General features: G+C 51.0%; 53 protein-coding genes and 2 pseudogenes. 41 read left to right on the top strand and 14 right to left on the bottom strand.

What is annotated here, in order from left to right; translation table 11 throughout:
• Positions 1-1,325 precede the first annotated feature (1,325 nt).
• The 19 genes from AYK82_RS15195 to traI are packed head-to-tail and all read left to right on the top strand — an operon-like array spanning position 1,326 to position 19,381.
• Complete coding sequence (locus AYK82_RS15195) at positions 1,326-1,643, top strand: hypothetical protein (protein ID WP_068317905.1); 318 nt, start codon at positions 1,326-1,328, stop codon at positions 1,641-1,643.
• Between the two features lie 15 nt (positions 1,644-1,658).
• A complete protein-coding gene (locus AYK82_RS15190) occupies positions 1,659-2,390 on the top strand; it encodes a nucleotide-binding protein (RefSeq protein WP_068317903.1) in 732 nt (243 codons plus the stop codon).
• Positions 2,391-2,397: 7 nt separating this feature from the next.
• On the top strand, positions 2,398-2,886 hold the full coding sequence (locus tag AYK82_RS15185) for a hypothetical protein (protein WP_068317900.1): 489 nt from the start codon (positions 2,398-2,400) through the stop codon (positions 2,884-2,886).
• 10 nt (positions 2,887-2,896) lie between these two features.
• Positions 2,897-3,196, top strand: a complete 300-nt coding sequence (locus AYK82_RS15180) for a TrbC/VirB2 family protein (protein WP_068317897.1) — start codon at positions 2,897-2,899, stop codon at positions 3,194-3,196.
• Positions 3,196-3,522 (top strand): hypothetical protein, encoded by a 327-nt coding sequence (locus AYK82_RS15175; protein ID WP_068317893.1) that lies wholly within the window; start codon positions 3,196-3,198, stop codon positions 3,520-3,522. Before AYK82_RS15180 ends, AYK82_RS15175 begins: the two co-directional genes overlap by 1 nt.
• Entirely contained in the window at positions 3,522-5,876 is a 2,355-nt protein-coding gene (locus tag AYK82_RS15170) for a VirB4 family type IV secretion system protein (protein ID WP_068317890.1), read from the top strand. The genes AYK82_RS15175 and AYK82_RS15170 overlap by 1 nt, the downstream gene beginning before the upstream one ends.
• Complete coding sequence (locus AYK82_RS15165; protein ID WP_068317885.1) at positions 5,858-6,619, top strand: hypothetical protein; 762 nt, start codon at positions 5,858-5,860, stop codon at positions 6,617-6,619. The genes AYK82_RS15170 and AYK82_RS15165 overlap by 19 nt, the downstream gene beginning before the upstream one ends.
• A complete protein-coding gene (locus AYK82_RS15160) occupies positions 6,612-7,646 on the top strand; it encodes a hypothetical protein (RefSeq protein ID WP_068317881.1) in 1,035 nt (344 codons plus the stop codon). The genes AYK82_RS15165 and AYK82_RS15160 overlap by 8 nt, the downstream gene beginning before the upstream one ends.
• Before the next feature lie 4 nt (positions 7,647-7,650).
• A complete protein-coding gene (locus AYK82_RS18055) occupies positions 7,651-7,818 on the top strand; it encodes a hypothetical protein (protein WP_156453396.1) in 168 nt (55 codons plus the stop codon).
• Positions 7,805-8,521: a VirB8/TrbF family protein gene (locus tag AYK82_RS15155; protein WP_068317876.1), complete on the top strand. Its 717-nt coding sequence runs from the start codon at positions 7,805-7,807 to the stop codon at positions 8,519-8,521. The genes AYK82_RS18055 and AYK82_RS15155 overlap by 14 nt, the downstream gene beginning before the upstream one ends.
• Complete coding sequence (locus AYK82_RS15150) at positions 8,514-9,497, top strand: TrbG/VirB9 family P-type conjugative transfer protein (protein WP_068317870.1); 984 nt, start codon at positions 8,514-8,516, stop codon at positions 9,495-9,497. The genes AYK82_RS15155 and AYK82_RS15150 overlap by 8 nt, the downstream gene beginning before the upstream one ends.
• Before the next feature lies 1 nt (position 9,498).
• Positions 9,499-10,596: a TraB/TrbI/VirB10 family type IV secretion system protein gene (locus AYK82_RS15145; protein ID WP_068317867.1), complete on the top strand. Its 1,098-nt coding sequence runs from the start codon at positions 9,499-9,501 to the stop codon at positions 10,594-10,596.
• Between the two features lie 26 nt (positions 10,597-10,622).
• Complete coding sequence (locus AYK82_RS15140) at positions 10,623-12,860, top strand: hypothetical protein (protein ID WP_068317865.1); 2,238 nt, start codon at positions 10,623-10,625, stop codon at positions 12,858-12,860.
• A complete protein-coding gene (locus AYK82_RS15135; protein ID WP_068317863.1) occupies positions 12,860-13,801 on the top strand; it encodes an ATPase, T2SS/T4P/T4SS family in 942 nt (313 codons plus the stop codon). Before AYK82_RS15140 ends, AYK82_RS15135 begins: the two co-directional genes overlap by 1 nt.
• A complete protein-coding gene (locus tag AYK82_RS15130) occupies positions 13,801-15,708 on the top strand; it encodes a type IV secretory system conjugative DNA transfer family protein (protein WP_068317860.1) in 1,908 nt (635 codons plus the stop codon). The genes AYK82_RS15135 and AYK82_RS15130 overlap by 1 nt, the downstream gene beginning before the upstream one ends.
• Before the next feature lie 11 nt (positions 15,709-15,719).
• A complete protein-coding gene (locus AYK82_RS15125) occupies positions 15,720-15,911 on the top strand; it encodes a hypothetical protein (protein ID WP_068317857.1) in 192 nt (63 codons plus the stop codon).
• A complete protein-coding gene (locus AYK82_RS15120) occupies positions 15,904-17,985 on the top strand; it encodes a zincin-like metallopeptidase domain-containing protein (protein WP_068317854.1) in 2,082 nt (693 codons plus the stop codon). The genes AYK82_RS15125 and AYK82_RS15120 overlap by 8 nt, the downstream gene beginning before the upstream one ends.
• Positions 17,982-18,332 carry a hypothetical protein gene (locus AYK82_RS15115; RefSeq protein ID WP_068317851.1) on the top strand — a complete coding sequence of 117 codons (351 nt, stop codon included), beginning with the start codon at positions 17,982-17,984 and terminating at the stop codon, positions 18,330-18,332. The genes AYK82_RS15120 and AYK82_RS15115 overlap by 4 nt, the downstream gene beginning before the upstream one ends.
• Positions 18,329-19,381, top strand: coding sequence for a TraI/MobA(P) family conjugative relaxase (gene traI / locus AYK82_RS15110; protein WP_068317848.1), 1,053 nt, complete (start codon positions 18,329-18,331; stop codon positions 19,379-19,381). The genes AYK82_RS15115 and traI overlap by 4 nt, the downstream gene beginning before the upstream one ends.
• Here the strand turns inward: traI and AYK82_RS15105 are convergent.
• The gene (locus tag AYK82_RS15105; protein ID WP_068317845.1) at positions 19,374-20,261 is read right to left on the bottom strand and encodes a M48 family metalloprotease; all 888 of its coding nucleotides are present in this window, start codon (positions 20,259-20,261) and stop codon (positions 19,374-19,376) included. The genes traI and AYK82_RS15105 overlap by 8 nt on opposite strands.
• 129 nt (positions 20,262-20,390) lie before the next feature.
• Between AYK82_RS15105 and AYK82_RS15100 the strand changes: the two genes are divergently transcribed.
• The 3 genes from AYK82_RS15100 (at position 20,391) to AYK82_RS15090 (ending at position 22,994) form a co-directional block, all read left to right on the top strand.
• Positions 20,391-20,627: a type II toxin-antitoxin system Phd/YefM family antitoxin gene (locus AYK82_RS15100; protein WP_172795257.1), complete on the top strand. Its 237-nt coding sequence runs from the start codon at positions 20,391-20,393 to the stop codon at positions 20,625-20,627.
• 336 nt (positions 20,628-20,963) lie between these two features.
• Entirely contained in the window at positions 20,964-22,310 is a 1,347-nt protein-coding gene (gene repC / locus AYK82_RS15095; protein WP_068317839.1) for a plasmid replication protein RepC, read from the top strand.
• A 258-nt stretch (positions 22,311-22,568) separates the two neighbouring features.
• Positions 22,569-22,994 (top strand): hypothetical protein, encoded by a 426-nt coding sequence (locus AYK82_RS15090; RefSeq protein ID WP_068317836.1) that lies wholly within the window; start codon positions 22,569-22,571, stop codon positions 22,992-22,994.
• Positions 22,995-23,768: 774 nt separating this feature from the next.
• Here AYK82_RS15090 and AYK82_RS15085 read toward each other — a convergent pair.
• The 4 genes from AYK82_RS15085 to AYK82_RS15070 form a co-directional block, all read right to left on the bottom strand.
• Positions 23,769-24,068, bottom strand: coding sequence for a BrnA antitoxin family protein (locus AYK82_RS15085; protein ID WP_068317833.1), 300 nt, complete (start codon positions 24,066-24,068; stop codon positions 23,769-23,771).
• Positions 24,049-24,261, bottom strand: coding sequence for a BrnT family toxin (locus tag AYK82_RS15080; RefSeq protein ID WP_068317832.1), 213 nt, complete (start codon positions 24,259-24,261; stop codon positions 24,049-24,051). The genes AYK82_RS15085 and AYK82_RS15080 overlap by 20 nt, the downstream gene beginning before the upstream one ends.
• A gap of 193 nt (positions 24,262-24,454) precedes the next feature.
• On the bottom strand, positions 24,455-24,742 hold the full coding sequence (locus tag AYK82_RS15075; protein WP_068317829.1) for a type II toxin-antitoxin system RelE/ParE family toxin: 288 nt from the start codon (positions 24,740-24,742) through the stop codon (positions 24,455-24,457).
• Positions 24,735-25,010: a type II toxin-antitoxin system ParD family antitoxin gene (locus AYK82_RS15070; protein ID WP_068317827.1), complete on the bottom strand. Its 276-nt coding sequence runs from the start codon at positions 25,008-25,010 to the stop codon at positions 24,735-24,737. Before AYK82_RS15070 ends, AYK82_RS15075 begins: the two co-directional genes overlap by 8 nt.
• A 432-nt stretch (positions 25,011-25,442) precedes the next feature.
• Here AYK82_RS15070 and AYK82_RS15065 point away from each other — a divergent pair, with 432 nt between their 5' ends.
• From AYK82_RS15065 to AYK82_RS15040, 6 genes are all read left to right on the top strand, one after another.
• On the top strand, positions 25,443-26,801 hold the full coding sequence (locus AYK82_RS15065; protein ID WP_068317824.1) for an AAA family ATPase: 1,359 nt from the start codon (positions 25,443-25,445) through the stop codon (positions 26,799-26,801).
• Positions 26,794-27,771, top strand: coding sequence for a plasmid partitioning protein RepB (repB, locus tag AYK82_RS15060; RefSeq protein WP_068317821.1), 978 nt, complete (start codon positions 26,794-26,796; stop codon positions 27,769-27,771). Before AYK82_RS15065 ends, repB begins: the two co-directional genes overlap by 8 nt.
• A 298-nt stretch (positions 27,772-28,069) precedes the next feature.
• Positions 28,070-29,443 carry a DNA cytosine methyltransferase gene (locus AYK82_RS15055; RefSeq protein WP_068317909.1) on the top strand — a complete coding sequence of 458 codons (1,374 nt, stop codon included), beginning with the start codon at positions 28,070-28,072 and terminating at the stop codon, positions 29,441-29,443.
• A gap of 419 nt (positions 29,444-29,862) precedes the next feature.
• On the top strand, positions 29,863-30,942 hold the full coding sequence (locus AYK82_RS15050; RefSeq protein WP_172795255.1) for a helix-turn-helix transcriptional regulator: 1,080 nt from the start codon (positions 29,863-29,865) through the stop codon (positions 30,940-30,942).
• Positions 30,943-31,201: 259 nt separating this feature from the next.
• A complete protein-coding gene (locus tag AYK82_RS15045) occupies positions 31,202-31,480 on the top strand; it encodes a hypothetical protein (protein ID WP_068317815.1) in 279 nt (92 codons plus the stop codon).
• Positions 31,481-31,669: 189 nt separating this feature from the next.
• Entirely contained in the window at positions 31,670-32,611 is a 942-nt protein-coding gene (locus AYK82_RS15040; protein WP_082733978.1) for an Abi family protein, read from the top strand.
• Positions 32,612-32,736: 125 nt separating this feature from the next.
• Here AYK82_RS15040 and AYK82_RS18665 read toward each other — a convergent pair whose 3' ends face one another.
• On the bottom strand, positions 32,737-32,883 hold the full coding sequence (locus AYK82_RS18665) for an HNH endonuclease (RefSeq protein ID WP_425272587.1): 147 nt from the start codon (positions 32,881-32,883) through the stop codon (positions 32,737-32,739).
• 43 nt (positions 32,884-32,926) lie between these two features.
• On the opposite strand from AYK82_RS18665, the gene AYK82_RS15030 reads away from it, so the two are divergent.
• From AYK82_RS15030 to AYK82_RS14985, 10 genes are all read left to right on the top strand, one after another.
• The gene (locus AYK82_RS15030; protein WP_156453394.1) at positions 32,927-33,448 is read left to right on the top strand and encodes a hypothetical protein; all 522 of its coding nucleotides are present in this window, start codon (positions 32,927-32,929) and stop codon (positions 33,446-33,448) included.
• A 225-nt stretch (positions 33,449-33,673) separates the two neighbouring features.
• Positions 33,674-34,057, top strand: a complete 384-nt coding sequence (locus AYK82_RS15025; RefSeq protein WP_068317806.1) for a hypothetical protein — start codon at positions 33,674-33,676, stop codon at positions 34,055-34,057.
• 360 nt (positions 34,058-34,417) lie between these two features.
• The gene (locus AYK82_RS15020; protein ID WP_068317805.1) at positions 34,418-34,915 is read left to right on the top strand and encodes a hypothetical protein; all 498 of its coding nucleotides are present in this window, start codon (positions 34,418-34,420) and stop codon (positions 34,913-34,915) included.
• A gap of 352 nt (positions 34,916-35,267) precedes the next feature.
• Positions 35,268-35,657, top strand: a complete 390-nt coding sequence (locus AYK82_RS15015; RefSeq protein ID WP_068317804.1) for a hypothetical protein — start codon at positions 35,268-35,270, stop codon at positions 35,655-35,657.
• Between the two features lie 15 nt (positions 35,658-35,672).
• Entirely contained in the window at positions 35,673-35,921 is a 249-nt protein-coding gene (locus AYK82_RS15010; RefSeq protein ID WP_068317802.1) for a hypothetical protein, read from the top strand.
• A 397-nt stretch (positions 35,922-36,318) separates the two neighbouring features.
• Complete coding sequence (locus AYK82_RS15005) at positions 36,319-36,507, top strand: hypothetical protein (RefSeq protein WP_068317800.1); 189 nt, start codon at positions 36,319-36,321, stop codon at positions 36,505-36,507.
• The gene (locus AYK82_RS15000; RefSeq protein ID WP_068317797.1) at positions 36,497-36,796 is read left to right on the top strand and encodes a hypothetical protein; all 300 of its coding nucleotides are present in this window, start codon (positions 36,497-36,499) and stop codon (positions 36,794-36,796) included. Before AYK82_RS15005 ends, AYK82_RS15000 begins: the two co-directional genes overlap by 11 nt.
• Before the next feature lie 334 nt (positions 36,797-37,130).
• Entirely contained in the window at positions 37,131-37,430 is a 300-nt protein-coding gene (locus tag AYK82_RS14995; RefSeq protein ID WP_068317907.1) for a type II toxin-antitoxin system RelE/ParE family toxin, read from the top strand.
• Positions 37,427-37,714, top strand: coding sequence for an addiction module antidote protein (locus tag AYK82_RS14990; protein WP_068317792.1), 288 nt, complete (start codon positions 37,427-37,429; stop codon positions 37,712-37,714). The genes AYK82_RS14995 and AYK82_RS14990 overlap by 4 nt, the downstream gene beginning before the upstream one ends.
• A 339-nt stretch (positions 37,715-38,053) precedes the next feature.
• Positions 38,054-38,389 carry a hypothetical protein gene (locus AYK82_RS14985; protein ID WP_068317789.1) on the top strand — a complete coding sequence of 112 codons (336 nt, stop codon included), beginning with the start codon at positions 38,054-38,056 and terminating at the stop codon, positions 38,387-38,389.
• Between the two features lie 146 nt (positions 38,390-38,535).
• Here the strand turns inward: AYK82_RS14985 and AYK82_RS14980 are convergent, their stop codons facing one another.
• Positions 38,536-39,120, bottom strand: coding sequence for a hypothetical protein (locus AYK82_RS14980; protein WP_068317786.1), 585 nt, complete (start codon positions 39,118-39,120; stop codon positions 38,536-38,538).
• Between the two features lie 539 nt (positions 39,121-39,659).
• Here AYK82_RS14980 and AYK82_RS14970 point away from each other — a divergent pair.
• The gene (locus tag AYK82_RS14970; RefSeq protein ID WP_068317777.1) at positions 39,660-39,968 is read left to right on the top strand and encodes a type II toxin-antitoxin system TacA family antitoxin; all 309 of its coding nucleotides are present in this window, start codon (positions 39,660-39,662) and stop codon (positions 39,966-39,968) included.
• Positions 39,958-40,497: a GNAT family N-acetyltransferase gene (locus AYK82_RS14965; protein ID WP_068317776.1), complete on the top strand. Its 540-nt coding sequence runs from the start codon at positions 39,958-39,960 to the stop codon at positions 40,495-40,497. The genes AYK82_RS14970 and AYK82_RS14965 overlap by 11 nt, the downstream gene beginning before the upstream one ends.
• 131 nt (positions 40,498-40,628) lie before the next feature.
• On the opposite strand, the gene AYK82_RS14960 is transcribed toward AYK82_RS14965, so the two are convergent.
• The 7 genes and pseudogenes from AYK82_RS14960 to AYK82_RS18660 all read right to left on the bottom strand — a co-directional run.
• On the bottom strand, positions 40,629-41,384 hold the full coding sequence (locus AYK82_RS14960) for a hypothetical protein (protein WP_156453393.1): 756 nt from the start codon (positions 41,382-41,384) through the stop codon (positions 40,629-40,631).
• 19 nt (positions 41,385-41,403) lie between these two features.
• On the bottom strand, positions 41,404-43,464 hold the full coding sequence (locus AYK82_RS14955) for a ThiF family adenylyltransferase (RefSeq protein ID WP_279626440.1): 2,061 nt from the start codon (positions 43,462-43,464) through the stop codon (positions 41,404-41,406).
• A 184-nt stretch (positions 43,465-43,648) separates the two neighbouring features.
• On the bottom strand, positions 43,649-44,770 hold the full coding sequence (locus AYK82_RS14950) for a ComEC/Rec2 family competence protein (RefSeq protein ID WP_068317764.1): 1,122 nt from the start codon (positions 44,768-44,770) through the stop codon (positions 43,649-43,651).
• Between the two features lie 63 nt (positions 44,771-44,833).
• Positions 44,834-46,036, bottom strand: coding sequence for a patatin-like phospholipase family protein (locus tag AYK82_RS14945; protein WP_068317758.1), 1,203 nt, complete (start codon positions 46,034-46,036; stop codon positions 44,834-44,836).
• A gap of 135 nt (positions 46,037-46,171) precedes the next feature.
• Positions 46,172-46,753: a recombinase family protein gene (locus tag AYK82_RS14940; RefSeq protein WP_068317756.1), complete on the bottom strand. Its 582-nt coding sequence runs from the start codon at positions 46,751-46,753 to the stop codon at positions 46,172-46,174.
• Between the two features lie 186 nt (positions 46,754-46,939).
• Positions 46,940-48,076, bottom strand: a complete 1,137-nt coding sequence (locus AYK82_RS14935; RefSeq protein WP_244265778.1) for a calcium-binding protein — start codon at positions 48,074-48,076, stop codon at positions 46,940-46,942.
• A 27-nt stretch (positions 48,077-48,103) separates the two neighbouring features.
• Positions 48,104-48,301, bottom strand: a pseudogene (locus AYK82_RS18660) (calcium-binding protein); the annotation flags it as partial.
• A gap of 292 nt (positions 48,302-48,593) precedes the next feature.
• Between AYK82_RS18660 and AYK82_RS14930 the strand changes: the two are divergent.
• A pseudogene (locus tag AYK82_RS14930) lies at positions 48,594-48,989 on the top strand (transposase); the annotation flags it as partial.

The raw sequence follows: 48,989 nt of genomic DNA, 5'->3' as shown, positions 1-48,989 counted from the left end.
GGGACAGGTCGTAAGAACGGCTAGCCTCGGCCACCGTCGTCTTGCCCTGCAGGATCTCAATAACAAGCGCCGATTTGCGCTTCGCTGTCCAACGCTTGAAACCGTCTTCCAATGTCTCACTCATCGCTACCATTTTCCTCACTGTAGCATGAGCAGGAATTCACTGGGTCAATACATATGCTCGTTAGAAAAATAATAAAACAACCTTAGGTACATTTGCTTTAATGACATGGCCTGTCAATTATTGTGATGTAGAAATATGATGGTGAGAAGTAGAGAAGATGTTAATATTTGAATTCTATTGATTTAAAATATACGAAATCTCAACGGGATAGAGCAAATTGCATTTTGCATGACTAAAAACGCGCTTTATACATAAGCAATGTGTATATTTACATCTTTCTGTCAGAAAGGACGTGTTCAAATCGATCTAGAGGAGCTGCTTGCATCTAGCATATAAGCACAAATGGATTTTAAGCCCCTTGTAAGGGGTTTTTTGTGCCTGCTGATGTGGGGCACGCAGCGCCTGATTTCCTCTTCTTTGACGCTACAAATGCGCCTATCAGGGCGCATTTTCTGTTTTTTATCTTGACCACATTGGTTTCCCGATAATTTTCAAGCTTTCCCGTAAGAACGGCTCCAAAAATGAATCATTTTCCCGATGATTCCTGAAGTTTTGCGCTCTTTCCCGAAGTTTCCCGAACATTCCCGAAGTCCCTCCAAGTTTCCCGAACTTTCCCGAACATTCCCGAAATTTCCCATTTTCTCCGGTGGCAGGGTAATAAAAGTGTGCACACTTTTGCCTTGGCAGGCCCTGCCGCCAAAATGGCGGTCAGCTTATTCGCACCTGCGGCGCTCAATGCAATTTGGAATTGTGGAAAAAGTTAGACACAAGCTTAAGGGTGTATATGCCAAAATTGGCATTGATTTTCCTTGTGTTTATGTCTTCTGCATAATTTGCCTAAATATTTAAGATAATTGGCATTTATTTTTTGGAGAAACTGAGCGGTTTTCTGCTTTTCCAGTAATTCAACTCAAGGTATATATACTGCCACTTGCGACCCATCGCTTTAAGATGGTCGGGACAGGCGCTTTTTATGTAGCAGTGAAAAGCACCCGTCCCTTTGCAAGTACGAACCATAACTTCGCACTGCAATCAGGAGTAAGGCTACGCAAACCCCAAAATCTTAAGAGCGGATGGTGGCTTGTTCATTCTAAGCCCCATCACTTTGTAATTCTCGTAGGACCCCCTGCGAGTCAACGGGCACACTATGCCTGACTCTCGGTAATCTAAACAACACTTATTATCAAGGAGCGCAGCGGCGATGGCGAAAAACCATGGCGAGGCGAAGGCCGAGTTCGTCCGAAATTTGGTCGAGATCGAGACGTATCACGCAAAATTTCCAACTCTTCGGCGTGCATTCTGGGCGTTGAAGAAAAACAATATCGTCACAATGTCTGAGACGGCATTCTATCGGATTTGGAAAGAACGTCAGGAAAAACAGCTGTTAGAACAAACAGCTAGACAAGTTGCTGTGACCTCTCTCGACGAGCCGAAAGCCCTTTCCGCAGGTGTGGAAGGCACGCCGTCGACGCCCCCTCAAACGCATCCGAGTGATTTCAAGTTTACCAGTAAGTTCTAGTAGGAAAGTATAGCTGTGTCACAAGTACATATAGTCATTCAGGTAAAGGGCGGTGCTGGCAAGAGCTTCATCTCTGCAAGTCTTGCCCAGTATTTCGCCGGGGTAGAAAAAGACCTCATCTGTATTGATGCAGACAGCGGCAACCCGACGTTCAGTGGCTACAAGGGCCTGAATGTAAATCCTGTTGATATTCAGGATGGTCACAATATCAACCAGCGTGCATTCGACCAAATCGTCGAGAAATTCATCGAGGCGGAAGCGGAAACGGTGTTTGTCATGGACACCGGCGGCTCTACTTTCATGCCGCTGTGTGCCTATCTCAAGGAAGCCGATGTTTTACAACTTCTGCGCGATAACGGGGTGGAGGTTATGTTCCACGTGCCGGTTGCCAGCGGTGGGGCGGTGCGTGATACCGCCAACGGTTTGAACGCGCTGCTTGAGAACTTCACAGAAACGCCGGTGGTGCTGTGGCAGAACGAGCTTGAAGGGCCGGTCGTCTTGAACGGGACGCCGCTTTTAGAGAGCGCGCTTTACACCAGCAATGTCACGCGCTTCCACGCGCTGGGGACGGTGCGGCGCTGGTCTAAGGATACCTTTGGTCCTGACATTCAGGAGATGCTCGACAAGCGGCTGACCTACAAGGAAGCCTGCGCCAAGGACAACAAGGCGTTCTCGATCATGAGCAAGCAGCGCCTGCGCACGGTGTGGGCGGATCTTGAAGCCCAGATTTCCAAGATGAACCTGTAGGTGCCCCATGAGCGAAGCGCAACAACAGGACCATAGCGACAGCCTTGCACAATTGGTGCGCACCCCTGCGGAGCTGAAAAAGCTGGTGCAGCGCGAATGCGGCGTCAAGCTGGACCAGGAAGACCCGATTTCCATTTACGCGGTTATCGCGCAAGCCGCGCTTGAGGATCACCAAAAGCTGGTTGCGGCCACGTTGGAGGGGGTGCAGGGCATTGAACAAAGCCTGCTGTGCGCTTCACAGAAAGCGACCGATCATGCGGCTGAATGCCTGTCTGAGGCGGTGAGCGATGAATACGAAAAGATCGTTCCAGAGGTGGCGCGGTTGCGCGAGCAGCTCACCTCTTCAACTGCTGACAGCATCATGCAGGCGCTTACGCAAAGCGCCACTCAGTTGGGCGCGCTTCACCAGAAGCTGCGTTTCTATTTCTTCACAACATCACTGCTTACGTTTTTGAACCTGTGCGCGGTGGGGTTGTTTTTTGCAAACTTGAAGTAAGGCCAAGACTATGAAGTTTCTCAATAAATTTAACAGCATTACGGCAGGGGCAAATGTTGCTCTGTTGATGATGGTTGCCAATGCGCAGGCCTCCGATTGGGCCGCCCCTGCCAAGTCCTTGTTTAAGGATCTGGAAACCGGTTTGGTGGATCTGGCGGCCATGGTCGTTGGTGTGGGTGTTGCCGGTTACGGCATCTGGGCGGTGCTCAACGGGCGGATTGATTATAGCCGGCTGTTTCACTTTCTGTTTGGCGGGGCGTTGATCTTCTTTGGTCCTGCTGCGGCGCGCTCCCTGCTTGGGGCTGGCTAATGCGCGCCTCCAGCACCGTTTTAACGCATCTACAAACACCGCCAACCATCTTTGGCATGCCGCCGCTCTTCGCAATTTTGCTGTTTTGCGGGGTGTTCGTCGAGGTGGTGGTGTTTCGGATGATCGGTGGCAATGCGCTGGCATTCGGGGTGGTACTGGTCTCAGTACCCCCTGCCATTGGCTACAGCATTTATCTGCGCCGCCAGGATCCCCACTGCGAAACCATGCTGACCCTTCCAACCGGTTTTTATCGTGGCAAGGGCTTGCGCGTTCTCGTTGCCGGCTTACCGGCCACAAAAGACAAGAAACGGCGGGCGAAAAAGTAATGTTTGTGAGTACAGGACTAACATTTGCAGCTGCCGGTTTGGGCGCTGCCATGGCTTTCAAAAAATCGCGTAGCTGGGTGCTGGGTGACGTGGACCATGATTGGTTGGCGCACGAGCTGGAGTTCGACGAATTTGCCGAGGACGGTAAGACAGTTTTGTTGAAAGACGGCAGTGCAATGCGTGTCCTGACACTCAAAGGCCTGCCCTATGAAACCATGCCGTTTGAGCAGGAAACCTCCCAGTCACAGCGGCGGGCAAACTGGTTGCATCAGAACGTGACTGACGGGGTGAACCTGCGCTTGTTTGGGGTGAAACGCCAGCGGGACGCCTCTTTTGCCGCCGCTTGGCCGGCACCGTCCTTGGAGGTAATCGGCAAGGCGGAGCAGGAACTCTATTCCAAAGCCTATGGCATTGAGTGGTTTTTGGTGTTCTCAAGCAAGAAACCCAAAGCGCTTGAAAAAGCCTGCCGGTCGGCACTGCAAGCCTTGTCCGAATACAAGGTGCGCGATGTGCTCGCGGCTAAAGGCAGCAGTGAGCCCTGCCAGCTTACCCGGTTTATCAATTATTTGGTTTGCGGCGACTTGCGCGAAGATCTGCCACGGATCAGCCGCGCCGTGAGCGCATCAATTCCGGCCTGTGACTTGCGCTTTGACAAGTCGGGCGAGATCCACACAGCAACGCCTGATGAGCGGCTCGGCAAGGTGATCGGTGTGCGTTTATGGTCCACTGTCGCCAGCGGCCACATCATTGCGCAAATCCTTGCCCTGCATGGAGAGCTTGAGGTGTTTCAATATGCCCGCCCATTGAATAACGAGCGGGCGGTTGCGATCTACACGCGTCAAATCATGGAGCAGGAGAACAACTTCTTCGGCAATGACAGCGTGCTTGAAGAGCTGCACTCTTTGAAGGACGATCTTGTAAACCGCAAGAACACTTACTACGAGACCCAGTTTCAGATCACCATTCGCGCCCGCTCGCAAGAGGAAATGAGCGAGCTGATTGACGCGGTGGCGGAGATCTTGAGCAAGAATAGAATAGTTTATTCGGTGGAAACCGGCGGGGCGGCGGTCAGCTGGTTTAACCGAATGCCGGGGCGGGAGAAGGCCTTGCGCCCGCTCCGGCTCTATGATGTGAACCTTGCGACGCTTTGGCCGTTTCAGTATTCGCCGGAGGGGCTTTATTCAAGCCCGTTTGGCGACCGGCCTGTGCGGCTTTTTAAAACCCCGACCGCACAAAACTACGCCTTCCAGTTCCACGTCTCGGACAAGCCGCAAAGCGCGGGAAACTATCTGGTATTTGCGCCGACCGGTGCGGGTAAATCCACGCTTATCATGCATCTGCTTGGCGGGCTTTCCAAGTTCGCAGGCGTGCGCAACTACATCTTTGACTCCAAAGAAGGCGCGCGTTTCATGATTGAGGCCATGGGCGGCACCTATCAAGGCTATGAGGATTTGGCGCTCAATCCGCTGGATACGGATCTTGAAGACAAGGCCGCTTCCTTGCGGGCAATGGCGGTTCTCAAAGCCATGCTTGGCAATGCCTACAGCGAAAGCATGGATGATGATCTCAAGGTTGCCCTTGATATGGCAAGCGTGCTTACGCCGCCTGAGCGTACTTTGAGCAATATCTATGATGCGGCGTTCCCTGCGCGCAGCGAGATCAAGACCGCGCTGGCGCGCTGGGTGACCACGGCCAAGGGCAATGCGGGGCAGTTTGCCCATGTGTTTAACGAGCCGCGCGACCGGATCAGAGGCTTCTTGGAGCAAAGCCATTTGGTTGGCATCAATATGAACGAGGCGCTGGAAGATAGCAGCCTTGGCCCTGCATTGGTGGCTCATATTGCCACGGCGATTTCTGAAGCTGCCAAGGCCAATCGTGGCGGGTTTTCGATCTTTGTTGATGAAGCGGCCAATCTTTTGCAAAACGCCGGCTTCCGCTCTGTGGTGCTGCAAATGTTCCGCGAATACCGCAAGTTGAATGGATTGGTGGGCTTGGCCTTTCAAGATCCTGAAGCGCTGTATTCGTTCCCGGATGCGCAAGGGATGATCAAAAACGCGCAGACTTTGATTTTTCTACCCAACTCGCAGGCCAGCACCGAAAGTCTGGAGCCGTTTAACCTGACCGGTGACCAAATCGCCTTCATTAAGGGCGAGCGGCAGCTTGGCAAGGGACGGCATGTGTTGGTGGTCAAGCGCGATCTGTCCAGCGGATTTGATGAAAGCGCAATTATCGACGTGGATCTCTCCGGCCTTGGTGCGGATGCCTTGCGCTTCTATCGGGCCGGCACAACCGCCAATGCGGATCTGCAAGCAATCAAACAAAAATGGGGGGCGGAATGGCTCGCGCATATTTAACAGCCGCATCAGTTTTGGTGTGTCTGCTGGCAAACAGTCAAGCAGGTCATGCCGCAATGACTGTCATTGATATCAAAGGGCTCACGGAGGCCAAGCTGCAACTTGCCGAGCTAAAGAAGCAGGTTGAGGCGGCAAAAGAACAACTCGACACTTTGAAGAGTGTGCAAGATGAAGTGACCAAGACCATGGAAAGCATTGGTGAGGTTGGCAACATCTCCGTTCCTTCGGTCAACTTTACCAAAATGTCCGGGCAAATCATGTCGGACATGAATTGTCTTGTTCCCGACTACAAAAGTCTGATGCCGAACGTCAATTTTGATGACGTATCGCTTGGCTCCATATGTCAGCGCGGCGATGCCTACAAGAAAGGCTTGACGCTTTCGACCGAGGAAATGCGCAAGGGTTCTTGGCAGGAAAAAAGCGCCAAACAAAAGCAGGTGAGAGCCAATCGTGAGCGGGTGATAGGCAAGGCGACCACCAAGGGTATGGCGCATGCGGACAGTGCGCAGGAAGCGGCTGTTGAAGCTTTAAAAGCCGCGCAGGAATACAAAAGCGCCGGGTCCAGCGCGCAGACGGTCAATGCCAGACTGCAGGTGTTGATCGAGGTAAATGTCGCCCAGCTTGCCCAGCAAGCCCAAACAAACCAATTGCTTGCCCAGCTTCTCAAGGTTCAATCGGCGGCAACGCTAAATACACACGTAGGCTTGGAAGCGGGCCTAGTGGAGGGGGCCGCTGATGAGTGACAACTGTATTTCCTGCACGATCTTTGGTGAGTATGAGGCCAATTCCTCTGGGGTTGTCGATCAGGTCATGGGGCTGATTTACGAGCCTATGCTTAGCTTTTTTATTGCCATTGTTGCGATTTGGGTCGTGGTGCGCGGGGTGCAACTCAACACGGGCGGTCAATCTATGGCGGCTGTGGCCCGTGAGTTCATGGGTGTGTGCATCGGTTTTGTGTTGATGGTAGGGCTTGGAGAAGGCTTGGTTTCCAGCGTTTTCAGCGCAGTGGTGACAACCTTATCCAGCTTGGCGGCACAAATCATGGGAGCGGTGCAAGGCAATGCTCCCTCAAGTGGTATAGTTGGGCTGGTTGGGGCAGTCGAGAACGGTCTGATGTTCCCCATTTACATGGTGGACGCTGCCATAAAAGACTCAACTGTCTTTGGGGCTGTGGCTGTTTATCTTTGGGCGCTGGCCTTAGCTATTCCATTCTTTTTGTTGATGATTAGTTTTGTGTCGCAGGTGGTAGTGGCCTTGTTTCGGGTCACGATTATTTGCTCATTCTCACCATTTATTGTCATGGTGTCGTCATTCCCGTGGGGGCGTGAGGCCTTAGCCACAGCCATAAGGCTGTTGCTGAACTCAATGTTTGTTGTCTGCTTTGTTACAGCAGCCTTTGCCCTCATCCTGAGCAATATGCAGGGCCTCTTGGTGGCAGATCCCAATGCCGCGCCCAGTGAAGCCATGGGCATATCCAGCCCGACCTATTTAGCAAGTTTGTTTTTGGCGTGGTGCGGCACGGCTCTTGTGAGCGAGGCGGTGAATATCTCCGGCATGCTCTCCTCAGCTATCCAAGGCAATAGCGCAGCTGGTGCGATTGCTGGTGGTGGCACCATGGCAAGTAAGACGGCTGCGAAAAAAGCACTTTCTGTCGGATTTGGCGCAGGGAAAATGGCTGTTGGCGCTATCGCAGGCAAAATTGGGGAAGCTTCAGGCGGCAAACCCAAAGTGAAATCACCCAACGAAATTATAAAGACCGAGGCACCGTAATTCCATGAAAAAACTAATATTTCTAATGAGCTTTTCCTTGTTGGCGTCCTGTAAATCTGTCGAAATGCCTTACGACCCGGAAGGCACGGACGAGATGCGCGGCAGCCCGTGCGCCTGCGCAGAAATCGAGTACATGCCACAAACATTTGAGTGGGTCGATGTTGCAGCGTAAATCCAAAACCACAGACGAAAAGCGCGTTGATGTGCTGGAAGAGGACACACACAAAGCTGTGTTCGAGGCCGACCCGTATTCACGCCTGACAAACCACCGCCGCATCGCGTGGGTGCTGCGTTTAATGACAGCTTACTCCATCGTTGTAACAGCGCTGGCGACCGTTGCCATTTATGCAATTACCACCTTGTTGCCTCTCAAGACCACAGAGATTGCCTTGTTACGGGCAGATCCCAAGGACAGCCGGATTTATCGGGTGGAGCCAATTTCTGTCGAGGTGGACGGCTTTCAATTGTTCTTGGAACAAATGTCCCGCCGCTACACCGCCAACATTCTGGCAATTGACGGTTTGACCCAGAACAAACGCTTTGAAGAGGTGCGGGTGTTTTCGGACGTGGACCACTTCAATTCGTTTTTGAACGACAATGAACAACGCATCAAGGAAGCGCTGAAAGACGGGCTGAACCGCTCGATCACTGTGCACAGCGCCAGCCATGTAGACAGCTATGACGGCGTGCATCAATACGCCGTCGATTTCACCCAAACGGACAAATTAGCAGATGAGGAGCCCGAGGCGCGGGAGCTGGTTGCTTATTTGGAAATGACCACCCGCCCTTCAGAGGTAACCGAGGCCGAGCGCTACGAAAACCCTCTTGGTATCCGCATTCTAGATATGGTTGTGAAAGAAAAGACCAATGACTAAGACCCTTATTTTTACCGCTGGTTTGCTTGCTTTCTCAACCGGCATCGCTTGCGCGCAAACACCGCTGGCAGGCCCTCCGGGGGCGGCCAATGCACAAGCCAAGGTAACGGCGAGCTTCCAGACAGCCAATGCCGCAGGTCCGCGCGGTGTCACCAAAGATATGTTGCAACAGGCCGCCCAACAGCGGCAGGGCAATTATGGCAATATGGTACGGCCAACAGCAGCAGGCGGGCAGATCCAATCTGCATGGGACAAGGCCGGCAGCAAGGGCGGCATACATTCGCAGGTCGAATGCGGCGAGTGTATCTACAAGGTGCGCCTGCGCGAATTCATGGTAACCGCGATCCAGTTGCCCGCTGATGTGGTGGTTACAGATGCGGACCTTGGCGATGGTAGCCGCTTTGAGGTGCAAAAGCGCAGCGCCAACACGTTGGTTGTTAAACCGCTTGGCTCCGGTGTTGATACCAGCTTGCAGGTTTATACCAAGAGCGGCGAGGTGTTTTCCTTCTACCTGCGGGCAGAGGGATTCAACTCTCGCAAAGTGCCGGATCTTTCTTTCAAGATTACCCGCAAGCGCAAGCCGCAAGGGGCGCACGTCAACTTTTCCAGCTCCGCCACCCCTTTGCCGATGACCGGTTTTGGTGCGCCAGCCAAGCCGGTAAGCGGGCCTAAGGATTTTGTAAAGAACGCCAAGTATGACCCTGCCCGTTTGCGCGGCTGGGGTGATTACAAGCTCTGGGGATCTAAAGAGCTGAAGCCGGAAAACGTCTTTCGCGATGACTACTTCACGTACATCCAGTTTGGAGACAAGTGGACCGACATTGAATTGCCAACCGCCTATGTGGTGGTCGACGGGATTGACGAGCTGGTGAACACCCGCGTGTCAGGCACCACTTACATTATTGAATCGACGCATAAACTGATCACGCTGAAAAGCGGGCAGAGCTTCATGTGTATCCAATACAAAGGGGAATGACATGGCGCTATGCGAGTTATTCCTTGGCGTAGGCCTGTCCCTTGGGGGCTTTTGCGAAGAAACCCAGCCAGAGCCACGCGGGCTCCCTGCGACCAACAAAGCGGTGTTTGAGTATCGCAAGCCAACACCGAAGCCGGTGCCTGTGCAGGTTGTCCAGCTTCCTCCTGTTGTCGTCAAACAAGAAGTGCCGGTGGTGGAGACCAAAGAGGTCGAAAAGCCGGTTGAGGTTGAGCGCATCAAATATGTGGAAGTGCCGGTGGTGCTGACACCGCCCAAGCCGCGTGTGCCAGATCCTTTGGAGTTGGAACTACAAGCGGGATTGGCAAACCGGACCTCTGCCCAGTCCCGTCTTGGCGGTAAGGGCACGCTTGGGCAAAGCGGGGGATCCAGTTTTGGCACCATGCGGCAGATGAACGCCAGCAGCGCCGTGTTGCCGGCCTTTGCGCCGCCAGAAGGGATTGACCCGCAGAACGACCAGTATCAGGCGGCCAACCGGATCAGTACCAGCGCGGTCGACAACAGCCGTATTGTGGCGGCGGATCGCTATATCACGGGCATCATGGAAACCGGGGTTAACTCGCAGCTTTCCGATGCTGGCACAGCCGTTATTCAGGTGTCGCGTGATGTGTTTGGATACCACGGTCGCAACATTCTGATCCCGAAGGGCTCACGCATGATCTGTTCCTATGAAAGTGCAGAGAAGGCGGGGCAATCAAGAGTGCCGTTCAAGTGCAAGCGGATCTTGCTGGGTGAGAGCCGCGCCGAGATTTTCCAGCTCGCAGCTAAAGTAGGCGACCCACAAGGGTATGCGGGTCTGTCAGGTGACGTCGATAACCGGTGGTGGGAGCGATATGGCTCGGCGGTGATCACGGTTGGCATTGGGGCGGCTGTTGAAAGTGCGGTTTCCCTTTCCAGCCGGCTGGGACCAAAGAACGCCGACACGGCCCGCGAAGCCCTTTCCGGGATCTCCGAAAACATTGGTCTTTTAAGTTCTCATTTTCTTGAAGAGACGGTCGATCTCAAGCCCGTCATTCGCATTTCTCAGGGCACACGGGTGCAAATTCGCCCTGAATACGACTGGTACTTGGCAAAGCCATAAGTACCTAAATTTGAAAGGTAGACGTTATGCCAAAAAGACATTTAGTGCTGGCAGCCCTGCTGCTTCAATGGACGGTGCCGGTCTATGCGGCGCAAGGGACGGGAACAGCTGCAACTGCGGGCGAGGTCAAGCAGTCTGAAGCCAATGCGGTGACGCAGAACAAGGCGGCCAGTGCGTTGCGCGAAAAGCTGTTTCAGGTGGCGGCCAAGATCAAAACCCCGATTTTTGAAGAGCGGGCCGTTCCGCTTGAATTTGAAATCAAAGCCGCGCCAGACTTGGCCGAGCCGGTCAGCATTGCCGGTGTGACGGCAGAAGGATTTACCCGCTATGTCACGGTTGACGGGGAAAAGGTCGGTCAGGCTGTTGTGACACGCCTGCGCAAAGACAAGCGCTTTGTCGATCTGAACGCGGAACACTTCACCACCCAGTTCAAGGTTGATGATCCGGAGATTAAACCGGAAGAGATCCTCGACATTAACGGTCACGAGGGTGAGTTCGTTGCGGCCCTGAAGAAGCTGCATGAAGACCCCGAGAACGAGAAGGACGAGGAAAAGAAAGAAGAAGAGAAAGACAAAGAAAAGCAACAGGTGCAGGGTGATAGCGGCCGCAAGTCCGGTGGCGGGGCAGGCGGGGCGCGCAGTGGTCAGCAGCAAAGTGCCTACAAAACACCAGAGCGGCGCAAGGATGAGAAAAAAACACCGGCCAAGTCCGAAGTGCGCACCACAACGGAAGGCTGCAAGGTGGTGGTTGATCTGGCACAAGGCGTGGTGCGTCAGCAGTCCAAGACCCAGACCTTTGAGGATGGGGTGATGACCTCTGAGGAGGCTTGCTCTGACAGTGGCACCAATTTCACCATTCAAAAGAGCTATTCGGGTTGTACCGATTTTGTCGATATCGACAAGATGCAGGCGCAGCCGCAATACGTGCAGTATTATCTAGATGATAAAGCGGCACGGCATGAACTGGGTGAATGCCAGCCGGATACGGACAAAACCTTTACCATTACCGAGGCGGAAAAGTGCCCGCTGGATCTGGATTTGGAAAAGGGTGTGGCACGAGTGCAGACCTCGCTTGTCTACACCAACGCCAATAACAACTTGCAGACGGTGCGCGAGTGCCAGCCAAGCAAGACCATTCCAGAAATCAAGATGACCAAGACAGCCGAAGGCTGCACCATGCGCCATGACTTTGCAGGCGGCAAGTCTACCGAAATGGCGATGTGGACCTATGAAAAGGGCGGTCAGTACTTCCAAGGCTCGCCATGTATGACCACTGAGAACACCTATACACACAAGAAGGTGTTTAAGAGCGGTGGTGTTGATGTGTGCGAGTTTATCGTGAACTTGGCAGGTCTGGAAGCAACCCCGCAATACCGCACGCAAATCACGGTTGACGGTTCCCCGCGCTACATTAGCGACTGTACGCCTGATGAAAGCGCCAATGTGGCGATCAAGGCAACGACAGACACGTGTATGAACCCGGCACTATTCAATCACGACCTGTCCGCTGGTGTTTCTTACGGTATGGAGCGCTTTTACTACGACAACCCCTCACGGGTTTATGTCAGTGCCTGTCAGCAATCCAAAACGACCTTTGCGCACAATGTGGAGGTGACCAATTGGAAGTATGACGACGAGAACAAGACAGCCATGCCGTTGTCGACTGTGACAATCTCGGTTGATGGTAGTTCGTATCCGGTGGCGACAGATACCATTCTCGCGGGCTCAGAGGCGGTCGCTTATACGCTTTCTGAGAAGAAAAATGTTCTTCAGGAAGATAAGAAATATTACGAAAAGTGTATTGGGTTTGTCCCGACGAAAGACGTTGAAGTCTACCAGCGCCCAGATGAGACAACATACGAATTCGTCATTGGTGACGGTGAAGTGAAAAATCTTGGTGATCTTTGTCATAGAACGAAAGAAACAAAGTCAAACCTTGATCGGGCGGAACTTAGTTACGGAGGTTATGGTGGAGTCGGATATCGTGGACGTACAGGATCTGGGCAAGCCTTCGCAGAGCGTATTGCAGGGGGGCACACTCGGAAGCTTTCAGGCTCCAACGGTCCATACCGAGTAACCAACGTTATTGTCATACACAGCTGCGATACGGTGCGGTGGTGGCTCAAACATATCTATGCGCACTATGAGCGCACTAGAACTGTTTTACCAGATGGAAGAATAGAAGTTTCTGCATGGACAAAAACCAGAGAAGAAACTGAAAGCTCAACTGGTTCGCGTACGACTAACTGCCCGGACGACGATTGATGTCTGGTAACCTTCTACTCAATCAATTGCTGCGCCCATTGGCGCAGCACTACGCCAACCCGCAGGTGGTTGAGGTGCGCATGCGCGCGCCGGGGCGCATCATCATCGAGCGGCGCGGTGCGAGGGAGCGATTAAGCGAGGTTGAGGACGCTGGCCTTACGCACAACAAGATCGTGCAGATATGCCGTGCCCTTGCCAATGTGGCAGGCCTCCAGTTTTGCGAGGACAATCACCCTTCTGTTTCAAGCATATTGCCAGCAGGGCACCGCTTTGAGTGTCTGGTTGGACCATCGGTTGCGACCGGCTTGTCATTGGCGGTCCGTTGCAAGCATCCGCACGCGATTTCCTTGCATGATATGGGGCTGGATGATGAGCACATTGCCTATATCGAACGGGCGCTAGAGCAGCAGTGGAATATCGTCATATCGGGCAGCACCAACACCGGTAAGACCACGCTCTTGAATAACCTCCTGTCATTTCTTCCAGATGAGCGGCGGGTGGTGAGTGCGGAGGATACGCCGGAGCTGAGTGTTGAGCGGTTCTGGAACGGGACGGCACTGATTGCCTCGCGCGATGCGGCCCAAGGGGCAGGACTGCGCACATGGCAACAGCTCTATGACCATAAGATGCGGATTTCGCCCGACAATATCCTGTTTGGCGAAATCTCCACCCAGAATGCTTTTGCAGCCCTCAACGTCTTGAACACAGGCGCGCGCGGTTGGATGTGTACCGTCCATGCGGAGAGCCCGCAAATGGTACCGGCACGCTTTCAAGCCAATATCGACGCTTCAGGCCAACGGCTTGAAGATGTAGCGAGCTTTATGGGCGGCATGGTTGATCTGGTTATTCACATCAAACGGGACAATTACGGGCGTCGCGGCATCTCCGATATGTGGGAGATGAAGCACAACCGCTACGTCCTAAAGGACGCGTTTCACTAATGGTGCAGCTCTTCGGTCTACTTTCTCTTGGCGTTATGCTGGCAATCTGGTTTGCCGGCTGGAACCTTTACAATGGCTTTGATCCCTCATCTGGCGCTTGGTGGCGCTGGCTTTTGGGGCTTGCCAAGCGCGGCGAAATTCCTCAGATCATGCAGTACATCTTCTGGGGCGGGATTGTTGGCGGGCTTGCCACCACCATGACCGGCCGCGCGCTGATGAGCCGTATTGGCAACACCACCACCAGCGGCGAACATCAGTCTGGTTCCTTGCACGGTAGTGCAGCTTGGGCGACGCAAAAAGATGTTGAGGAAAGCGGCTTGCTGCGCAGTGAAGGCGTGGTGGTTGGCGGCTGGCGGGCCGAAGGGCAAGAGCTGCAGACGCTGCGCCATGATGGGCCGGAACACGTGTTGGCCTTTGCGCCCACCAGATCGGGGAAGGGCGTGGGACTGGTGTTGCCTACACTGCTTTCTTGGCGCGAAAGTGCGCTGGTTCTGGATATCAAAGGCGAGAACTTCGCGCTTACCGCTGGTTGGCGGGCCAAGCAGGGCCAGCGCATCATGCGCTTTGATCCGGCCGCTGTTGCCGGCTCCTGCCGTTACAATCCGCTTGCCGAGATCCGCAAGGGCAGCGACCACGAAATTGCCGATTGCCAGAACATCGCCGCGATGATTATCGACCCGGACGGCACTGGCATGAAAGATTTCTGGATGCAGGAGGGGTTCTCGTGGCTGTCCACGGCCATCTTGCATGTGATTTACCGAATTCAAGCTAATGAAAAGCGCACGGCGACTCTTGCCGATGTACATGCCTTTATGTCCGTTGGCGATGACATGGACGAGGGAGTAAAGGACGAAGAAATCCGCCGAACTATTTCAGAGCGGGCCAGCGGAAAACAGGCCAAGGAAGATGATAGCTTCGACCGGCTTTTGCGCGACATGGAGGCGTTTGACCACAAGCGCGAGGCGGTAAATGCCGAAGTGCGGCGGGGCGCTGCACGCATGCGCAAGCGCGCCAGCAATGAGCGCTCCGGTGTCCACTCCACCGGCACCAGTCAGCTTGCGCTTTATTCTGACCCGATTGTTGCGCGTAACACATCGGCCTGTGATTTTACCATTGCCGATCTGATGAGCGCCGATCACCCAATGACGCTTTACATTGTGATTTCGCCGGCAGATATCGCGCGCTTGCGCCCGTTGGTGCGGATCCTGCTCAACCAGTTTTTGACACGCCTGACCGCTTCTATGGACTTCAAGGAAGGGCGCGCGGTCAAGCATTACAAGCACCGGCTGTTGTTGATGTTGGACGAGTTCACCAGTGTTGGCAAGTTGGAGATTTTTGAAAAAGCCTTGGCCTTTATGGCTGGCTATGGCCTGAAAGCCTTCATCATCATTCAGGACTTGGCGCAGATCCAGAAAGCATATGGCCGCGAGGAAGCGATTACCTCAAACGCGCATGTGAAAATCGCCTATGCACCGAACCGTATCGAGACGGCCAAGCTGTTGTCTGACATGACCGGCAAAACCACCATTGTGCAGCGGCGCAAGAGCCGGTCGCAAAGTCTGGACAAACCGGGCACCAGCATTTCCGAAAGTACCACGGAAGTCGCTCGTCCCCTGATGACCCCCGATGAATGTATGACCATGGCCGGCATGCGCACCGATGCAAGCGGCGAGGTAACCAAGGCCGGTGAAATGCTGATCCTGCTTGCAGGGCGCGCACCGATCATGGGCGAACAGGTGTTGTACTTCAAAGACGCCGACTTGCTTGCCAAAGCCCGCCTTGCGCCAGTGCTTTCGCATAGCCAGCCCGCACCATCTCCGGTCGCGGATACACAACAGCCGATCACCAACGACAATGCGGGCCGCGCTGCATTCAAGGCGCGGGTAAAACAACGCATCAGCGGATAGAGGAAGTAAGTATGTCACATTCGTTTGATCCTGATTTTGCCGATAAGGTTTTGGCAGCCCTTCATGCCGCCGACCAAGGTTTGATTGCCGCGCTCGATCCAGAAGATGCCGAGGAACTGGGAGCCTTTACCGAGGATGCTCTGAGCGAGGAAGAGGCTTTGGCGGCCATGCAAGATGTGACGTGGAGCGCGGACAATGAGTAGCGCCGTGCCGCAAAAACAGACGTACCGGGATGATGTGGCGCGCAGCTTCATCAAAGCAATTGAAGAGGGTACGGCCCCTTGGCAAAAGCCATGGGAGGCTGGCACCTATTCAGCCCTGCCCTTCAATCCGGTATCTGGCAAACGGTATCGCGGCATGAATTTGCTGTTGCTGGAAGAAAAGGGCTTTGTTGATCCACGCTGGCTCACCTTCAAGCAGGGCAAGGAGATGGGAGGCACGGTTCGCAAGGGCGAGAAGGGCATGCCTATCGAGTACTGGAAGTGGTCACACGAGCAGACGCGCACCGATGACAACGGCAACCCTCTGCGCGATGACAACGGGAAGATTTTGAAAGAGCGGGTGCCGCTGGTGCGCCCTAGCGTGTTTTATGCCCATGTCTTCAATGCCAGTCAGTTTGACGGGCTGGAGGCTTACGAGCCGCAAGCACCGGGGTTTGATCCTCTCAAAGAAGCAGAAAGCTTGTTGGTAAGTGGGGCAGTGCCGCTGTTCCATGACCAAAAAGACCGTGCCTATTACACCCCCGCACGCGACCAGATCCACTTGCCGCCCAAAGCTGCTTTTGCCTCGGCCTATGCCTATTACGCGACCGCGCTGCATGAGCTGGGGCATGCCAGCGGCCACAAGGACCGGCTTGCACGGGAGGGCGGCCCCTTTGGTTCGCCAGCCTATGCCAAGGAGGAGCTGAAGGCAGAAATCGCCTCCTATCTTCTGTGCCGTGAACTGGGGCTGGCGCACAATCCGGGAGAGCACGCCAGCTATGTTGAATCCTGGCTTAAAGCCCTCAGGGACGACAAGAACTTTATCTTCCAAGCGGCACGTGATGCCGAAACCATTGCCGAGTGGGTGCGAAACCCCGACCGGCGCGCAGAGCTTGAACAGCAGGCGCAGGCAAAAGCGCAAACCAAACAACAATCCAAGTCCGTAGAGCAGGAGGCGCAAAGCATGGACAAGAAGTCTCAATATGCCCGTAAGATGAAGGCCACAGGTCCTTCGCGCTCTAGGCAAAGTTCAAGTTGGTCCTCCGCTGCCCCAAAACGGGATCCACGTGAAGAGTTCAGGGATTTTATGATTGCCCATGGAGCCAGTGCGCAAATGGCTCTGCCGGAGATGGACGGTAAGTGGCACCGTGTGGAGCTGGCGGGCGAGAGGAAGAAGAACGCCTCTTATATGGGCTTTACCGATGGTGTGCCCAATGGGATCTTTCACAACTTCAAAGGCGATCAATTCCGCTGGGTCTCGACAGGGGTGCAGTTGTCGCGCGAGGAGCGCGCCGCCCTGCAGGCCGAGGCGGCGCAAAAGGCGCAGGAGCGGGAGAAGGAGCGCCGCGAGCTCCATAACGAGGTTGCCAAGAAATCCTATGGCGTGTGGACCAATAACAAAACATGGGCCAATGGCAAGAATTGCCAATACCTAGCGGCGAAGCAAGTGCAAGGCTTTGGCGTCAAGCTGGATCAGAACGGGCTCATGATGGTGCCTTTGCGTGATGCTGGCGGGCATCTTTGGAACCTGCAGTTTGTGGGTGAGGAAAAGGTGTATTTTGAAGGTGGCCGAAAGGCGGGCCTGTTTCATAGTATCGACCCGGATAAGCAGCTGCAGAAGCACAAAGACGGTGCGGGGCTGGATCTGTTTATCTGTGAGGGCTACTCCACCGGTGCCAGCCTCTATGCGGCGAGCAAATGCCCGACCGTTGTTGCCTTTGACAGCGGCAACTTGTTGCCCGTTGCCAAGGCCCTGCGCGAGAAATTCCCGCAAGCCAATATCGCGATTGCCTGCGATAACGATATTGGCTTGGAGGCCAAGGGCAAAAAGAACGTTGGTGTTGAAAAAGCAACCGAGGCAGCCGCAGCGATCGGGGCCTTGGTGGTCGTCCCGATGTTCAAGCAAGCGGAGCAGTCCAAGCAGCTGAGTGACTGGAATGACCTGCATTGCAGCCGTGGCCTACCGGCTTTGCAGGACGCACTTTTGCAGAGTTTGAACAGCTCGCGCGCGCAAGAGAAGGCCAAACAACAAGCGCCGGAGCGCAGTGCGCAGCGCGAGCGGGAGCTTACGCTATGAGCCGCCCTCCCCTTGCCCCCAAAGACAGACGCGTGCGGGTGGTCACCTATTTGTTGCCAGAGGTGCACAAAGATCTTCTGAGGCGCAAGAAACGGCTGAAGCGGAGCGTGTCCTCAATCATTGAGCAGGCTTTGCAAAACGGCGAGCTTCCGAACGAGAACCAGTTGTTGAGTGTCAAGGGCATGCTGCAGGTAAATGCGGATCTGGCACGCCTGGGCAACCTGTTTAACGATGCTTTGTCTCGCGCCGACATGCGCGCCAATCATGAGGCAATTGCTTCATTGATCGACGATATTTCGCAGATAAAAAACCAGCTCAAGGAAACCGTATTGGAGATCAAACGATGATCGCCAAGCGTTCCAATAGAACGGTTCCTGCCCCTTTCAAGGAGCTGGCCGAGTATGTGGCTGCGGCCAAGGAGACAGGGGAGAAGCTGGACGAGTTATGGATAAGCAATTGTTTGGCGGGCGACAGGGTAAACGATCTTGAGTTGGCGATTGCCGAGGTGGAAGTGACGCAAAGCATGAACACCCGTTCAAAGGCCGACAAGAACTATCATGTGGTCGTTAGCTTTCGCGATGAAAAGCCAAGCAGTGAAGCCCTGCGCGATATTGAGAAGGAGTTCTCCAAAGCGCTGGGTTACGAAAACCACCAGCGTGTCGCTGCGACCCATATCAATACCGACAATTTCCATATGCATATTGTCTATTCCAAGGTGTGTCCGCAGACCTACAGAAACGTCCAGAAACGCTACGACTATCTAATTCTGGATAAAGTTTGCAAACAAATGGAGCTCAAGCACGGCCTCAAGATTGACAATGGAATAGGTGAGGCTGAACGGCGCATGCAGAAGGAGCGAGATAAAGAGCACAATACATGGGAGGAGAGCTTTACCAGCTACCTTAAAGGCCACCGCGAGGCGCTGATGAAGATGAAGGAGAAGGCCCAGACTTGGGAGCAGTTTCATTCTTCTCTTGACGCCTTGGGTGTTGGCGTCAAACGCCGTGCCAATGGCTTGGTGTTTTACAATCTTGATGGACCGGAAACGGTGAAAGCGACCGGCATCGACCGAGGGCTTTCCAAAGCCAAGCTTGAAGAGAAATTCGGCGTGTTCATGCCTCGTAGCAATCAGCGCGACAAGCGGAAGCTCGATGAATATAAGCAACGCCCCGTAATCCGTTCACATGAGCGTTCCAAGCTGTGGGAGGAGTACAGGAAAAAGAAAAGCAAAGAGCGCAACTGGCGTGCTTTTTTACGCTCGCAACTCGTCTTGGACGCAGAAGCGGCGCAGCTCGTGCAGCAATACCAAACCATTTTCTCGACATTTAAACGCTCTGCGGCGGCAGAAATTGAGGCTTTAGAGCAACAAAGGAGACAGGCAGGACACTCTAGGTAGCAACTGGAAACCGCTTTTCGATGTTGTCCCGGCGAAGCTCAGAAGGTGGGTGTGATCTTGTTAGGGTGCTCAAGATCCCTCCCTTGGGTCGTTCGTCATGATTAGAAAAGTAATCAAGCAGGGCCTTCACCCCTTCCGGGCCAAGGCTTTTGGCAGCAAATTCATCAGCCAAATACTCCTGTGTTGTGCTGCTATAGTTTTTGATAAAAATTGCAAAGATGTAAGGGGTAAGTGCAGCCACGGTAAACAAATTTACAAAGAGACCAATAAGCGGGATTTTGCATAATAGGTTGTTAAACCCTGTAGCTAGATATGCTGGGAGGACTAGAAGCAACATAGCGATGGAGTGCAAACAATCTCCATGTCTATGATGACCTGCCTCATGTGCAATGACAGCCATAAGTTGCTCATGACCGTCTGGCTTGCTTTGAGCATATTTAAGCAGACCTCGGCTAAGGGCTACAGAATTTTTCCCGTATGCAAATGCATTAACATCGCCATCATCATCAACGGTAATGCGTAGACCTACCGGATTTACTCCATTTTGTAATGAGCGTTTTCGATAATTCTCATATGCATTCTGAATTACTACATATTCTCTTTGAGAAGGACTTCGATAGCCGGAATGAAGATCTACTATTTTGTCTATGAGTAAGGGTGTTTGAATAAAAAAATGCACGGGAAGTAGAAGGCTTGCAGAAATCACTGCACAGACAGTCAAAAATCGTATGCCGTTGAGGTCAACAACATCAAATACGAAATGCGCAATTGATAGTGTTATGGGAATGATGATGCAGCACGTAAAAACGGCTGCAGCGAACGCAGACAGTAACGAAAGTATCTTTGTAAGCACAGCATAGAGATGGCGGAGAAATTTCATTTCAAATGTTCCAATTTGTACCAATGGTACTAGAATAGCATATATGCAGATAAAGTGCAAATAAATCAGTTTGCCCGCTAGGGAACATGTGCTAGCTCTGTTGCATCTGTAATGACTTTTGGAATCATCATGCGGACGCACACCATTTCGAGCTTTCGGACCAACCTTGCGCAGGTTCTGGATGAGGCACAGCGCGAACCAGTTCTTATTTGCCGACGGGCAAGACCAACCCATGTTTTGGTCAGCTCCGAGGACATGAATCGGATCTGTGAAGCAATGGAGAGATTGGAGGCAGATTCGCGTGACTATGAGTTACTAAGGCTCAAATCAGTCATGGCGGAGTACGAAAGGATAATGAACGAGTAAGCGCCCCTGAAAACCAAGCGAAAACCCTGAGTTTTACTAGGTTAATGGTGCAAAACTTGTTTCATGTGTAATGTTTTGTTGTACCAGAAACCAAAGCTGCGTAAGTTTTATGGTTAACAGCACTCAAATGTGGGAAGAAAATTCACTGGGCTAGGCCCTAAAAAAGCAAAACCCCGGAAGCCGGAGGCAACCGAGGAGAAGCTAGAAAAACACTTAGCACCCTTTTTCTACGCATCTCCTAAAAATTTTGCAAGTCTAAAACGCATCTTTTTTGCGAACGGATTCTTGCGCGCTAAATTTGCCTCGGGTTTTCCGCCAATTTTGTAGGTGGGAAAAATGGATATTCACGAGTTGGAGCCGGACTTTTCGGCTCGGGACTGCGCGCATCTTGTGGCGCGGCGGGCCGACCGGGCGATTTATGCCGGTGCACAAGAGTATGTAGGGCTACCTGAAGGGGTTAGCCACTGGGAGTTACTAACCCTTGCGGAGGATCTGGGGCCGGCTATTGGCCTTAGCCCTGTCTGCCTGCGCTATCTGTCGCGGTGTTTGCGATACACCCAGCCCCAAGACTGGGAACACGGGCAGGAGCCCATTGTGTTCTTGTCTGTAAATGCCCTTGCGGAGGTGCTGAATGTCAGCGCACGGCAAGTGCAGAACATCGAGGCCGCCTTGCATAAGGCCGGTGTGCTGCTGTGGCGTTCTTCGGGCAATCACCGCCGTTTTGGTCGCAGAAACAGGCAAGGCTACATCGAATACGGCTATGGTGTTTCGTTTGCGCCCATGACCCAGCTTTACAGCAAGTGGCTGGCGTTACGGGAGGCCAAACGGCAGGACGCTCTTGATCGCAAGCAGGAAGGGCGCCGGATCAGCAGCTTGCGCCGCTGTATATCGCAGGCCATGCAGGATGCGGTAACCGCGCAGTGTGATCTGCCTGAAACCTTGTGTGCGCAGTTGCACGAGGCCATGAAACGTGTTGGCGGCCGTGCGCTTCTGGGGTGGGATCTTCACGCGCTGCGATCTGCGCGTAGGCAGTTGGAGCTCTTGCTTGAACAAGCGCAAGCGTGCCTGTGTAAAAAACCGCCAAAACCTGCGGATAATGCACCAGAAATTTCCGACAGGGCGGAAGAAAACTTCCGACAATATAATACTCAAAATACAAGCTCTAATAATTCAGTAATTTGTAAGCACGCTGAAAATATGCGGCCAGCTTCTAACGAAGCTGACTTGAAAATATCAAAATCGGCTAACGCCGATAATGGCTCTAGAAAAAAAGAGCCTGATCGCGAATTTCTAACAGAACAAGCCCTTTCAACCAGCGGCATTGAACACGTCACACTCGACCAGGTTCAAACCATCATTACCGAAGAGTTCCGTTTCCATTGGCAGACCAATGATAGCCAAATGACGTGGCAATCCCTTGGATTTGCGGCGCAAAGCTATGCCGGATATCTGGGCATCAATCAGTCTGCTTGGCAGGCGGCCTGCGGGGTGATCGGTGCCAATGCCGCCGCGCTGGCGGTGATTATTGCCGACCGGCGCATGCGCGATCCTGATAATCCTGTGCGCAGTGCCGGCGGGTTCTTGCGCGCACTGATTGCCAAAGCCCCGACCGGCGAATTGCATTTGCACAAGTCCGTGTTTGGCCTCATGGCGAAAGTGGTGCAGGAGGGGGCCAAGACGTGACCCCCTGCTCTTTGCTGTTGCCCTTGGCAGAAGGGGCTTGCAGCTCAATTTCAATCCTCACCCGACGCACAGCTTTGTAGCCAAAGCTGATGGACGGCCATGCGGTTTCATTGACCCGCCCTCCCCGTTTTCTGCGTCGAGAAGAAAGAAAGCGACCCCGACACGTTGGGGCGTTTGGTGCATCTATTTTGGTCATAACTGGGGGATGTACCGTCACAAATAAGGACGGATGTTTCCCGCTTCTGGAGTATTTTGAATATGAAACGCTTGATTGTAAGCGCCGCGCTGGCGCTGATGCTTGTCGCCTGCCAAACCGTCAGCAATGTCTCTTCACAAAACCCGCCGCAGGTCTATGTCAGCAAGCCTGTTGCGACCACCAAGGCCGATGCAATCCGCCTGTTCCAGAACCGCGGCTTCCGTCTGCGTTCGTCCACCTCTTCAAAGGCGGTGCTTCGTATGCCGCTTGAAACCAACAGCGCAGAGCGCAAAACCCACGCTTCCTACAGCACCGGCCTGCCACAGGCAGAAATCACCCTGCGCTTTAGCAAGGTTGATGGGGGGACGCTTGTAACTGGGGGCTTTGATATGTTGGTCAGCCCTGACACCGCCAAGCAAGAGCGGGTAACATTGCTTGACAGCCCAGACGGCGGCCGCCTTCAGCGGGCTTTGAACGAGCTGAAATAGCTGTAACAAAGGGCGAGACGAATGGCAGTTTCTCGCCCTTTTCTATCCTTGGTTCGGCTGAACTGAAGCTTAGAGATGCAAATCTTTTAGAGCAAAAGTCGTATTCTAAGTGCATTAATGACAACAATCTGTGGAAATATATTGACATATTGAATGCGTGGTGTATAATGCGGATACACGTGCAGGTGGTAGTTGTTTATATAATGCGCTTGTGCTAATAAAAATGCGGCTCCGATAGATTCGGGCCGCATTTTTATTTGACTACGTTTGATGCTTGCTTGCGCCAAAATAGTTGTGTGGTAACGCTGTTTTGCTTCCCTAGCTGGCAAGTGTCAAGCCAAAATAGGAATTAGCATGAGAAACAGAACGCCTTTAACAGCGGATATCGCTGCACAAATCAAAGCCCTTGCTGCTTACTCTGATCTTCATCAGCATGAAATTGCCAGTCGTCTCGGGTCGATCAATCAAGGTCGTGTATCTGAGGTTCTGAGCGGAAAGAGATATTCTTCAATACCCCCAGCAAGCCGGAATGCAGTAATTCACTTATTGAGGTAACAGCGGTCTATTCCCCATCAAGGGCTAATTGACCTAAATTTCACATACAGGGCGTTTATCGTCTCTGCCGCCCTCTTTGGGGGCACTAGTTACCAAGGCAACCCAAGTGGTTGCCTTTGGCCTTTCTGCCCCTACTAAAAGCGTCTCAGTGGGCACATAGCTGCATATATGGCCATCTTGAAGAACAAGTGCTGAAGAGAGCACAATACTTAACTGGGCCTATATCTTCGCGAAATCGCGCAGCGCGGCGTTAACACGAGACTGCCAACCCTTGCCGCTTTTGCGCAAGGCAGCAACAAGGTCCTCATCAAGGCGCAAGGACACTGGAACTTTGTGGCTGGCGGACTTAGGCCGCCCCCGTTTAACGATAGCTTGCGCCAGTTCGGGCAATGCCTCTTGCAAGGTTGTTGCGCTTGCTAACTCACTGCTATCAAGCTCAGGACTATCAACCCCATCCCAATCCTGCTTTGTATATCCGTGCTGTTTGGCATGGAGCGGATCAAACCTCTTTTTCGTCATAGGCTGCTATCTCCTTTTTACTGGCAGGACGCAGGGAAATAATCGCAATCCCTTGGGTTCCTAGAGCGGCGAATATGGTTGTTACCGTCCCATCAGCCAATCGCCCAATGGCGGCAAAACGACCTTGCTTGGTTTGGAAAATTACGGCCTCTAGGAAAAACTCTGGTGTGATACTGGCAAAATCAGGGTGCATATCAGGCGCCGCTTCCTCGCAAGCTAGAATGGATGCTCCCGCCTTTATATCTAGGGGCCCCGTTCAGCCCAGATCACATCAGAATTGGGAAACGCTAGAGGAGCGTGAGCGAGCGGTGCTAATGAGGTCCAGGGGCGCAAGTATTGACAACAAACTCGGTGTCGATCGTGAGGTTTCAAGCGTGTGGCCTGCCTCATAACCAGTTTACAGGATTTCTTCCACCATAGACCACTGCGACAACGAATATCTCGTCATGATTTGGTTCGTAAATAACAATATAACTACCTTCAACGAGGATACGGGCTGTTTGACTGAGTTCAGGACGGGGTGCGCCCATTTGAGGATGAGTGGCTGCCAATTCAAATTTATTGAAGAGGCGGTAGACGAGGTCATCGGCTGCTGGCTCGTTGAGCTGCGCGATCTCCCGCCAGATATTGCGAATATCCTGCTCAGCACGGGGACTTAAAACGTACTTAGTCACTCGCTCTATCTTCTGCCTTCAATTCAGCGAGTAAAGTAGGAGCATCAATTCTCCGGCCTTCGCCGCTTGCCATGCCTTCTTCATAGGCACGCTTCAGGCGGAGAACCTCAAATTTTTGGATCTCTTGCCGTTGTTCCCAGAGGCGTAATGCCTCACGAACAACCTCACTATTTGAAGCGTAAGAGCCTGATGCTACGGCAGCGTTGAGCCTGCCCACTTGCTGGGGAGAAAGCGATACAGTTAGCGTTTTCATCGGTTCTGTTTTCATTCTGCCAATATATAGCACCTAACAAAGACTAACAATAACTAATAGGAAGTTCATTGCTTTAGGAGACACTCGATAAGTGTGGGTCTGTTACCACGCCTCTTCGCTTCCCCGCAAAAATACGACCCAATCTGAGCGTTTCGTCGAGTGTCCATACTCAGATCTGGTGCAAGTGGTGTGCTTGACTTCGACCAGCGCATTCGCTGCTTTTACCAACAAGTTTGCCAACAACAGCACTGTACGAATGGTCCTCCATCACGCCCAACAAGGTCTACTGACCGGGATGGAGATGGGACAATTTCTATTTGCGGTTACGTCATAGACCCTTGGATAACTTTAAAGGGAATACAAACAGTAGATAGGCATTGCAATATATAGTTTTTGTGGTACTTTTTAAAAAGCTAGCTTTTGTGATAATTCTTGAGGAAATAAGCAATGTCCGTAGAAGATACATTGGATGTAAAACAAACGCTTTACGATAGGGTGATCCAAAAGCGAGACTCGCTAGCAAGGGTTATTGAGGTGACTTCTCAGCAAGCAACGAACCCTCACGATCATAAAGTTGGCCGTGTCTTTATGCCACGAGAGGTGGCTGAGTTGATGGGGTGTAGTACCAGCTATGTGAGTACATTAACACAAGCTATTGCAGATGATGTGCCTAAGGACGAACGAAGCGGCTATCGTTGTTATTCACTTGCCCATATAACAGAACTCAGGAAAGAAGCGGCTAAGCGCGTTAGTGACCAGCCTCAAAAGGCACTGCGCTACTTTCCGCGTCGACGCGAAGATGAAGAACTGGCTGTAATGGCTTTTGTCAATTTTAAGGGTGGTTCTGCGAAAACGACGACTTCAGTTCACTTTGCACAATACGCAGCATTACAGGGTTACCGCGTTCTATTCCTCGACTTAGATCCACAAGGGTCGGCATCCACTATCTTTGGTTATCAACCTGTATTAATTGAACCAGATCAGTCTGTGAACGCTGCTTTGCGCTACGAAGATCCATTGTCTATTCGTGATGTTATCCAGAAGACTTATTTCGAAGGGATTGATATAGGTCTCGGCGGACAGTGGATGACCGAGTGGGAGCAGGACACTCCACGTGTCATGACTGATGCTCATCATTACAGGCACTACATAGATCAACGTACCGCTGAATTGCAGCAGGCACTGGCCCTAGGGGCAAGTGAAGCTGAAGTGGTTGAGATGCGTAGAGAGTTAGCGGAACTTGAGCAGCTTGATCAAAAGGGTGCCGCAGCATTGCATTATTATATGCGGTTGCGGAGCTGTCTTGATGAGGTCGAGGATGACTACGACATTGTTGTCTGCGATACGCAGCCGGCACTAAACTTTGCGACACAGGCGACAATTGGTGCAGCAAACCACTTGCTCTTGACCATTCAGCCAGATTGGCTGGATGTTAAGTCTATGCACCAATATCTCTGTGCATTGGGAGACCACTTAGCAACTCTAGAGGACAGCGTGCATATAGTTGGAGATAGCGCTCGCTATACAGACCGGACAATGAATTGCTTGCTCACGCGATTTAAGCCGAATGATGCTGCCATGACAGCCATTGCATCAATGATGCGATCCTGTCTTGATGATGTGCTTGAGAACCAAATGCCGGTCTCCGCCGCTGTATCCCAAGCGGGTCTTTCAAATTCGACCATTTATGAAACAAACGGCAAGGACTTTAATCGGGCAACTTTTAAGCGCGGTGTCGAGGCGATGTCTCAAGTCAACGCGGAAATTGAGAAAATCATCTGTAAGGGGTGGGGTCGTGATGTCTAAAGTGAAAGACTTTAATGCTGCTTGGAAGGATGCGAGCACAAGCCAATCAAGTCCCAGTAGAGATAGTTTGGCAAAAAGGCCCATATCACCTACCAGTCCAATTGGGGTAATGCGTAAAGCAGCTCAAACGCCAATGCCTTCCAGCGCTGTAAATTATGGTGATCGAATACAGACATTACTAGCAAGCGAATGTGTTCCCTCACAGATTACAGATCGATTGCCTTATGAGGCAGATCCATCATTTGAAGCGTTAAAAGAAAGCATCAAGAATGACGGGCAGAAAGTACCTATTTTGGTGCGAGAACATCCCACACAAACAGGCAAATATGAAATAGCGTATGGTCGGCGCAGGTGGGCGGCTTGTCTTAGTCTTGGCATAAGTGTGCGTGCGGTTGTTCAAGCTCTAAACGATGAGCAACTCGTGATTGCGCAAGGCCTCGAAAATCATGAACGTAAAAACCTGACCTACATTGAAACAGCACTATTCGTACGAAAGCTGTCGAAGGGGTTCACAAACGAGGTAGTGGCTAAGGCAATTGGCGCATCGTCAAAAACTACAGTTAGTAATTACCGAAGCTCAATAAGAGCATTGTCAAATGAACTTATTGAACTTATCGGACCTGCACCAGAAGTCGGACGTCCAAGCTGGACCGAACTTAGCAAATCGGTTGAAAATGCGCAGGTAGGGGAAGAGGCTGCGGCTAGCGAGTTGATAACCATGCTTCAGCATGAAGATTGTAGGGGCTTAGATAGTAACGCTCGTTTCAAAGCTTGTGTGCAGTATTTTGCCTTGCCTAAGGGCAAAACGATGGAAGCTAACAACTTAAAGCTTGAAGACAAAAGCGGTAACCCAATAGCGGTTCTTACTGTCAAGGATAGGGAATTAAAGGTGAAACTCACAACTCCGAATAGAGCTAAAATCCGGGAATATCTGGCTTCGAGAATACCGGAGCTGCTTAAGGAAATTTAGGGGTTCACAGCTGTGAACCCCTTACCCAGCACATCTAAGGTAAGGTTGATTGATCAAGGTGTTGATCTTGGTCCTTAGTAGGGCAGTCTTATGAATTTGGCTCTTAACGGTACCGTTGTAAAGAGGGTTCACAGCTGTGAACCCCTTCCGGTGCTTGAAGGTTCGTTCAGCTCAATTTCAATCCTCGCCCAACACACAGCTTTGCCAACAAAGCTGATGGATGGCCTTCGGTTTCATTGACCCGCCCTCCCCGTTCTTTGCTCCAAGAAGAAAGAAAACCAACTCTTGGGAGCAACCGATGACGACCATTATCAATACAAAACTTGGCGAAACCAAAGGCCGTAAGCGCGTCTATTTGGAAGGCCGTAAACTTGCCCGTGAAGGCATTGAAGTGGGTCAGCGCTATGATATCGAAATCAAGAAATCACAAGCCATCCTGACCTTGAAAGATACAGGCCGCTATACCGTATCACGCCGCCAACGCGGCGGTGCCGTGTTGCCCGTGATCGATTGCACAGCCGACGAAATCGCTCAAATCTTTGAAGGCTCGCAATGCCTGCGGATCCTCGTAAAGACCGGCGTTATCATTATAACCGCCCACCACCAAACCCAGCGGGTGAATGAGCGCGTCAACCGGTTCCTCGAAAAAGTGGCCGCACAAAAACCCCTAGACACAGTAAGTCTGTTCCATGGCGGTGGCATCCTTGATGCTGCTGTGCATGAGGGGCTTAGCCTTGTCGGGATCCCTGCCCGCCTTGCCGTTGCCGTTGAAATAGAGCCTAAATATCTGGAAGCCTCTCTGGCAAACAATCCTATTTGGGATGAGTACAGCATTGCCATTGAAGGCGGTGTTGAAGCTGTAAACCTGCGCAAAGCGCCCTTGCAAGCTGATCTGCTTGTGGCCGGCATCCCTTGCACTGGTGCAAGCAAATCGGGCCGTACCGCAAACAAACTGCTGTTTGCAGAAAGTCATGACAAAGCGGGCATGATGTTCTTTCAAACCCTGCAATTTATCGAAGCCGTAAATCCGGCCATAGTGCTGCTTGAAAACGTCAAAGAGTACATGAACACCGCAAGCATGGCAGTTATTCGCAGCGTCTTGGCTTCACTTGGCTACAGGATTGAAGAGCGGGTCTTTTGTGGTAATGAGTTCGGCGCATTGGAACGGCGTGAACGCTTATGCGTGTTGGCCGTCTCTCATGGACTGGCGGCGGTTGATCTGGATGAAGTGACCCCAATGACCACCAAGCCCACGGCGCTGGATGATGTGCTTGAACAGCTGCCCGAAGATAGTTCGCGCTGGAAAGATTACCGCTACATCGCCTTGAAGGCCGAGCGCGATGCGGCGGCGGGTAAAGGTTTCAAGACCCAACTTTTAACCGGTAGTGAAAGCCATTGCGGCACGATTGGCCGAGGCTACAACAAAGTGCGCTCTACCGAGCCACGTATTCAGCACCCAACCAAACCAGAAAAAAGCCGGCTGCTGACAGCTCGCGAACATGCCAAGGTGAAAAGCGTACCGCAAAGGCTCATTGCGGACCTTCCAGAAACCACGGCCCACGAGATCCTCGGTCAAGCGGTGATCTATCCGGTGTTCGTTGCCATCGCCAAGCACCTCGGGCAGGTGCTGGCATTGCTGCAAGATAACAAGCCACTTGCACAAGCCGCATAAAGGGCAGGGGGCGATGGCCTGCAATCAACAAGCGGGCGGCTTACGCCCGCAATGCCTGACGAGAGGGGAGGGCGGTTCTAGAGCGGAGTTTAGTGTGCGACACGCGGACAAGGCCCGCTCCTCTCACACTAAACACTTAAATCCGCGCGTGGTGAACCTTGCCGCGCTAAACGCACCAACTTCACCAGCGCGCTATTGTCCCCTTAGGGTGACAACGAGGGGGGCCGCGCCCACCCCTCGTAGCTCCCCTTCCGATCCCCAAGCGCACAAGCATCGAAACCACGCACCCAGCCTAGCAACCGCGCGCGCAAGCCAAGCGGCTTGCACAGTCCGTCGCTAGGATGGTTGCGGCCCGAGAACTCACAAATGTGCCGGCCGTTGCCTTGCAATCTGTGTTTGTAAATATGCCGTGGAAACTAGTGATACATACTAGGGAATATTGCCTCCTCCCAAGAACAGCAAGGACCGCAGCGAATATCACGCAAGCAGAAGCGGCTGATGAAATCAACGTCTTTCAAGGCCAATATTCAAAGCTGGAGAAAAACCCAGAAAACCTAAGGATCGACCAAGCCTATCGATTGGCGAAAATGTTCCGCTGTGAAATTCATGACCTCTATTACTCGCAGGACGCAACCCCAAAGCAGATCGAGCGCATGATAGACAGGGTCGCTCAGTTCGACGAAATGCTAGAGGATATGGAGCCTCATGGCTCCATTCTCATCAAAACCGACGCAAAAGACTTTCAATATCGCATCAGCGAAGGCACAGCCTACGCCCTAAGAGATCAGCTCGACGGGGCGCCTTCCAAAGCCGAGGAAACCGGTGTCTTGCGCTTTAAGACCATCGATAACAAAGAGGTCTTCTTCAACTTCGATAAGATCCTCACATTCCAGATCGAGCACCAAGATATCGACCAAATGGGTGCCGTCTTTCCTGCGTGGTTTTTTGTTGAGCTGACACGCCTCTATCATAATGAATTTGAACTGGACGAAAACCCGTTCCCGAATGACCTGCAGGACCTAACACCGATGCAATATTGCCAGAGGGTCTTTGAGTATCATCTGGCAACCCAGATAGACACGCAGGAGGCACAGTTCCTCATGGATCAGCAGGGAAAGATTAATGTCTGGTTCCATAACGCCCATACCCAACAATTCTTGATGGACCACGATGTAGCGGAGCAGCTGCTTGAGTGTGAGCAAAAACTAGAAGAAGATGAAAAACTAGGCCTCATCGATCTGAGTGACGAGGGCGGGTGGCAAGTGCATTTTCTAAACTTCAACAATGTGGATGTTATAGAAGTGCCGGCATTCTATTGGACGTGGATGGTGGCCGAGGCAAAGGGCAAGAAACTGGAAGAGCCATTGTACCCGGAAAAGCCGCAGGTTGATAAATTCTTTGCTCTGAACCAGTCGCATAAATCCAAGGGTAATGTTCTGGATTTGGCCGCATTCGCTAAAGCGAACCGTGCTAGTCCGCGCTCTCTATGGGAGAGCTAACCAAGCCAGGTCACATGCGGGCTAAGAGCGGCCACATCCCCGCAACCGTCTCAAGCGAGCCGGAGCCGGGCAGGGCCGATCTAACCCCGCAAGCAACAAGTCTTGGCCTCGCGGGGACTATCACTTGCGGAAAAGGGGCAGGGGGAAGGCGACAGTGGGGTAATCAAGGCTTTGAGGAAAATTGTTATTGTGCTCGATAAGCGTTTCGCTTACACTCTCTTCCGAAGATCGGAAGAGAGTGTAAGAAGAAGGTTTAATTATGCATAGAGCAGACAAAATTGTAGAACTTGAGGCTTTGTTGAAAAAGGCAATGGCTATCACTATCCAGTTGAAAGAAGAATTACCTTCAACAAGCTCCGGGAGAAACCCTGCTCACTTTGTAGATATTGAGAGATCAAATCACCTCTCAGAAGCGGGTATTCAAACTGTCTATACTCTTTTCGAAAGGGGCCATTCATGTGAAGAAGTGGCTCAAGTAATTGGCATTAGTGTCAGAGGGGCGCAGAACAGATACAATATCTGGAAAGCAGGGGGGTAGTATATTCTGAGAGGTTTTTTTTTAAGTACTCTGGCAACAATCCGTCCTGTTGCGTTAGGCGTAAGCAAATAAATATTGACTTTAAAGAGGCGCTACTCTATATTTTTCATAACAACACCCTCCAGGCGACCAGCTGTAAAGCTGAGCTCAATACCGGAGGGTTACTTATTTCTGGATGATAGTTTTAGTTTGGAATATGAAAAACCACCCACCACTTTAGATGAGCAAGTAAACCGTCTTGTTGAAAGAGGCATGGAGGTCGGTGACCATGAGCAAGCCAAAAATTGGCTTAAGAATGTTGGTTACTACAGATTAAGCGCTTACTGGCTGCCATTCGAGCGTCTACCAAACGCAGACGAAACAAGAAGCAAGCAATTTGAGCGCGGCGTTGATTTTGCCACCATAACAGACCTCTACGTATTCGATCGCCATTTGAGAGGGATCGTTCTTGAGGCAATTGAACGAGTTGAAGTCCATGTGCGCGCACTCTGGACCTATAATATGGTTCATGCCTATGGCGCGCATGCACATCTTAATCATAGCCTCTTTTCTGGCGATCTTCATCACGCCGAACAACTTGTTCGCTTAGCTCGTGCGGTGGACAAGTCGGAAGAGACTTTTGTTGTCCATTATAAAAGAAAATACGCGAATCCATGTTCTCCCCCTCTTTGGGCTGCGACCGAATTAATGACCTTTGGTGAGCTTTCGAAGTGGTTTCAGATCACCAAGGATAACACCATTAAGTCGAAGGTTGGTCGTGAGCTTGGCTTGCCCTCCAAAGAAGTCGTCGTGGGGAGCCTCCATGTCCTTTCTTACGTTAGAAACGTTTGCGCCCATCACAGCAGATTATGGAACAGGCGCACAGTAAAACGTATCCCGAAAATCAACCGCTTTAATCAAGATATGGTACTTGTTGCAGACAGTGGCGGCAGGTACGAAAATGATAATCGCATCTACAATGTCCTTGTATTGCTGCTTCACCTTATGAAACATCAAGCTACTGATAGTACATTTCGGCAACGCCTCATTGGGCTAGTAGGGGAGCGATCCGACACTCATAAAGAAGCGATGGGTTTTCCTGAAGACTGGCGTGATCGTCCAATCTGGCAAGATGCTTCCGGCTCAGAATGAATTTTGTGACTTGTAAGCTCTGATACGAGATGGATGGTTCTATTGCCGCAAACTGCGAGGATGATACTTTAGTTTATCCAAATATTTCTACAGTTATGGCGGCCCAACAACTAGGCCGCCAAAAATTACTTGTTGCTCTGTGAATGCCGGCTTTTTTTGACCAAACTATCGCCCTTGCTTCGATTTAAGGGCGCATTCAGGGCCTGTAAATTCCTTGTGCTGTCACTGCCACCCCGAGACTTGGGCTTGATGTGATCCAAGTCCCAGCCCATCTTGTTGGCTTTGCCGTGACTGTCGTAATACATGGTGTTGCCAGTGATTAAGAAACCTAAAAAGAAATCGGAATATCTAATGGAGGAGATACCGGCAGATGGTTGGGTTTATGTCGGCTTTGATGATCTAGAAGAGCGGCGTACAATTTGCCAACTCTGCGGGAAGATGGGCATTCGTTATGCTCACTATCTATCGCACCCGGACATAGCAGATCTTACCACTTTTGGAGTTGAGTGTGCCGGAAAGCTAAGTGCCCTTGCTGATTACGCAAGAGAAGCCGACAAGCGAATGAGAGGCTGGCCTAAAAAGTGGCGCGTTTCATCAAAAACTAAAGCCGGTGACGAATTTCAGGGACGGTTCATTCGTTACCGAAATTTTCGAATTGATGTTTATCCTAATGTTGATGGAACATGGAGTGGTGAGCTTTTAAACCTCGCAACGGGCGAGGTCCGCTGTAGCGCGCAGGTCTATCATTCCAGTGCTGAGATTAAGAAAGTGAGTTTGAAGGTAGTCGACTGCTATTATACAAAAAACGACCTCACTTCTTCATCTGTACTCAAATAGCAAAATCCAACGGATTGCTGTCTTCGTTCATGGAGCATAACCGCTAAGCGGTCATGCCCTTTTTTGTTGCCCTTGGCAGAAGAGCCGTTCTGTTCAATTTCAATCCTCACCCGACACACAGCTTTGTAGCCAAAGCTGATGGACGGCTATGCGGTTTCATTGACCCGCCCGTCCCATTCTCTGCGCCAGGAAGAAAGAAGCCGACCTCACCAAGGAGCAGAGACGATGACCACCAACCACGCTGACCAGCAAATGAAAGACTTTATTGCAGAGCTACCGTTGATGCCTGAATACGGGTCCAATGAATGGATTTATGATGAGGCATTAGACGAGGCGACCACGGCCGCACTGGAAAAACTAGGCCAGTATGGCGACCGTGCCGATTGCGGCGGGGCGTGGGTGGTCATTGAGAATGCGCGCAGCCCATTTGTGCGCTTTCTCAAGTCGCAGGAGATTGGCGAACGGCATTTTCAAGGCGGGTGGAAAGTCTCCCTGTGTGGTGGTCTCACGACACAATCACGGATCGTCTATGAGGCGTCTTGTCGTGCATTTGTGGCGGTACTTAAAGATCATGGCATCGCCGCTTACGTCTACAGCTATGCGGATTAGGGGCAGGTTACTCAGGTGTTGTAGAAGACAGCACCTTTAAACGATTGGGTGAGCCTATTAAGTTTACGAGTTGACAACTTTAAAAGGGGGCGCCATATTGCCGAGAAAGAGACACCCGTGCAAAGAAATAGAGGCGGTCCTACGAGAGGCGGAAGGCTTGGGGTGGCGGGTTGAGATTGGTTGTAGTCACGCATGGGGCCGCCTTTTTTGCCCGTACAATGATAAAGAATGCAGATGCGGAGAGTTTTGCATCATGTCAATCAATTCAACACCCAAATCGCCACAAAGGCACGCCCGCAATCTTAGGCAAAAGGTCCTTGGTTGTGTGTTTAATTTGGATGCAGACATAAGGGGTATGTGATGAGTGAGTATGAGTTTGATCTCATTTTTGACCTTCCCGATGAAAACACCGAGGCTGAGCAGTTGGAAAGGGCGGTCTACTCTGCTGGATACACAGATGCAGTGTTAGGCACAGGCCGTAACGGTGTGCTTGGTGTCTCCTTGGTAGAGGAGGGAAGCAACCCAAAAGAGGTGATTTCCCGTTGCGCTCGTGAGATACAAGCCGTTCTACCCGAAGGAAGCCGGTTGCATGAGGTGCGACCGGACTTGGTGAATTTGGCTGAAGTCGCAAGCAAGCTGGGGATATCGCGGCAGGCATTCCGCAATCGAAAAATGCCTAGCACGGTTGCAGGGTTATATCGCTTGCAAGAAGTCCATACAGCTTTGTTAGCGCACCCACAAACTCGCGCACATCGATTGGACTTTGAAGCAGCTGCAGCATGGTTTGCTGCCTCAGAAGGAGCCACAGAGATTAACTACCTGATTGCTTCTGATAACTGGGAGAGAGAGCAAGTTTAAACTAGAGTGAAGGTTATTGCTTTGACCCGCCCGATTGAGGCGGGTTTTTTGTTGGTGTTGAAATGGTTGTGATAAGCGGCGCGGGGACTGGCTGGACGGTGCTTGGCGGGCCGCGCACGGCCCACAGCGCACCGCCCTTGGTCGCCAGTCCCACGCACTTGATAAAGGTGCAGGGGGCGTTGCCCCCACACCGTTCAAGGCAACCTGCTTTGCAGGCATCCAGCCCAGCTTCACGCGCTCGCTTTGCTCCCTTGTTGCAGCCGGTCCCCTAACGGTCTGGCTGACCTTGATCGGCGTTCCCCCCTTCGTGCGACACGAAGAAAGAAACCGACCTCACCAAGGAGCAGAGACAATGGGCAATTATTTGGGATTGAATGACACCGAGATCGTTTGGAATGCGCTTTTTGAATACCGTGAGCACATCCTTCCTGAAGGCGAGCAACAAAACGACGAACGATGGGACGACGTTACCTACGCTATGGCCTGTATTTCAGAAGGTTTGGGATTGCCGGTAGATCCACGGGTGCGCGACGACATGGAAAGCGAACTCATCACCCTTAAACAACAGCTCAAGGCGCAAATGACTGAGCTTAACCAGTGGCTCAATAACGACGTGTTCACTGATGCGCCGGAAAAGGGCGAAAGTATCGACTTGCTTTGGAACGCTGTCGAAGGGCTGGAAAAGGCTATTGAAAAAATTTGCGGGGAACGGGGCGGCGCTGACTGTGCCGACGAACAATAAATGGAAGGAAGAAGGATGTATATGATTGTTGCGGAGGCAAAGCTTCAGGGTGAACGAGACCTACTTGAAGGCCATGAACTTGAAAGCTTGATCTATGTTGCAGACGATAAGGAGATAGATCGCATACCTGCCGGTGACAATCCATGGACGCATGAGCGGTTAAATGCCGTTGAGTGCCCGGAGCCTGTTGTTTCAGCAATTGCCAGCGGTAAGGCCGTAGACGTTTACGTCGGACGCCAATGGATAGGATCTAGCGAATTGTAAAAAACAATTATGTAGCAGCAAAAAGAATATACCCGCCCGATTGAGGCGGGTTTTTTGTTGGCGTTGAAACGGGTGTGATAAGCGGCGCGGGGACTGGCTGGACGGTGCTTGGCGGGCCGCGCACGGCCCACAGCGCACCGCCCTTGGTCGCCAGTCCCACGCACTTTGTAAAGGTGGAAGGGGCGTTGCCCCATGCTGTTGAAGGTGCATAACCGCTAAGCGGTCATGCCCTTTTTTGTTGCCCTTGGCAGAAGGGCCGTTCTGTTCAATTTCAATCCTCACCCGACACACAGCTTTGTAGCCAAAGCTGATGGACGGCTCTGCGGTTTCATTGACCCGTCCGTCCCGTTCTCTGCGCCAGGAAGAAAGAAACCGACCTCACCAAGGAGCAAAGATAATGCCACAACCACCCACTTTAAACCCTGACACCATGACCCTTGCGCAAGTGCGAAATGCTGTGAAACATCTTGCTGTCATCCTTAAAATTGCCGAGCAATACGAGCCTGCAGGCGACCGGCTTTGCCAATATGTGCAAGCTATCAAAACAAGCTGGACGCTCGATAAGGGACAAGGCGATGCGGATTGACGAACAATTCCCCGTTTTCCCAAGGCGGCAAGTGTTCCTGAAATACTTGAACACCTTAACAGCCAATGACTTAAACGCAGAAGACACCTCTTGGCGGCATGACCTTTGCCCAACCATCAGCTTTTCCCTTGGCAAGGCAAGCGCCACCTTGTACGTGGCCGAATGCCAAGACGAGCGGGACGGGATCAGCATTGCAGACAGCTACGGGGAAACCTTGGTTGATGAGACCGTTACTCATGACAGCCTGATCGCGCGGCTTACGCAGATCAAAAAAAGATTGGGCGTGTGAGCTTGCCACATAGCCCGCCCGCTCAAAGCATCAGAGATTTAAACCACGTTGCCAAAGGCTGGCAATACAGCCGACCGGCGAGAATTACAGAAAGACATTTTGATATGAAACGCACCCAGCAAATCCTTGCCATCGCCTGCCTGCTTTCGATGGGCGCATGCGCGAGCCATAAACCAAGCAGCACAATCAAAATTGATCCGAGCATTTGCAAGCACTTCATTATTGAAGGGGCCAAAATTAAATGCACCGAGTTTCTCAAAGACGACGAATGAGAAATTCGCTTAAAAGCGAAAATACTTGATGTTTCCTAGTTAGATAATATGATGTGCCTCAGATGATCTACAAACTCGAGTTAACACAAGAGTTCAAGAGGTGGCTAAACCACCTAAACGATAGAGAAGCCAAGCGGGCAATTGTTGCCAGACTTGCACGGATGGAATCCGGTCTTTTTGGTGATGCTAAGCCCGTCGGTGGCGGGCTAAGTGAGCTAAGGCTACATATCGGTAAAGGCTACCGAGTTTACTACAAGAAGACAGGAAACACCGTCCTATTGGTCTTGTGTGGTGGCAGTAAGAGCAGCCAACACAGCGATATTAAAGCCGCGCATGATCTAGCTAGGGAGTACGGCCAATGAAAAACACATCGACGTTTGATGCAGCGGATTATCTGGAGACAAACGAAGATATAGCCTGCTTTCTAGCTGACGCATTTGAAAGCGGCGATCCGGCGCATGTCACTCATGCATTGGGCGTTGTCGCACGAGTGCGGGGGATGGCTGAGATTGCGGAAAAAGCGCAGCTCAATAAAACCAGCCTCTACCGTTCCCTTGGAGAAAAAGGGAACCCAACGATTAAAACCCTCATGGCAATCATGTCGAGTGTTGGGGTTCAATTATCTGCAAAGCCAATCACCGACTAGATACTTTTTAAGCCCGCCCGATTGAGGCGGGTTTTTTGTTGGCGTTGAAACGGGTGTGATAAGCGGCGCGGGGACTGGCTGGACGGTGCTTGGCGGGCCGCGCACGGCCCACAGCGCACCGCCCTTGGTCGCCAGTCCCACGCACTTTGTAAAGGTGGAGGGGGCGTTGCCCCCACACCGTTCAAGGCAACCTGCTTTGCAGGCATCCAGCCCAGCTTCACGCGCTCGCTTTGCTCACTTGTTGCAGCCGGTCCCCTAACGGTCTGGCTGACCTTGATCGGCGTTCCCCCCTTCGTGCGACACGAAGAAAGAAACCGGCCTCACCAAGGAGCAAAGACAATGCTAAAATCAGTCAACGCCAACGCACCGGACTACTGGGAACAAGTTCGAAAAGCCGCAAGCCACCGCCGAGCCTTACAAGCGGTCGAATTCGGCTACAAGAAAATGCGGGTTTCTTCTGTCTATGAGCAATTCGTGTATGACTGCCTGTTGCTGATGAATGGGGCTGCGCATGTGGTTGGCCTTTGTGAGCGGCCAGAGGATTATGAACTCTTCAAACAGGCCTGCGCCGCCATGCTTGGCCTTCCTGAGCTTGCAGAGGATAGTCCAGAAGAGATTGCGGCAAACTCCTCTATTGCTGTGTCCGAAATCTGGCACCTGCAGAATGAAGCCTAACGGCTTGCCTCACCCTCACAGGTGAGGCTGTTCATTTGGCGCTCGCGTGGTCACATGTGACCACAGCTCGCCCATTGGCGCGGCCAACCACCGGGCGATCAGACGCGGCAGCGGCTTCTTGCAACAGAGCCCTCTAAAGCGTGGCCTTATTCCTCCTCCTCAAGGGCGGTAGCGCAAGCTCTCCAGTTGTTAAATGTGTAGTTAATAGCGACTCGACCGTGCTCATCGCCAAACCAGATCGCATATACAAAGATTCTTTGCAGGTTATCTTTCAGCGTGTCTGTCCATTCGTGCTGAAAGTGCCTGTCCTTATCAATATCTGGCTTGTTAAAGACCTCCCTCGGATCCGTAAACTGATCACCCTCTTCCAAGAGAAAACCGGAGCGGTTCGGTTCGCCATACTTCTCGCTGATTTGATCCTTGTACTGGGCGACCTTCAGCCACGTTGTAATAAGCGGCGCGATCACTACATCCTCTCGCTTGCTTACGTAAGAGATGCGGCAGACACCCGTTGTTGAGTGAGCATAAAGGGTGTAATAGGCGTCATGCTCATATTTGTCTGGAAAGTAGCCGCAATCCCAGCGATTTCCTTCGACGTGCTTGCAGCTGGGTAATTCGCTTGGGTCAGCGCCCATGTCTATACCAAACGGACCAGTGTCAGGTGCAGCGGCTGTTGCACTGGTCCAAACCAATCCTGATCCAATCACGGCAGCTTTGAGCAAATTCTTCATTCTTAAGCTCCTTGGGTCATACGTACTCACTATTACGAGTGCTTCTATGGCGTGACAAGGAAAAGTTGCACGGAATACGGGCTCCTGAGTGTATGGAGTTTGAGGTGCCGGAGGTCGTGGAGGCAGGCTCCATCCTGGTGGCGCTTTATGTGACCACAGCTCGCCCATTGACGCGGCCAACCACCGGGCGATCAGACGCGGCAGCGGCTTCTTGCAGAAGACACGCCGCCGTGCCTAATCGCTCCGGTCGGGGCCTGAGAAGCGCGGGACAAGCGCGCCCTGCCGGTCGCATATTGTCCCGCGCACCCGCAACACAAAATCTGTAAAAAAAAGGATCCCTTTTTTGACAGTAAAACAGCAGCCATTAAGTCATTGACTTTTGGTGGTCGATTTGCGGCGCCAACGACGATGTCAAATAAGCCGTCCTCGACTTGGATTATTTTACAATGCCTTACTCTTGCTCGTCGCTCGCTGGACAAATTAGCTCACCTCTTGATATGTAATGCAAAATGCAGTACATATTGAGCAGGAGAGGTATGATGTTGGACTTAAACACAATTGGGCTTAGCAGCGAAAAGCAAACCAGAACCACGCAAGTGCGCCATGGCGAGAGCTTAGGCGTGTTGATAGAGCGCGCCACGATTGCACTAGGGGTTGAGAAATCCGCATTTCTTCGCAGTGCGATCGCTAAGGAAGCGCAGCGGGTACTTGAGGCAAGCACGCGTCATGTGCTCACTCCTGAAGACGCGGCACAGTTTTCTGCTGCACTTGACAGTCCTCCTGAGCCAACACCACGGGCGAAAAAAGCTGCAGTTTCTTACAGGCAGCGCGTTACGCATGCTGACTAAAGATACTCCACTTTCTATTGAAAGCTGGGATCCGGCGCGCCATGATCGCACCGGGTTCGATTGTGGCGTGAAACGGCTCAACAACTTCCTGTCACTCTCTGCGAAAAAGCAGCAGAAGGATGATATGGCACGGATCTATGTGGTGGTTGAACCTGGTAACTCAGCAATTCTCGGTTATCACGCCATCAACGTTGGCAGCATGAACGTTAAGGAACTCAAGAAACCGCCAAGAGGCACGCCTCAACATGGTGAGATACCCGTTCTCTTTCTGGGGCAGGTCGCAGTCGATTTAAAGGCGCAAGGCCTAGGTGTTGGCAGCGTTCTCATGCATCATGTGTTTGAGAAGGCCTGTGTAATTGCAGATCAGGTTGGCTGTCATGCGGTGCTGCTCGATGTGATGTCAGATGGAGGCGAAGAGGCGTTCCAGCGACGAAAAAGTTGGTATAGTGCATTCGGGTTTCAGAGTTTTGTCAGCAACCCGGCGCGGATGTTTATGGTGATCAAGCAAATTCGGCAAGGATCAAATTAAGGTTGATACAACCCAAGGCTTCTCCAATGTGGCAACATCCATATATGGGTTGAATACCATATAAGCTGCTATACAAAGGCCAATTGCACTCTCGCAACAAGCAACTTAGCCTCCCAATTTCGCTTAATGTGTTAACTAGATTTGTAATAATTTATACATGGACTACCTTCCGATATGGCAGTGAGAAATTTTACTATATCTGTTGTTTCAATGTAGTATAATTCGCGTCGTTTGTCTGTGGATGTTGCTCTTACTATCATACCTTCAAGATGACTGGTCCGCTCATTGAAGACAGCCCCACCCGACAAACCAGTCAAATTATCAAACTCACCCTCGTTATTACATGCAATTGACTTCTTCAACGCTGGATCACTTGAGTTTTCTGAGGAAATTTTCATCTCAATAGCAAGTTGCGTCGCATGGATATGCTCAGAACTATATTCGCAACCGTCTCTCAGGTAGCCGATCGCTTTTAGCTGATCTTCAACCTTCCCATGACTAGTTTCAGTGTGGTCAAATGTATAAACATCTCCACCCCAAAAATCATGATCGGCTCCTAGATCAAATGCAACTAAGTCTCCAATATCTGATCCAGCAGCGTCTTGCTCTAACTTACTAACTTTATAGTATCCTAGAATTTGCGAAATATTATCAGCTTTGTCAGGTGAATTGACAATTGCACAGTCTTTGGGATCGAAATCATTAACCACATGCGCACAAGTAATTGCGTAGTATTTTCCTCGAAATAACCCAATAATACACGTACCTCCATGAGAAGCGATGTATTGAGTTCCATCATAATTTGTCTCAAAAAAAACGGGTCGAGTAACTCGTTCCGGCGTTACCGGCACAAGAACTCCACTTTCATGTTCCTTAAAGCTACTCATAGTAAAACCCTCAGAAAAATTAAATAACTGTTTCACATACTTTTTTGCGCTCGGAAATGACCCGCACCCTCAGACCATCGCTTCCACAAATTAGCATTATGCCTGGCCTCAGATTAAACTGACATTTATCACCGATCCAAGAAATTAACTTGTCATCAAGGCTACTTGGGGCACTGGAAAATCCTACTGGGTGGGTGTGCCATTCACCAACGTATACGAGATGTCCTTGAGTACACTTCGCTGCCTTATCAATACTATCCCACACACCCTCTCCGCCTCGATCAAAGTAGGAGGTAGCGCTCGTGCTATCGGGTGGAGCTGGCAAGGCTCCCGTTAGATAAATTGTCTTGTATCTTAGATCTACGCTACCTAGCAGAATGCCTCCAGTTTCTTGATTACTGGCCAAAGCGTACATATTCGCTATCTCGTTTTGCAAAGCATCGCCAATGCAAACCACCCAATCGCCAAGTTTCACTTTTTTAAAAGCTGCTATAGTAACAACTTTGCTTTCGATAGAGTGATCATCGCCTAGATTCCAAAACGATATTTGGCCAGTACCTTGTAGTTCATTACTGACAACTCGTGCAGCAATAATATTTGCAAAGATTCCCATACTACTTTGAGGTATGGTCACACTTGCATCTCTGCAACTCCCAATGTGAATGTTATCACCAAACGCTAGATGGTCATTCAGGCTGTCATCCGAATAAAGGAGCCAATAATAGTAAGCCTCCAGATCACTTAGTGTTAATTGCCTTTCTGGATCGTCTTCCATCAACACAAGAGAAGAGCCTGACGGGGTAAGGAAACATGATTTTTGCGGTTTTTCCGATTGCTCAAGCGTCGACAACCAACGCGGAACACGAAGCGACGCACTCGTGTCGACAATCATATCTGCATCTTTTATCACTTCAAACGAACTAGCTTCCTCAATACTAGGTCCAACCACCTCAGAGTAAGCGGTACAACAATTATCTTGAAACAAATCATTTATTTCACGACTTAATAAGTCAGCTTTTGAAGAGCCAACCATACTGCCGATTGCTATATGCCTAGCCAAATTATGTGGAAACAAGAAGTCAGGATCAAATATTGACCATTTTGCAGCACCCATTCTCGCTGCACTCAACGCCACTTGAGACCCAAGTGCCCCTGCTCCAATTAAGGCGATATGTCGTTCCAATGGCTCACTTAATCCCGAGCAGGCAGCTGCTTTTTCTGGCGTGAAACCTTCTTGTACATTGACTGGAAGCAACTCAACCTTCTTTAGGAACTCTCCATTAGGTTGGGTCGCTACGAATAGTTTTCTGTAAGAACCTTCATGTTTTGCGACAACGGCAAGAGCCTCACCAAGCTGTCCAAGAGAAGTCTCGTGCCCAAGGTACGCTCGCGTTGAAAAACCACCTACTTGTTTATTTTCCCGAAGTAACGGAGTCCTAACGACAATTAGAGCATCGCACTCTAATCTATTCGATTTCTCACTATCATTACTAGCAACTATGTCGAGTATTTGCTCGCCGACCAACTCAGCAATGTTTACTCCAAGCTCTTCGTAAACCTCTACTAGATTAGAAAATGTACGAGGCAAGTCCAGCATTTGCCCATGCGGAACAGGCTCCGTCTCTAAGGCGATACAACCAAAATCCATACCCAAGCGACGTTCTCTTGGAACCACTAGTATCGGTGCTAGGGAATTGTCACTTGTACGTACAACCGAGTATTCTCTATCTGAAGAAAACTGAGATGGCAGAAGTAGCGTAAAGAAACTTTGAGCCAATGCAGGATCGAGAGGTTGATCCTCACCATGTAAGCGGCCATACGCACTTTCTTTAAACCACCATCGTATTCTTTCAATAAAATAGAGAGGAGAATATGTATCTTCTATCTCCTCGACCTTCACGTCATACAAACACAGTGATCGCCGTTCACCCCTCCAGATAGCATTTAGGTGCGGAAAATTTTGAGGGAAGTTACTCCGGAGCGGGTACACCGAGGGGACCACCTGGTCTACACTAGCCTTAATTGCTACTAACTCATCTAGTTGAATATCATGAACTTGTCTCGCCTGTCCTAGATCCACAGCGATACTCAATATAACATATTGAAATAGATTATTTTTATCAGATCTACATTCTAAGAGACTAGCCCCCTCATACCCTTCTGATGCTGCGAGGCGAGCTAGCTCTTTCAGGCTACGATTCTTGAGTTGATATACGCAGATTACGTTCGGCGCATGCTCACTAAGCCAACTCTCATCGATACTCTCATCCTGCACGTGGTGCGCTCCCTCCTAAAATTGCGGCTGCCGCTGGGACCCCAATCAGTTTTTTCACTGCTCCATCCCGCCCAATTTCGATTTTTATGGGCTTTGGGTTGTCTTGATTGGGAGTCTCCATCGTAACAAGAAAGTTCTTTGCGGTGATAACTTCATTCTTATAATAGTTTGCTGCTTGCCTATGAGGGGGTTGCACGTCCCTATCTTCTAGCGAGTTTTTCATGGGAATTGGCCGGCTCGACGACACAACATACCCTTTTTCTTCGCCTTGCTCCTCACAAAGCCATTGTACCTGTTCGATTGGAGTTGTTTGATCCTTACCCTTTTCATCACTTAGTGAAAGGTAAGAGCAATGGTGTGGTAGCTTGAAAACACTCCAGTGAAGGCGGTCATCGTTCTTTTTGCCCTTCGTAATGTCTACAATTTCAGCCAACACCTTATGATCTACATCAGCACTGAACAGCACGTCCGTGACCGTGCCTTGCTCTTGGAACCGCATCTGAAAGACTAGTGAATCTCCATTGCGATCTTCTAAGCCATTTTCATCTGAGCGCTTTGCATGTGGTGAGTGAACAAACACTTCAACAGCATCATGTTCAAGGTCAAAGTCTGGAACTAGTTGACCAGCGTCTACGAAGCAACTTCGTCTTTTCTCTACTGTCAGATTGTTTTGTTCTAACCATTTTTTTAGACGTTCGGGGCGCGAGAATACCTTAACCCCTTTACCATTCTTCAATCTGTATCGCGCTTCTTGGCGAATAACACGGGCGTCGTCATCGAGGCCCTCCTCAGTAACAGCTGCCGCCGGAACCCATAGTGTTTTAATTTTTTTTCGTTCACTGCTTTGATATTTTACAGCGTGTTCCAAATAAAAATACTCAGATGCACGCTTGCAATGATCATCATCCAAATGGGTGAAAGCTACTACTTCGTACTGGTCCTGCTTGGAATCCTTGAAGTCGCTGGATAGTAGCTCTTTAAGGTTACATCTTTTATCCTCTTTCGATCCATCGCTCATATCAGCATAGTCGACGAGCATCCTCCTCCCGTCTTGCAGTTCGATCAGACAAGTATCCGCATTACCAATCGGGAAAAAAGTAAGTTGGGTCATTACTTACATCCTTTGATTACACATTTATTATCAATGTAATCACTGGTTGCTTAGTTACAATGGCTATACTTCATTTTCCCTCAAGCTAACTAGCAGCTCAGGGTTATGCTCTTTAATGACGGCAAGAGTAACTTGTTCCCCTCTTTTTGAGAGCTTTTCAATCCATTCATCCGGCATTGCATTAAAGTCTGTTGGATATCCGTCTGTGGAATCCCTACTGACTAAATCAGTCGGCTTACATTTCAAACGGCTATCGTCTTGCCCAAGATACGGAATTGCAAATGCTTTAATTGCCCCAGTTTCTTTTAGATCAAACAAGCGCTTCATTGCGGCGTTTTCCGCTCGACCGAGGACGGTATAAAAACAGGCTTTAAGTCTTGAAAAAGCTAAACCAGTTGGTTCATCAAACCTCAAACCATAACCAGCACGGCATGCAATAACAATGTTAGGTGAAGGTAGATCTAGGCCAACACTCCTGTCTCTATCTGGCCAAAACGGAGCCAACCCGAGATTGTCATAAACGCCGCCGTCGGTCAGACTTATGCGCTCTTTTCTGCGGGAGCCATCTTTTTTATTAAAATTATATACATCATCATAAGCAGGTAGAAATGCTGGATAGGCTGCCGAGGCTGTTACCGCTTTAGAAATCGCAATATCCTCTGATCTAATTTTGCCAAACCGCCAACATCCAGTTTCTTTGCTACCGAAGTAAAATGCAGAACCAGTTCTTAATTCAGTAGCGATCGCTACCCAAATCGGGCGCTTTTCACATAAATCCGAGAACTTTTTGCCCTTAAAAAGAAGAGCATCAAATGTTTTTTCAAGTATAGTTGTCCTACTTGCAAAACGTCGCGTTCGAACTCTGAGATCTATTTTTTTCTCTGACGTCGTAAAGAATGAGATAATTCGATTTACAATCGTCTGAATACTTAAAGTCACGATATTAATGACTGTTACTGAGCATAATAAGAAAAAACTAGCTACTGCCAGCACTGCTTCCAAAGATGGGAGGCCATATCTCAAGCTCGGTTTAAAGAAGCCTCTAGTTAGGGCTCTCCGAACATCCTGCTCAAACTCATCGAAGCCACCTTTATGCGTGATAAACATCGCAGCTATGACGCTTCCACCGGATACAGATGACACTACTTTACATCTTTGGAGCAGGCCAATCGAATGAAGAGCTCTTAGACAACCTAAATGGAAAGCCATTGCACGCGCTCCCCCACCTGAAAGCGCTATTCCTACCACATCATCTTCTTCCTGCATGCCTTCCCCCAGAACTATCAATATGCTTAATTTATAACAAGGTATACAACAGTAATCCCCCCTTAGATTGATCGAGTTTAAAAGTAGAGGTGCCATTGTCTTCGATTGAGGGTATCTTGACCCCAATGTTGCCCATTACCTACTTACTGGAGTTCTTTCTAGTGAGCGATAGATGGTTGCGCGAGAGACGCGGAACATCTCGGCAAGATCGGAGATGGCATAATCGCCGCTGTCATACATGCGGCGTAGCTCTTTGTACTGCATCGATGAGAGTTTGGGTTGTTTGCCACGCAGTTTGCCTTGTGCCTTGGCGCGCTTCATACCCTCGCGTGTGCGCAGGCGTATGAGATCGGCCTCAAACTCGGCGAATGTCGCCAGAATATTGAAGAACATCTTGCCCATGGGATCCGTTGGGTCATAAACGCTGGCACCAATTTGCAAGCGCACACCGCGTTCTGTCAATTGTTCTGCAATCCATCTTGCATCGGGCACGGAACGGGCCAGCCGGTCCAGCTTGGCGACAACCAGAGTGTCCCCACCGCGCACAGCGGCCAATGCTTGGGTCAGGCCAGGGCGGTCACGCTTCGTGCCGGTCAAACCGTGATCACAATAAATACGATCTGCGGCGACGCCAAGCGAGGTAAGGGTCTCACGCTGGATTTGCAGGTCTTGTTTGTCTGTTGAGCAGCGCGCATAGCCGATGAGGAGGTTATTCATGACCCAAGTGTACGAATATACCCCCCTTAATGCAATTTAATTCGAACCGGTTAAATGAGATGGTGATGTCGGCGAAAACTGGCAACTTGGAGTGTTCTGGTGGTGTGTTCGTAGATCGGCCCTCAAATGAGACATATGTATCAAGAAAAACCCGGACAGAATGTCCGTCCGGGTTCTTAGTGTAATTTAAACGAAGCGGAAGTCGTCCTGATGGAGATCACTTAAAGAGACACCCTGCAGCAAGATGTTGTTGTCTTCATCGTAGCGGATGATGGTGTCGCTGCCTCGCTGCTCGCTGGCGTCAATCACAGCTGCATAATCCGCGAAGATGTCGGAGGCAAACTCGATGACATCTTCACTACCTTCGCCCGCCGCAAAATCGGAAATTTTATCGGTGCCGAAGTTTTCGTTGGTAAAGATGAAGGTGTCGTCGCCAGCATTTCCTTTCAGGGTATCATTGCCTTTGCCGCCATCGATGCGCTCACCGTAGTAGTCGTCAGCGTTGATGACATCATCCCCGTCGGTTCCCATGAGCGTGGCGTTGGCCCGCATGGTGTTCTGATCCCATTCAGTTCCATCGGCGAACACCAGGAGGTTGACACCCTCATTGCTGCCAGCTCCGTTTACACGATAGCTCATCGCCAGCTCGATGGTTTCTCCGGTGGCATTGTTGGTAATGATAAGGTCGCGCGGATTATCCAGCGCCTGCGTGAGGGTCACATCGTCGGGGTTGAGGTCCTTCAGCTGCAGGGTGTCATGGCCCTTGCTGCTCTCCTCGATAATGATGTCATTGCCATCACCTGAGCCCCACAGATAGGTGTCATTGCCACCAAGCGCTGAAACGGTGTCATCACCTTTGCCGCCATCGATGGTGTCATTGAGCCCGTTGAAGCCCGTGATGCTATCATCGCCATCGGTTTGTGCTGTACTAAGGTAACGCGCCGCCAGATCGGCATTTGTCCATGTGGTTCCATCCGCAAAAGTGATCTGTTCAACTCCGATTTCTCTTGAGGCGTTGAACTGTTCATTGAGGAAGATCGATCCGCCATCCTTGAAGTGCAGCGTGACATCATCACTATCCTCTGTACTGCGCACAACCGTGACCTCGTCGGGCAGGATGCCTTCCCCCAGAGCGAGCTTGTCAGTCCCTGCAGAATAGCTTTCTGTAATGGTGTCGTTGCCATCACCTAGATTGTAGATGTAGGTATCGTTTCCGTCTTTCCCGTTAAGCAGGTCATCGCCATTACCACCTGTAATGACGTCATCACTTTCACCGAAACCGAAAATGGTGTCGTCGTCACTGGTTGACAGTCTTGAAAGCATATTTTTGCGGATTTCTTGTCTGTCCCAAATGGTTCCGTCATTAAACTCTAAAATCTCGATGCCGCTGGAGTGGATTATGTCGTAGAATTGATCCTTCAGGTATATTGATCCGCCACTTTTGAAACTAATTATAAGATCATTCGAATTGCTGCCGGGCTGAGAAAAGGAAATTTCGTCTGGCTTGATACCACTGCCAAAGAGGATTCTGTCCGCACTGCCGTTCATGTAGCTTTCTGTGATGGTGTCGTTGCCATCGCCTAGGTTGTAGATGTAGGTATCATTTCCGTCTAAACCATTAAGTGTGTCGTCACCATGATTGCCAGTAATAGTATCTTGCCTTCCAATTACACCTAAAATGTCATCGGAGAAATCTGATCCTGTTACAAGAATTTTGTAGATGTCATCAAATAATATTATATCGCCATTCGCAAGTTGCAGCTCTTCTATGGTATTCCCCCCGGAAATTGATCGAGTTTAAAAGTAGAGATATTGTTGCCTCATATTGAGGACTGAATTTATGAAGAAATCTCGTTTCAGCGATGGGCAGATCATCGCGATTTTAAAGCAGGGGGAAAGCGGCATTCCGGTTGCCCAGCTTTGCCGTGAACATGGCATGAGCGCGGCGAGCTATTATAAGTGGCGTTCCAAGTATGGGGGTTTGGATGCGCCGATGATCTCGCAGATGAAGTCTACCGAGGACGAACTTCGCCGTTTCAAGAAGATGTATGCCGAGCTGTCGCTGCAAAAAGAGCTTTTGAAGGAAGCGCTGGGAAAAAAGCCCTAAAGCCATCCCGGCGCAAGGAGATGGCTGTGTTTGCTGTTGAAGAAAAAGGTGCTTCCATTGCTCTGGCGTGTCGCACGTTTGCTGTGAGCGAGCGCTGTTATCGTTATCAGCGGCGTCTTTGCGATGAGA

The organism is Polycladidibacter hongkongensis (genome assembly GCF_001561995.1).
Lineage (GTDB): Bacteria > Pseudomonadota > Alphaproteobacteria > Rhizobiales > Stappiaceae > Pseudovibrio > Pseudovibrio hongkongensis.
Note: the sequence above shows the minus strand (reverse complement) of the source record. Positions and strands in the feature narration are given on the sequence as shown.

Excerpts from the sequence above, each read along its gene's own strand:
- AYK82_RS15195 (WP_068317905.1), top strand. The coding sequence starts at position 1,326 with ATGGCGAAAAACCATGGCGAGGCGAAGGCCGAGTTCGTCCGAAATTTG.
- AYK82_RS15185 (WP_068317900.1), top strand. The coding sequence starts at position 2,398 with ATGAGCGAAGCGCAACAACAGGACCATAGCGACAGCCTTGCACAATTG.
- AYK82_RS15180 (WP_068317897.1), top strand. The coding sequence starts at position 2,897 with ATGAAGTTTCTCAATAAATTTAACAGCATTACGGCAGGGGCAAATGTT.
- AYK82_RS15175 (WP_068317893.1), top strand. The coding sequence starts at position 3,196 with ATGCGCGCCTCCAGCACCGTTTTAACGCATCTACAAACACCGCCAACC.
- AYK82_RS15170 (WP_068317890.1), top strand. The coding sequence starts at position 3,522 with ATGTTTGTGAGTACAGGACTAACATTTGCAGCTGCCGGTTTGGGCGCT.
- AYK82_RS15165 (WP_068317885.1), top strand. The coding sequence starts at position 5,858 with ATGGCTCGCGCATATTTAACAGCCGCATCAGTTTTGGTGTGTCTGCTG.
- AYK82_RS15160 (WP_068317881.1), top strand. The coding sequence starts at position 6,612 with ATGAGTGACAACTGTATTTCCTGCACGATCTTTGGTGAGTATGAGGCC.
- AYK82_RS18055 (WP_156453396.1), top strand. The coding sequence starts at position 7,651 with ATGAAAAAACTAATATTTCTAATGAGCTTTTCCTTGTTGGCGTCCTGT.
- AYK82_RS15155 (WP_068317876.1), top strand. The coding sequence starts at position 7,805 with ATGTTGCAGCGTAAATCCAAAACCACAGACGAAAAGCGCGTTGATGTG.
- AYK82_RS15150 (WP_068317870.1), top strand. The coding sequence starts at position 8,514 with ATGACTAAGACCCTTATTTTTACCGCTGGTTTGCTTGCTTTCTCAACC.
- AYK82_RS15145 (WP_068317867.1), top strand. The coding sequence starts at position 9,499 with ATGGCGCTATGCGAGTTATTCCTTGGCGTAGGCCTGTCCCTTGGGGGC.
- AYK82_RS15140 (WP_068317865.1), top strand. The coding sequence starts at position 10,623 with ATGCCAAAAAGACATTTAGTGCTGGCAGCCCTGCTGCTTCAATGGACG.
- AYK82_RS15135 (WP_068317863.1), top strand. The coding sequence starts at position 12,860 with ATGTCTGGTAACCTTCTACTCAATCAATTGCTGCGCCCATTGGCGCAG.
- AYK82_RS15130 (WP_068317860.1), top strand. The coding sequence starts at position 13,801 with ATGGTGCAGCTCTTCGGTCTACTTTCTCTTGGCGTTATGCTGGCAATC.
- AYK82_RS15125 (WP_068317857.1), top strand. The coding sequence starts at position 15,720 with ATGTCACATTCGTTTGATCCTGATTTTGCCGATAAGGTTTTGGCAGCC.
- AYK82_RS15120 (WP_068317854.1), top strand. The coding sequence starts at position 15,904 with ATGAGTAGCGCCGTGCCGCAAAAACAGACGTACCGGGATGATGTGGCG.
- AYK82_RS15115 (WP_068317851.1), top strand. The coding sequence starts at position 17,982 with ATGAGCCGCCCTCCCCTTGCCCCCAAAGACAGACGCGTGCGGGTGGTC.
- traI (WP_068317848.1), top strand. The coding sequence starts at position 18,329 with ATGATCGCCAAGCGTTCCAATAGAACGGTTCCTGCCCCTTTCAAGGAG.
- AYK82_RS15105 (WP_068317845.1), bottom strand. The coding sequence starts at position 20,261 with ATGAAATTTCTCCGCCATCTCTATGCTGTGCTTACAAAGATACTTTCG.
- AYK82_RS15100 (WP_172795257.1), top strand. The coding sequence starts at position 20,391 with ATGCGGACGCACACCATTTCGAGCTTTCGGACCAACCTTGCGCAGGTT.
- repC (WP_068317839.1), top strand. The coding sequence starts at position 20,964 with ATGGATATTCACGAGTTGGAGCCGGACTTTTCGGCTCGGGACTGCGCG.
- AYK82_RS15090 (WP_068317836.1), top strand. The coding sequence starts at position 22,569 with ATGAAACGCTTGATTGTAAGCGCCGCGCTGGCGCTGATGCTTGTCGCC.
- AYK82_RS15085 (WP_068317833.1), bottom strand. The coding sequence starts at position 24,068 with ATGACGAAAAAGAGGTTTGATCCGCTCCATGCCAAACAGCACGGATAT.
- AYK82_RS15080 (WP_068317832.1), bottom strand. The coding sequence starts at position 24,261 with ATGCACCCTGATTTTGCCAGTATCACACCAGAGTTTTTCCTAGAGGCC.
- AYK82_RS15070 (WP_068317827.1), bottom strand. The coding sequence starts at position 25,010 with ATGAAAACAGAACCGATGAAAACGCTAACTGTATCGCTTTCTCCCCAG.
- AYK82_RS15065 (WP_068317824.1), top strand. The coding sequence starts at position 25,443 with ATGTCCGTAGAAGATACATTGGATGTAAAACAAACGCTTTACGATAGG.
- repB (WP_068317821.1), top strand. The coding sequence starts at position 26,794 with ATGTCTAAAGTGAAAGACTTTAATGCTGCTTGGAAGGATGCGAGCACA.
- AYK82_RS15055 (WP_068317909.1), top strand. The coding sequence starts at position 28,070 with ATGACGACCATTATCAATACAAAACTTGGCGAAACCAAAGGCCGTAAG.
- AYK82_RS15045 (WP_068317815.1), top strand. The coding sequence starts at position 31,202 with ATGCATAGAGCAGACAAAATTGTAGAACTTGAGGCTTTGTTGAAAAAG.
- AYK82_RS18665 (WP_425272587.1), bottom strand. The coding sequence starts at position 32,883 with ATGGGCTGGGACTTGGATCACATCAAGCCCAAGTCTCGGGGTGGCAGT.
- AYK82_RS15025 (WP_068317806.1), top strand. The coding sequence starts at position 33,674 with ATGACCACCAACCACGCTGACCAGCAAATGAAAGACTTTATTGCAGAG.
- AYK82_RS15020 (WP_068317805.1), top strand. The coding sequence starts at position 34,418 with ATGAGTGAGTATGAGTTTGATCTCATTTTTGACCTTCCCGATGAAAAC.
- AYK82_RS15015 (WP_068317804.1), top strand. The coding sequence starts at position 35,268 with ATGGGCAATTATTTGGGATTGAATGACACCGAGATCGTTTGGAATGCG.
- AYK82_RS15010 (WP_068317802.1), top strand. The coding sequence starts at position 35,673 with ATGTATATGATTGTTGCGGAGGCAAAGCTTCAGGGTGAACGAGACCTA.
- AYK82_RS15005 (WP_068317800.1), top strand. The coding sequence starts at position 36,319 with ATGCCACAACCACCCACTTTAAACCCTGACACCATGACCCTTGCGCAA.
- AYK82_RS15000 (WP_068317797.1), top strand. The coding sequence starts at position 36,497 with ATGCGGATTGACGAACAATTCCCCGTTTTCCCAAGGCGGCAAGTGTTC.
- AYK82_RS14995 (WP_068317907.1), top strand. The coding sequence starts at position 37,131 with ATGATCTACAAACTCGAGTTAACACAAGAGTTCAAGAGGTGGCTAAAC.
- AYK82_RS14990 (WP_068317792.1), top strand. The coding sequence starts at position 37,427 with ATGAAAAACACATCGACGTTTGATGCAGCGGATTATCTGGAGACAAAC.
- AYK82_RS14985 (WP_068317789.1), top strand. The coding sequence starts at position 38,054 with ATGCTAAAATCAGTCAACGCCAACGCACCGGACTACTGGGAACAAGTT.
- AYK82_RS14980 (WP_068317786.1), bottom strand. The coding sequence starts at position 39,120 with ATGAAGAATTTGCTCAAAGCTGCCGTGATTGGATCAGGATTGGTTTGG.
- AYK82_RS14970 (WP_068317777.1), top strand. The coding sequence starts at position 39,660 with ATGTTGGACTTAAACACAATTGGGCTTAGCAGCGAAAAGCAAACCAGA.
- AYK82_RS14965 (WP_068317776.1), top strand. The coding sequence starts at position 39,958 with ATGCTGACTAAAGATACTCCACTTTCTATTGAAAGCTGGGATCCGGCG.
- AYK82_RS14960 (WP_156453393.1), bottom strand. The coding sequence starts at position 41,384 with ATGAGTAGCTTTAAGGAACATGAAAGTGGAGTTCTTGTGCCGGTAACG.
- AYK82_RS14950 (WP_068317764.1), bottom strand. The coding sequence starts at position 44,770 with ATGACCCAACTTACTTTTTTCCCGATTGGTAATGCGGATACTTGTCTG.
- AYK82_RS14945 (WP_068317758.1), bottom strand. The coding sequence starts at position 46,036 with ATGCAGGAAGAAGATGATGTGGTAGGAATAGCGCTTTCAGGTGGGGGA.
- AYK82_RS14940 (WP_068317756.1), bottom strand. The coding sequence starts at position 46,753 with ATGAATAACCTCCTCATCGGCTATGCGCGCTGCTCAACAGACAAACAA.
- AYK82_RS14935 (WP_244265778.1), bottom strand. The coding sequence starts at position 48,076 with ATGCTTTCAAGACTGTCAACCAGTGACGACGACACCATTTTCGGTTTC.